The following is a 57,671-nucleotide window of genomic DNA, read 5'->3' as shown; positions in this document are numbered from 1 at the left end:
TCCAAAGCAATTGTGGTTTCAAGCATTTCTAGATCAATTGCCGAACCTACTTCAGCAAGAACGGGATGTTTCCTGGAATGAACGGATTTCTACAACTCCCTAACACGCTAACTCAAATTGATTCATCAAAGCGATTGCGGCTAGGCTGATTTCGGTTCTAGAAAAAATTTCATCTTCAACTGTATTGACTAAAACTCAAATACTAGGAAAACGACCATGATTGACTTTTACTTTTGGACTTCACCCAACCCTTTCAAAGTCAGTATTATGCTTGAGGAAATTGGGCTTCCCTACAATTTGATTCCTGTCAATGTGCATCGCGGAGAACAGCATACACCTGAATTTCTGGCACTTAATCCAAATGGCAAGCTTCCCGTCATCTTGGATCGCGATACAGCCGGAGAACCTATCACGGTGTTTGAGTCTGGTGCAATTTTGCTCTACCTGGGGGATAAGACTGGACAATTGATACCACCAACGCCAGAGGCTCGGTTGGAACTCATGCAGTGGTTGATGTGGCAGATGAGTGCATTGGGTCCTATGTCCGGTCAAGCAGTACATTTTCAGCAACATGCTCCAGAACAACTCGACTACCCAATTACGCGCTATCGCCGTGAAGTAGCTCGACTCTATGGAGTTCTTGATCGCCGTCTGGTTGATCGCACTTATCTCATGGGGAATGACTACACTATTCTCGACATCTCAGTCTATGGCTGGTTACATTTTCATACACTCGTTCTGGGAGAACTTAATCCATTTGCCAATCTTCATCGGTGGTTCACTCGATTAAGCGAGCGTCCTGGTGTAGAACGCGGGTTGAAAGTCGGTGCGGAGTTCCGTGAACAAAGCGTTTTTGATGCACCTGCGCGTAAAGCTCTGTTTGGACAGGACGTAACATCAACCGGAGAGTACCTCTTGAAGTAACTGAAGCAGGGAGAGCAAATATTTCTACCTTGTCTCTACAATGACGTTTATGTAGCTACATCCACGGCAATCGCTCATTAAAAGCCTCAACTGGATGAGCGATTGCCTCATCAACTTCAAAACACCATCTCAAAGTAGAAAAATGACCAGTACTTTTGACTCCAAATCTTACACTGATTTATTAGTTCGATACCAACCCAAGCCAATTACAACCGAAGTAGAAAATGAAGAAGCGATCGCGCTTGCCCAAAATCTAGAATATCGCCCCAACCGAACTCCTGAAGAAGACACTTTTCTAGAGCTTTTGGTAACTCTAATCGAAAAGTTTGAAGCAAATCACTATCCGATTCCAACAGGAACACCCACTTCAATGCTGCGCCATTTAATTGATGCACGAAATATTGATGAGAAAGACTTAATTCCTGTATTAGGAACATACTCGGCAATTGCAGAAATTTTTAATCACGAAAAAGAGATTAACACGGCTCAAGCAAAAGCCCTAGCCGAATTTTTTCATGTTGATGTCAGCTTATTTCAAGAATCGCGATAATATCTGTTTCACCCAATGGGACGATTACCGGGATTCACTGCATGAATATACTCGCTACCTGATGCGGGAAATCCTCTTTTATAAGAGGCTTCTTCTGGTTTACCCCAACCTAATTGTAAAATGATTTCTAAAAACTGAGAATTGGTAAACAAACACAAACTTGCCCATTCTGTTCTTTGCGCAATGCGCTCTATATCATTTGGGATGATTTGTTGGTATTGTTTACTATTATTAAAACTTAAATACAAGTCCATTCCCAGCGTGACTTCATCCCAAAATTTCAAGATAGAATTTTTTGCTGCCTTTAATGTATCCAAATCATTAGGTAAAGCAATTAACTGAGAATCTACTTCTGGATATTTCAAGGTTTTGCCTTTAACAGTCACCTCTTTCCAAACAATTCCTGAAACTAAATATTCCCTTTGATAATTGTGGATAGCAGCTTTAAAATCTTGATAAGCCGTGAACTTTTGCAGCCCATCAGTTCTGATAAACTGGTCAAGTAATGGATTTCCAGAGACTGTTACCGCTAACTTGAGGCGTTGTCCCATCAAGCAAGCTTGGCGTTCAGCAGCCAAAATTTGGATCAGTTCTTTGGTAGTGTAAACCTTTGACATCAGAACACTCTCTCTTAAGTCATTAGTTATTGGTCAAGACAAGTAAAAAGTGCGAAGCATCCAGTTCAATATTATCCTTATATTTATATAGATATAAAGTGTCTCTGAAAACCAAAAATTAGGGCAGACAATTTGCCCGCCCCAAACTTCACTCAGTTAACTCACTATTTAACTCATTGTAAGAGCGCCGCTTTAACTCCACCGATTCAGAGCGTGGTAATAAATCAAACTCTTCACGAAACTTATCGTCTATATCCTCGAATGGTACTTGTCCCTTTTTATTCAAAACTACTTTACCCAACTTGTTAAACACCACAACTTGCGGAACCCTACCAGAGTAGTAATAACCCGGTTCATTAGGACTGTAAGTTGTTTTAGTTGGGATCGTATCCACACTCACGGGGATAATTTCTACTCCCTTACCATAAAACTCCTGTACTCGTGATACTATTAATGCATATTTTTTGCAATCTTTGCTGTCATCTATATAAAATGCTAACAGCGCAGGTTTATGCTCGGATAAAGCTTGGGCGAGTGTTGCTCTCGGCGGAATTAGTGAACCATTACCCGCATAAACTACAAAAATACTTCCATCATATCTGTCGTCATCTATACTTGCATATGCTGGCTGCTTGTCTATAAATAATAGACACAGAAGCAACAAGCAGATCAATAAACAACGTTGTAAGTGTAAAAATTGTAACTTTATGCTATTCATTAAAACTAACCTGAGCTACGACTTTTTCTTCTGTTTGTGCTGAATGCAGCAAACAAGGGTGGATATATAATTATCCCTGCCACCAATTCTTAAGATAACGTCTACTATAATTATCTACCGAAAGAAGGTGGTGTTTGTGCCGATATTTTATTTTGCACGCTTATGATTTTCATTCTTCAAGCAACTACCAGCTATAATAGGGTACGGATGTGGGAAAAATAAATTTGCTCGATAGACTACGACTGGGTTTGGCTGTTTCAGTCGCAAAAAGTGTGACTTTTGGTGTGCGATCACTTCGTTTAGGTGCCGCTAGCGTCTTACCTGGATCAATAGCCCGTAAAATCGAACCCCGACTATTGCAATTGTTGAGTCAGCAAGTTAAACGTGGGGTGATTCTCATTGCTGGTACTAATGGCAAAACTACCACATCACTGCTTCTAAGTTCAATACTAGAACGCAGTCAGTTCCGCGTTGCGCACAACTCTACAGGCGCAAATCTGGAAAATGGCTTAATGACTGCCCTTTTAGCAACTACCAATTTAGTTGGTAATTTGGATGTTGATTACGCCATTTTAGAAGTTGATGAAAATGTCATACCCAAAGTTCTGACACAAATCCAGCCTCGGATCATTCTGTGTTTAAACTTGTTCCGCGATCAACTTGATCGGTATGGGGAAGTTGACACAATTAGCAAGCGTTGGACAAAAGTTATCTCTACGCTTCCACTAGATACAGTGGTCATTCCCAATGCTGATGACCCAACTTTATCTTATCTCGGTCAGCAGTTACCGCAAAAGGTGTTATTCTTTGGTTTGAATGAGCCAGAACAGTATTTGGGCGAAATTCCTCACGCTGTTGATTCGATCTATTGTCCTAATTGTGGACACTCTTTGGATTACGAAGGTGTTTATTTATCCCATTTAGGCGATTTTCACTGTCCTAACTGCGGCTTTAGTAAAAGTAAACCAACTTTTGATAGCAGGGAATTTCCGCAAATTCTCGTAGGCTTATACAACAAATATAATACTTTAGCAGCGGTAACAGCAGCTCGGGAGTTAGGGGTTGATGAGGCTACTATTCTAGATACTATCAATAATTTTCAAGCTGCTTTTGGTCGTGCTGAGGATTTAGTGGTAAATGGTAAGCGGGTACGGATTTTGTTATCTAAAAATCCTGTGGGTACGAATGAAACTATTCGAGTGGTGACGCAAAGTACTGATAAAACTACTTTGTTGGTTTTGAATGACAGGACTCCTGATGGTACGGATGTATCTTGGATTTGGGATGTGGATACTGAGAAGTTGGTTGAACGGGGTGGTACTTTGGTTGTGAGTGGCGATCGCGTTTATGATATGGCTTTGCGTTTACGTTATAGCGATCGTAGTGCTGAGAGTAGTTTGAATTTGATTGTGGAGGAGGATTTGCGCTCTGCGATTGCTACGGCGTTGGAACATACTCCTGATGATGAAATTTTGCATATTTTACCTACTTATTCGGCGATGTTGGAGGTGCGTGAGGTGTTGACTGGTAGGAAGATTTTGTAGGAAGTATTGAACCGCGAAGGCACGAAGGACGCGAAGGAAGATTAAGAGATTATTATTTATGAATAATGAATTTGAGTTAATAATTGGTTGGTTGTATCCGACTTTGATGAGTACTTATGGGGATCGGGGTAATGTTATCTGTATTGAACGTCGTTGTCAGTGGCGGGGATATGGTGTTAAGGTTTTGCCTTTGGATCAAAATGCTACGGTTTCTGATATTGGTGGGGTAGATTTGATTGTTGGTGGTGGGGCACAAGATCGTCAGCAGGAAATTGTGATGCGTGATTTGCAAGGTGCGAAGGCAGAAGCGTTACGTGAGAAGATTGAGAATGGTACTCCAGGAGTTTTTACTTGTGGTGCGCCTCAGTTGCTAGGACGTTATTATGAGCCTGGGATTGGAGAGCGGATTGAAGGTTTGGGTTTATTGGATATGGTGTCGGTGCATCCGGGGGAAAATGCTCGTCGCTGTATTGGTAATTTGGTGGTGGAGGTGACTGCAAGTCGTCTGGCACGGGATTTGGCAGAGATGACGGGTAGTAAGGCTTTTTTGATTGGGTTTGAAAATCACGGTGGACGAACTAAGTTAGGAAAGGTGGAAGCTTTGGGGCGTGTGGTTTATGGTTTGGGTAATAATGGTGAGGATGGCGGTGAGGGGGCGTTTTATCAGAATGCGATCGCCACTTATTCTCATGGTCCTTTGTTACCTAAAAATCCTTTTGTTGCTGACTGGTTGATTCAAACTGCGTTGCGGTTAAAATATCAACAATCAATTACGCTTTCACCTTTGGATGATCGTTTGGCTATGCAAGCGCGGGAAGCTATGTTTAAGCGTTTGAAAGTTAATTTGCCCAACGTTGCTGCTGCTAATGTTCAATAGCCATCTCCAAAAAACAATGTAGAGACGCTCCGCCGGAGCGTCTCTACTAAACAACGCGGCTAGCTGAGCTTGTAAGAATATTCCGTACTTGCTCTGATGTCAAGTTAGGATTGGCACTTAACATTAGGGCAACAATACCAGACACGTATCCTGCTGCCATTGATGTGCCGTAGTCGTAGCTATATGTATTATTAGGTGTGGTAGAGTAGACACTAACTCCGGGTGCAACGACGTGTCTCATCCTACTGTCGCTTCCTGCAGCGTTTGAGAAATTAGCAATCGCTCCAACTGAGATACCGTACTGAGTTGCATAACTAGCCGGATAAGTAGGTGTCAGCAGTGTATCATTGCCGGCAGCACTAACTGTAATCACATTACGGGAGGCTGCATAGGCAAGAGCTTCACGCAATCCAGGAAAGTCATTAGATGACAAACTCATATTAATGACACGAGCGCCATTATCAACGGCGTAACGAATAGCATTAGCTAAGTTTCCAACCCATAAATCTTCGTTATTTGAGACTCTGATTGGCATAATTCTAGCGTTATAGACTACTCCAGTCACACCAATACCATTGTTCACAGCTGCGATCGTACCTGCTACATGAGTACCATGAGATCCAGAAGGCAGGACATTTTTGTTATATAAACCAAAATTCCAGCCATTGATGTCATCTATATAGCCATTGCGATCGTCATCAATGCCGTTGTCAGCAATCTCTCTAGTATTGCGCCAAATATTCCCTCTTAAATCTTGGTGATTAATATCTATTCCATCATCAATTACAGCTACAGTGATTCCTTGCCCTGTGTATCCTCTTGCCCAAACTTCAGGAACATTCACTGTATCGTTGTCTCCTCCTACGGAAGCAAGATTGGCAAACGCTGATTGTCCAATTGCTTTTGCGACTGCTGCCGCTGCATCAACGATGCCATAGCCATAAATGGAGCTAAAAACTGAGGCGGGTGGAGATGTTGGCGTTGCCGAAAGCGTTAGGTTATAATTAGTGTTTACCCCACTTTGTTGGTAGGGATAAACTTTAATATAGTAAGTACCTGGATTCAATTGCTGATTAATTGTTTCGGCTAGAGTGCTAGAGTTGTAGGAACTGATAATTGTGTTGCCGTTACTATCCAGCAGTTGAACATCTGCATCGCTGGTTAATCCATTCAAAGTCAGGCTAAAGTTATTTATAGTACCTAGAGTGAAGCGGTAGTAGTCCGCATCATTACTGCCAACGAATTCTTTGACAATGCGGCTGCCATTTAGTATGCCAAAGTTAAAAGCGTTGTTTGTGGTGTTACCAGGATCTGTTGGCAAAGAGATTTCCCCTGAAGGATTACCAAGACGACGTTCACGAAAACCATTAATTTCAAAGTGTTGTTGTGCTTGCTGGTAATTTAAGCCTGCTGCTTTGAGATCGGGATAATTATTAAGGTAGTATTTGACATTGAATGATTCTGAGGAGCTACGTCCCTCATTAATCAAACCGTTATCTTGGAAGTGTTCTAATAGTTGAGTGTTGTTTAAACCAGCTTGAGCTAAGTCGGGATATGTATTACGGTAGTAATTGACATCAAAGGTAACGGAAAACCTTCTTCCTTCTGTAACCCCAGTGTTAACTAAATGCCAAAATAGTTGGGTATTGTTCCAGCCTTGTTTAGCTACATCGAGATTGGCAGCAACATACACATCTTGGTTAAAAAATGGACTAAAGCGGCGTCCTTCTGCTAAACCAGATGTTTGTAAATGCTGTAGAGCTTGATAATTGTTAAAGCTAGTTAAGTCTCCGTTTACACTTCGGTAAAAGTTGAGGTCAACTAGAAGCGAAAATCGTCGTCCTTCCAACACGCCAGAGCGGCGTAAATGCTCAAACAATTCCTCGTTGTTGAAGCTTGCCAGGTCGCCATTATGGCGTTGATAATAGTTTAAATCGATCAAGGGTGAAAATTTTCTTCCCTCACGAATACCAGTATTTGATAGATGTTCATATGCTTGTCTGTTGCTGAAGCCAGACAAATCCGCGTTGCTGGCACGGTAGAAGTTCAGATCTACAAATGGAGAGAAAGCACGTCCTTCATTCAAACCAGTATTTTGAAAGTGTGACAATGCTTGTGCATTGTTGAAACCCTGTAGATCTAAGTTCGCAGCCCGGTAGAAATTCGCGTCAAACAAATTTACTGACATGGGTGTATGTCTTTGTAGTTTGATTTGAAATTAGATACAACAATTGAAGCTTTGTTTACGTAAAAATTACGTAATTAAAGCATTAGTAAATTTTATAAGTCATACTTAAGTTAACAATTTCTCAAATTAAAAATCAACCTTCCACAGTTATAAATTAGTGATGGTAATCCTCTATGTGTAAATAAATATAATGCTAAGACAAATTTATAATTCAAAATAATAAATATTTAGCAATTTATAAAAAAATGAGCGATACATTTATGATCGCCCATATATAATTCCGGTTTTATTTTTAATTTGGAGTTTGTTGCGCGAGGAGCGATTGCCAATCTTCAACTGTTTTTTGCGTCCATAGCCAATTTTTCCTGATTTTATCTAGTTGAAAGCTTTCCGGATCGTCTTTTACTACCTTTTGACCTAGTTTGACAGCTTCACTAATGTATCGCTGCCGTTTGTTCTCTGGCTGGTTAGGTGCTGTTTTATACATACCTATTGCTAGTCCAGCATAGGCTGTTAAAGCTTCTTTTGGTACTGGTTGAGAGGCGATTGCCGCATCCGAGGCACTAGGTTTGCTTTGTTGTTTCACAGCTACATTCAAAGCTTGAAACCAAGAATCATTGGCAAGCTCCAGCTTACCTTGGGTGTAGTAAGCAAACCCTAAAGCATTTTTGTAAACAAAAGAATCTGGGTTAGCTTTCACAGCACTTTCCCAGAAACGACGAGCATCTTCGATACTGTATAATGAATCTCCGGCTTGGACAGATTGCCATGCCAATCGCCCTTTGAGAAAATTAAGTTGCGCATCGTCCGCTTGGTGAGAGGAAACTGAATCAAGGGCAGCTTTGGCGTTATTCAGGGCATTGCGGTTGAGTAATTCTTCTACCCCCATTAGTCCTAAAGTTAAATCGCCTTTACGTAACTTGTCAGTGGCATAGGCAGTGACAATTCCAGTTGCATCTGCCTTTAAATTCACTTCTGGGTGTTTACTGGGTTGAGATTGGGTAGCTACCTCTGGTAATTTTGAAACTTGTTGTTGCCACCAATTTAATCCGACAACAGTAGCGAGCGCTGCAACGCCCACGCTTCCACCTACCACAGACAACCAGCGATTACTGCGTTTAGGTTGAGCTTTTTCCCCTATCGTGCCACTCGTTTGTAATGGGGTAGCACTCCAACTTTGTTCAAACTGGGGTGGTGGAGCTTCTGGCAAAGAGGATTCAACTTGATGAGTTTCAATATTTCTACCGTAGGCAGCTGCGCGAATTTCTGCCCACATCTCCTCGTCATCGTCTTGGGAATTAAGTTGAAAATATTGTTCTTGAGCGTAAATATTATCTTCTCCATATTCCTGCACAAGTTCAGCAGTCATATGAGAGTCAGGAGCAGATTTTTGGTTGTCTATTTCACGAAATAAATCCGAAACTAGCGCAGAATCTTCTGCATAGCTGGGGTCATCATACTCAATTTCTTCAGCAATATCGCCCCATGTTTCGTCACCAAGCCAGTCGTCCAATTCAGTGGAATCCCCTCGTACTAGAGAGGAGGGCAAGATGTCCTCAATTGGTAATGGCATTTGACCATGATTAGTCAGTGGTGAGTAAATTGTTGGGGTTGTTCCTATAGTAGAATCGTACTCGTCAAATGACTCTTCGGTTTGTGATAAGTAAATTTCTGGACTGAGAACACCGTCGAATTCTGGTTGGAGATACAATATCGGTAATGCCCAGTACATTTGATGAGTACCATAGGCAGTAATCAATCCTTGACGCATTCTACTCACACACAAATCCACAGGATATCCTTGAGAAAGGTTGTGGTAAAATAATTGTGTCAAAGTCAGTGCCACATCGTCGGGAATACGTTCTGACATTGCCAGAACGCTTCTAATTCCCCTTTTGACTAAGCTTTCTGTTAAATTGCGTTCGCCTGAGTCAACAGATGGTTCGGAGGTAGGCGCGTATGTTCCTAAGCAGGAATTGAATACTGCCATTTGAATGTTGTTGTTGACAAGCAACCCTGCTAAATCGTCACCGCTAAGAGTTTCTGTTAAGCCAGTTCTGTTATTAACAAGATAAATTTCCCCACCGTTAGATCCTACGTTACTGTGACCAGAGTAGTGCAGAACGTGATATCGCCCTTGTTCTAAGGCTTGTGTTAATTCTTCTCGCCCTGGTTGTTCTAACAGAGTTAGTTCAATTTGTGGGGTATAACTGCCATCTTCTATATTACGGTAAAGTACTGCTTGGAGATTAATAGCTTCTTGTTTAAGTAAATCTAGACGTACTTGATCGTTGGGGGAAGCGATCGCCATTAATACCCTGATCCCTACTTCATCTAATGGGCTGGGCATGTTGGTTGATGGTAGACGAGATGCGCTGCCGATGCCACTTTGGTAGCGAGAAAACGCGATATATGGTCCGGTTGCTAAGGGGCGATCGCTTGCGTGCATCACTTCCCAAGGTAGACGTGCTAGCCTGGTATCTTTTAATCCTATGCGTAGGCGCAGTACCTGTTGATGGTTTTGGGCTATCCCTTGCGCCGTAATCCAACTATCTCTGAGAGTGCCTTGAAACAGTGTGTTATATAGTTGTTGACCTAACGCCACTAAGTTGACGGAGTTTCGTGCGATCGCGTCCCCCTGAAATACTGACTTTAATGGGTCGTTCATCAAATGTCCAGCAGCCGTCAACCATTCAGCTACAGGCCAAGTTACTAGTTCTTCTGCCAATGGCACCCCAGGCGCGACTTGTTCCGTCCGCACCAAGTAGTCATTTTGCCCTACTGGGGTTACGGAAATGTGAAATTCCTGGGTCACAACTTCTCCTGTTTGCCGTATCTTTATCTTGTTTGAAACTTGAAAGTTTCAAGCTGTTTTGCTTCTTCTGATACCTTAGATGCATCCTGCCACTGAATGTTTCTGATTTTTAGTTGTTTTGCCAATTAGCTCGGTTATTTTTTCAACTTTATCCGGATCTTGTTAATTCCGCCCAGAACTTTTTTGGTGGTAGATGCACCTTGATCTTCAACTCCCCGTGTTGGCTAACCCCATCTGGGGAGTTTTTTTATGTTTGGTAGCAGCATTTAAGGTTCACTATCAATTTATCCTGATGATAGTGGTTAAAGCTAGAACAGAGTAGTGGTAGATGCACCCTGATAACTAACTCCCCTGGTTAAGCTGCTGGCTTGGTAGGGGTTTTTCTTTTTTATGACTTTTGTTTTCAATATCTTCCGGAGAATGATGCATAAACCCAGAACAGAGTAGTGGTAGATGCACCCTGATAACTAACTCCCCCTGGTTAAGCTGCTGGCTTGGTAGGGGTTTTTCTTTTTTATACCATCCTTTTGCGAATATTTTCACAATTTTATCCGGAGCCTACCTCTTTTGCCTAGAACAGAGTAGTGGTAGATGCACCCTGATAACTAACTCCCCTGGTTAAGCTGCTGGCTTGGTAGGGGTTTTTCTTTTTTATGACTTTTGTTTTCAATATCTTCCGGAGAATGATGCATAAACCCAGAACAGAGTAGTGGTAGATGCACCCTGATAACTAACTCCCCCTGGTTAAGCTGCTGGCTTGGTAGGGGTTTTTCTTTTTTATACCATCCTTTTGCGAATATTTTCACAATTTTATCCGGAGCCTACCTCTTTTGCCTAGAACAGAGTAGTGGTAGATGCACCCTGATAACTAACTCCCCTGGTTAAGCTGCTGGCTTGGTAGGGGTTTTTTTATTGCTAAAAATAATAAAACCCTTAATCTGCGCCCATTCCCCAATGTGGATGTTTGGGCTGAGTCGAAACACCATAGAGGATGCTTACTAATTATTCTACCCACACAAGCAGGAAGATTTTTATCTAAATTTATAAAGTTTCCTTTATTTTTATATTTTTTTCTTGAATTTGCCTACACTAACTTGCAAAAGGCTATTTGTATTCAGATGGTAGGCTCACGCAGTAGAGTTAGGGTTAACCATTGAGCAAATTGCCCAACGGTTAAAGCTGGATGTGGAAACTGTAAGAAACAACACTCAAGGTTAAGCTGAGGCTCAGTAAGGATTTTTTCTTTTGTATAGCACTATTTACGGAGATTTTTGTCCTTTGATCCGGAGCATACCGATTTTGCCTAGAACATAGTAGTGGTAGATGCACCCTGATAACTAACTCCCCTGGTTAAGCTGCTGGCTTGGTAGGGGTTTTTTTTGTAGTACATAATTACTTAAAAGTTCAGCAGTTATTTTATACTAAAAAAACAGTAATCACAACCACAAAGTGCATGAGTGCAGATCCATTGTTCTATGAAATATTTAAAGAAATACCGGAATTATTCTTTGAACTAATCGAGCAACCAGAAAAAGATCCAAGCATCTATAAATTTAGCGCTCAGGAAATTAAACAGCGGAGTTTTCGTTTAGATGGCTTACTTTCCACTCTCGAAGCAGCGCCCAACGAGCCGATCTATATTATTGAAGCGCAATCTTATCAAGATGACAACTTTTACAACCAGTTTGTCGCCAAAGTTATTCTTTACTTGACGCAATATCAACCAGCCAACCCAGAGTGGTATGCTGTGGTGATCTATGACAGGAAAAGTCACGAAGGAAATTTCCCAGAATACTTAAATTTCTTTCGCGCACATTTACGTTGCTTTTATTTGGATGAACTTGCGAAAACTCCCAAACAATCCCTGGCTGTGGGAGTGATGCGTTTAATAGTTGAGAATAAAAGCAAAGAAAAAACAGGAGAACTTGCTAGACAGTTAATGAGTCAAGCGCAACAAGAGCTAAGCGATGCCACCTTGGCGGAAAAAGTTTTAGAATTTATTAAAACGGTGGTAATTGATAAGTTTACTAACTTAAGCCGGGAGGAACTTGAAGCTATGTTGAATTTAGAATCTTTGAAAAAGAGTAAAGTTTATCAGGAAGGCAAGGAAGAAGGTGTGCTGGAAACTAAACTGGAGACGATTCCAATCTTATTAGAGTTGGGGTTAACCATTGAGCAGATTGCCCAACGGTTGAAGCTGGATGTGGAAATTGTGAGAAACAACACTAAAGGTTAAGCTGGTGGCTTGGAAGGAGTTTTTCTTTTTTATATCTCCCTTTAGTGATATTTGTGTCCTTTCATCTGGAGCCTGCTAATTTTACTCGAATGCAGTAGTGGTATAGATACCCTAATTAATAAATCCCCTGGTTAGGGGTTTTTTGTTGGCAAAAATGTATTTACTTAGGGAGAATTGTAATTGAGGCAAGGCAAGCGATCGCAATATCATCCTGCTCAGCGCTTTTGAGTAAAAAATATGTTATCATATTGGGAAATTTGCTCAAAGCTAGTACTGCTCATCACAGAGTTGCATCAGATGGAATTAGCTGTAATTAAGTTCTCATCAGAAGAATGTGGCACCTGCCATAAAATGTCCTTTTACGACAAAAAAGTGGCAGAGGAACTGGGTTTGCAATTTATCGATGTCAAAATGCAGGATACAGCTACTTACCGTAAGTACCGTCAGATTTTACTCTCTCAGTATCCTGACAAATCACAAATGGGATGGCCTACCTACATTATCTGTAACTCCCCAGAAGGAGAATACCAGATTTTAGGTGAGGTAAAAGGTGGTCATCCCAAAGGAGAATTTAGAAGTCGTTTACAAGAAGTTCTCAATACAGCAAATGCTACTGAGTAATCACTTCAAAAGATTTTACCTCTAAAACAGGACCAATCATGCCCATTGTCATGACATCTTCACGTACTTGTCCTGTAACTTTAACTTTTTGCCCTGCTTGAAGTAGCTTTTTGTCAGCACCTCTCTTAATTTCGTAAGTAACCCCCTCATCGGTAACTAACGCCCATGTGCCAGTGCCAATATCTCGGTGTTGGATTGTACCTGTTGTTGTAATGCTCATAATAAATTAGGAAATGGGAAATGGGAAATGGGAAATGGGCAATGGGCAATGGAAAGCGCGGAATTAGTCGTGGTTAATAGTGAAAATCAATTATTTCTTACCATGCCCCATGCCCCATGCCCTATTCCCTATTATTCTTTGTTTGTTACTGCTAAATGAGCAAGCCCGAAACAGAGAACCGCGTTAGTGATTAGGAAAATACGGGATATAATACCATCACCTAATCCCCAAACTGCTGGATCTGATACTGCACTTATCCCTAGACATGCAGCTATACCTAAGGATGAGCCGATGGCAAACCACTTCCATTGAGAATGTCCTAATAGCAATGCCATTAAAACAACGGGAGCTAGTACACTAGCAAACAGAGGATTAAATGCATCCGTTCCTTGCAGCGCGTTGCCTAATTCTGGAATTGAACTTCCTAATAGACGGAAAGGCCACTGAGGGAGGTCAAAGATGTAAAATCCTTTTAGGAAGAATAACCCAGAACTACCAGCTACTAACCCACTGAATAAACTCCAACTCCATGTGAAGGGGAAGTAAACTCGTAAAAACCAAGCTAGTAAGTAAGAGCCAACTACCATCGCAATCTTAGGTAACAGCGCTATAGCACCACCATCAATCCAAAATAAGGGGTTGAGATAACCCTTATCCCGCAACCACCGAAAGAAATCTTGGAAACTAATTTGTCCCTGCTCAGCTAGTTGTACAGCTTTTTCGGCATTAAGTTGCCCAGCACCAAAATAGTTTAAACCATCTTCATGAACACCTCGTGCTGATTGCTTGAGGACTTTGAGAACTTCTTCTGGCTCTTTGATGCCCGTGGCTTTAACTAAAGCAGCAACACCAGCGACGTGAGGGGCTGCCATACTTGTACCTTGGAAGCCTTGAAATACTGCTGTACCTTTGTTATCTGGGTCGATAGTTTCTTGTAAAATCTTACCACTATCACTGCCACCAGGAGCAGAAATATCCACCCCAGCGCCAAAGTTAGAGTATGGGGCTTTTTCTCCCGCAGAATCTAATGCGGAAACGCCAATGACATGAGGATAACGTGCTGGATAAGCGGCAGAATTTTGACTTTCATTCCCAGCAGCAGCAACGATAACTACGCCTTTGTTGTAAGCGTATTCAATCGCGTCTTTCATTAACTGACTTTCACCGCCACCACCCAAGCTCATATTGATGACGTCGGCTTTATTATCAGCAGCAAATTTAATTGCTGCGGCAATATCGGCTACCGTACCACCACCATATTCATCAAGCACCTTTAATGGCATCAAGTTGGCTTCGTAGGCAATTCCGGCTACACCATACCCATTATTGGTGGATTGGGCGATCGTACCTGCTACATGAGTACCATGTCCGTTGTCATCTCTAGCATCTACTTGATCTTTAACAAAGTCATAACCAGCGACGAATTTTGTCTCTACAAAGTCTCTTACCTTGGTGATACCTGTGTCAATCACCGCTACTGTAATGTCTTTACCTTTGGTTGTACTCCACGCACCCACAACGCCGATGTTGTGCAAATTCCACTGTTTGCTGTACATTGGGTCGTTGGGTTCATTTACAGCTGCTGTTTTCGTCTCTTCAATGTCAGATGGCTGTAAATACTCTGCTTGCCATGCAATTTCACCTGGTTTGGGAATTTTGTAGATATAATTTGGCTCAATGTATTCTATCGCTTGAGCAAATTTTGATTTTCTCAGTTCCTTGATCCGCTGTTTATCTCCCTTAATGATATATACATGATCCTGAGCGGAAAATTTATTATCGAGTTGGGGTGTGACATTATATGAAGATGCGATCGCTTGTAAATCGGCACGCAACTCCTCTTGGGGAATATCTTCCCGAAAATTTAGCACGATTGTCTCGAAGCTACCATTAGCTGCCAGTCCCTGAAAATTAATAAAATTAAACAGGGCAACACCCAGCCCGATGACAAACAAGCACAATATTATAATTCTTCTCATATCAAACCATCACTGCTTTTTGCCAGATGCTCACTAAGATAACCTATCTGCACCCTAAATGGCTCGTTGTTGCACGATAGTTCATTCACAATTGTCATGCATTTCAGTATATAACTATGGAACATGGTCTATTATGGTTGCCTTTGCTGTTCATATTTTTCTGGCTCACTTGGCAAGGCTCCCAAGAGTATCAAAAAGTTGAAGCCTATCGCACTTGGGCGCAACAATTCGACCGAGCTAAGTACGATATTTATGCTGTTTTAGGTCAAAAAGGGGACAATATAACTTGGGGGAAACCTACTCCCACTGGACCAATTAAACTAGAAACATTTTCTTTAACTGATGTTACTGAAATCCACCTATTGATAGATGACAAATTGGTTGATATAGAAAATATTCCTAGCAAAGGTCGTAAAATTGAACTAGAATTTGTATTTTCCAAATCTAACCCTGTACGTGTTCCCTTTACAGAAATCCCTTTAGCAGCAGAATGGGGAAAGTTTTTACAGCATTACCCAATCATATGAACAATACAACAATCAAAGTGCCTGTCGCTTTCACCATAGCTGGTTCGGATAGTGGAGGCGGTGCAGGAATTCAAGCTGATTTACGTACCTTTGCTTTTCATTGTATTCACGGTGCTTGCGCTATTACCTGTGTTACAGCACAAAATACTTTGGGCGTGAGGCGAGTTGATGCTATACCCACAGAAGCGATAGTAGCTCAAATTCAAGCAGTGTACGAGGATATTGGGATACAAGCAGCAAAAACAGGAATGTTGCTGAATCAAGAAATCATCACTGCTGTAGCTCAACAAATAGAAGCTTTACAAATCAACAATCTTGTGGTAGACCCAGTAATGGTATCACGCACTGGAGCGCAATTAATTGACGATGAAGCTGTGAAGACTCTACGCAATGTCTTGATTCCTAAGGCAGCAATTGTCACACCAAACCGCTATGAAGCTCAAATTTTGAGCGGTTTACAAATAAATTCCTTAGATGACATGAGAGCAGCAGCTGAAATTATTCACTCCAAAGTCAAAGCAAAGACTGTTTTAATTAAAGGTGGCGCGATGCAGGGGAGCTTGCGTGGCGTTGATATTTGGTTTAATGGGCAAAAACTAGAAACTTTAACCACAAAAAAAGTAGATACTAAAAATACTCACGGTACTGGTTGTACACTATCAGCGGCGATCGCTGCTAATCTAGCTAGTGGAAACAGTTTGGAAACATCTGTACACCAAGCCAAGGAGTATGTCACCAATGCACTTGGCTCTGCCCTAGATTTAGGTAAAGGGCAAGGTACGCCTTGTCACTTTTTCCCATTATTACAAATGTTGAATTCAGAGTAGGGACGCGATTAATCGCGTCTGTCAGAATAAAGCGAAATTTTTTCCTTTGCCAATCTTTTGGCGCAAAACATGGGGTATTCTAAATTCTAAATTGAGAATGCTTACTTTTACTCATCATATTGTTGATTCTATACCACATGCGCATACCCACAAGTTCTACTGGCAGTAATGAAACTCCTGTAACCTCACGAACTCACTCATCCTCTGTACCGCTTTCGGTATTTCGGGATTTGAATTTTGAGTTGCAACAAACACAAGCACTTCTAAGTACTCTCAAAGCACAGAATCAACAACTAGTACAAGAAAATCAACTACTTCGACAAGAAATGAAAAAAGCAGTTCAAGCTGTTTTGCAGTTGCAAAATGTAGTTGATTCTGTTGATATTAGTGCTCAACATCCATCTCCCCAACCTGATGACATTGAAACCAAACATCTAATAAATCCAGGACGTAGGGAAAGAGCTTATCGTCCACCTACTCCCGTTATACCACAAGAAATTGATCTGCTTACCACATCAGAACCACTGATAATTGAAGAGCAAGAACCTAGTTATTATCCTCATGATGAGCCTATGGGTTCAGATTTTAGTAGTTGGCGGTTAATTATAGCTATATTGTTAATTATAATTATGGGTTTTGGTGTGGGATATTTAGTTGTACGTCCTTTCTTTGTACACCATAATCGTCCTTAGCAAACGATTTTAGATTTGCTCGGCTTGCCAAAATCTAAAATTGACATCACTGTTTGTGTCCTTTTTATTTCATACTGATAAAACTTGGGCTTTAAGGTTCTCACAAAAATTTATTTAAGGAGTGAAAAAATGAAAAAAGTAGAAGCTATCATCCGCCCCTTCAAGCTTGATGAAGTAAAAATTGCCCTGGTTAACGCTGGTATCGTCGGTATGACAGTTTCTGAAGTTCGCGGCTTCGGACGACAAAAAGGTCAAACTGAGCGTTATCGTGGTTCTGAGTACACAGTAGAGTTTTTGCAAAAACTAAAAGTGGAAATCGTTGTTGAAGACAGCCAAGTTGATATGGTAGTCGATAAAGTTATCGCCGCAGCCCGCACTGGTGAAATCGGTGATGGAAAAATCTTCATCTCCCCTGTAGAGCAAGTTGTGCGCATCCGCACTGGTGAGAAGAACACAGAAGCTGTCTAGGGATTTTGGCTAATGGCTAATGGTTAATGGTATAATGTTTCCACAGCAATTAACAATTAGCCACCAGCAATTTCCAATGGCATTAAAGCAGCAAAAGCTTTGCCGCGATGACTGATGGAACGCTTTAACTCAGGCGCCATTTCCGCAAAGGTTAACTGCTTTTGTGGAACGTAAAAAATGGGATCGTAGCCGAAACCACCGTTACCACGAGGTGCAGTGAGAATTTCACCGCGACAAATACCTTCTGACTCTACAGCAATTGTACCATCAGGACGAGCGATCGCCACTGCACAACTAAATTGCGCACCACGAACTTGAGAGTCGCCTAATTCTCGCAATACCCTAGAAATGCGGTCACTGTCTGTTGTACCATAACGCGCAGAATACACTCCTGGTGCGCCATTTAAAGCATCCACTTGCAAACCAGAATCATCAGCAATTGCCCAATTTCCTGTAGCTATTGCCACTTGAGATGCTTTGAGACGAGCATTTTCGGCAAAGGTAACGCCAGTTTCCTCAATCTCCAATTCTTCTGGTTTGAGTGTTAATTGCCAATTTGTATCAGCTAAGTAAGCTTGCATTTCCTTAAGCTTACCTGGGTTTCCTGTTGCTACTACAAGTAATTTTGTCATTTGTCATTTGTCATTTGTCATTTGTTATTCTCCCCTACTCCCCACTCCAGAGCTAGCCAATTATATATTTACGCTTCCGCCCACTGTTTTGCCCAAGCTAGAGTTTGATGTACTTGTCCTAGTGTAGGGGCTTCGCAGTAAAGACGTAAAACTGGTTCTGTACCGCTAAAACGAATCATTAACCAACTGTTGTCGGCGAGGCGGAACTTATATCCGTCTATTGTCTGGCAATCAATTACAGGTTTTCCCGCAATTTCTGTTAAAGGTTTAGTTTGGAGTTGTTCTAATAAACGCGATCGCACTTGCATACTCTTCAAGGGTAGATCAATTCTGTCGTATGCGGAAGAGAAGCCAGTTTGTTGCTGTAAGTAACTATAGTACTCGCCCAAATCCAATCCTGATTCAACGATTGCTTCTAGTACGTATAATGCCGAAAGTAGTGCATCTCGTTCGGGAATGTGGCTACCATAACCAATTCCACCTGATTCTTCGCCTCCTAGCAATACTTTAGCTACTAGCATTCTGTCGGCAATGTACTTGTAACCCACAGGTGTCTCAAATACTGGTAGATTATGTAGTGCTGCTACACGCGGAATCAAGTCTGAACCACTGACAGTTTTGACTAATTCACCTTCAAAGTTTCGGCGTAGAGTTAAATGATCAATTAGGATTGGAATTAAGATTTGTGAACTAAGGAAGTTAACTTGTCCATCTACAGCAGCGATGCGATCGCAATCTCCATCAAATACTAATCCTACCGATAAACCTGCTCTATGATTTTCTCTGTGATTGCGCATCACTTCAAATAAACTGGAAAGGTATTTAGGCAAAGGTTCTGGCGCACCGCCACCGAATAGAGGATCGCGATTGCTGTTAATTTCTTTGACTTCATCACCCAGTAGCATTGCTAATCCGCCTGCCGCTGCTCCATGCATGACATCTGCAAACACTGTTAGTTTACCCGATTGCATCGCCGCGCGGATTTTGGCGATATTAACTTTACTGACTAGTCCTTCACAATAACTTTGCCAAGGATTGAACTTTTCTATCTTACCAGGGCTTGACGCTGGTTGTTCTTCGTGAGATAATAAATCTTCTATTGCTTTGGTAACTTCCGGTGGTACTGAACCACCAAAAGCACTTTTGACTTTTAAACCGGAGTATTTGCCTGGATTGTGACTTGCGGTAATTACCAGTGCGCCTAAAGCATTTTGTTGTTTTGCCGCCCAACTAAACGCTGGGGTAGGAGCATAGGTTTCGCTCAGCAGCACATCAAAACCTGCGGCGCTAACGACATCGGCAACTTTGTCGGCGAATTCTTCCGACATAAATCGGCGATCGTAACCTACGATAATTGTACGATTGCCTACCTTTTCTCCATATGTGTTAAATAACACTTGTGCTGCAAGTGGCGCTACCAAGGCTAAACGTTCAAAAGTGAAGTCATCGCCGATTACGCCCCGCCAGCCGTCTGTACCGAACTTGATTGAGTTAGCTGCTACTGGCATTAAGGTATCCCAACTTCTTAAAACTGGATTGTAGCATTTACTCAGATAAAAATATATATGTATAAAATACTGCTATTATTCGCCAGGTAGATATGACAAATTAGAAAGTAAATTTGTTCCCTGTATAAAAAAAGCTAAGATGGGAAACGCACTTTCCGGTACATTGCCTTTGGTAATGAATTATTTAGGTAGGACAAGCCAACACGGTTGTCAGCTTAATACAGTGCGATCGCTTATGACCAATCCTCAGACTGAATTTGATAGCCCTTGGAAAGACATATTACAACAATATTTTGAAGATTTCATGTTGTTTTTCTTTCCCCAAGCACACGGAGAAATTGACTGGAACCGGGGTTTTGAGTTTTTAGATAAGGAATTGAAACAAGTTGTGCGAGATGCGGAATTAGGACGGCGTTTAGTTGATAAGTTGGTAAAAATTTACCTGACTAGTGGTGAAGAAGCCTGGGTACTTCTGCACATAGAAGTGCAAAGTCAAGAAGAATCGAACTTTGCAGCTCGTATGTTCACGTACAACTACCGCATTTATGATTGTTACAAGCGAACGGTAGCATCACTGGCGATTCTTGGTGACGAGCGTGCTAACTGGCTTCCCAACCAATTTGGCTACCAATTGTTTGGCTGTAGAGTAGATTTTCAATTTCCAGTCGTGAAACTGGTAGACTACAACCAGCGATGGTCAGAGTTAGAAGCCAGTCGTAACCCGTTTGCTACAGTAGTAATGGCACATCTCAAAGCAATTGAGACACGCGATAATCGTAGTGAGCGTAAACAGTGGAAGTTGGCTTTAGTAAGAAGGTTGTACGAGCAAGGTTTTGAACGTGAGGATGTTCTCAACTTATTCCAGTTTATCGACTGGATGATGAGCCTACCCCTTGAGTTAGAACGCGAGTTTTGGCAGGAATTTAGTAACTTTGAGGAGTCTAGACGTATGCGATACATTACCAGCGTTGAGCGAATCGGAATTCAAAAAGGGATTGAGCAAACCCAAAATCAGATGAGACAGGAGATAGAACAGGTACGGCAGGAAAGTCAAAATCAGATGAGACAGGTTCTGCTGGAAAGCCAAAATCAGATGAGACAGGTTCTGCTGGAAAACCTTGAGTTGAGTTTAGAGTTAAAGTTTGGAACTCTTGGGTTAAACTTGTTACCAGAAATTTCACAAATTGAAGATGTGGAACAATTAAGGGCAATTTTGGCAGGGCTAAAAACAGCACAGACAGTGGAAGAGTTGCGCCAAATTTATCAGCCAACAGCAAATTAACAATTGTATGCGCTATGTTACTTCTGGCGATCGCGTCTTGAGTTGGGTAAAGAAAAAAATGAACCGCCAAGACACCTAGCCTGGGGTTTAAACCCCAGGGAAACGCAAAGGAAAGAAAAAGGAAAAAATCTCTCGTTTCTTCATGCTTTTCAATTAGGGAGTGTAATGCATCAATTGCTCTACCTCAGCAGCTTTTTCGTTTAAGTCAAGCTCTCGATAAATTTGTAGACTTTCAGACAAAAATTGAGTAGCAGTTGCCTCAGCACTAGGTTGATTTTGCTGGGCACGTTTCAAGTAGATTTCACCCAAAAGCTTACGTGCTGCTGCTTCCAGTTTTCGGCGGTTGTAATCTTGAAAGACTTGTAAAGATTCTTGGGCTAGTTCTTCAGCCCGATCAAGATTTTCTAAGACGTTGACTTCTAAATAAGCACGAGCAATATCAAGAGCTTCATCTGCTCGATCCACCGTCTGTCCTAATTCGGCAAGATACGCTAAGCCAGTGTTGTAATATTCTTCAAATTGGGCAATTTGTTCCGGCAAAGATGAATCTTCGGCAGGCAAAAAGCGCAGGCGTTCTGACCAATGTAAACTAAGAGCAATGTAGTCGTATGCCAGATTTCCTCTATAATCACCTGCGGTATTTTTTTGAATTGCTTGACGAATGTTTTGCTCTGCCTGCTTTAGTAAGTCAAAGGCTTCTGCTTTATCTAAGGTGTTTTTAGCTAACAGGCGTTGGCTGTTACCAATTTGCCTACAATGCCTAGCTTCACTCCCATTCTGACTTAGCTTTTGGTGCAAATCACGGCTTTGTTGGTAATACTCAATCGCCCTTGTATAATCACTTAAATCTTGGTAGCATTTAGCTAGATTATTCCACTGATTTACCAGATTCTGCTGTTGACCCAATTGCTCATAAAGGTCATAGCTTTGTTGGTAATAGGTGATCGCTTGTTCATACTTACCCCATGCTTGATAAATTCGACCAAGCTGAGAGTTTGCAAGAGCTACCCTTGGTTGATCGTCTAACTGCTGGCGTAGTGTTAGGCATTTTTGTTGATACTCTACTGCTTGTTCATACTTACCCCACTCGCTATAGCAATCACCTAAATGATACCACTGATTAGCTACATTGTGCTGTTGACCTAATTGCTCGTAAAGTTCACAGCTTTGTTGGTGATAGGCGATCGCCTGAGAGTATTTACCCCAATCTTGATACATGCTGCCTATTTGAAAAGATACAAAAGCTGCTTCTGATTGGTCATCCAGCTTTTGGCGGATTGCCAATTCGTTGTGCTTACAATCAACTGCCAGCTCATACTTACCCCACTGGCAATAGCAATCAGCTAGCCATTGGTACTGACTAGCTACATCTTGCTCTCGACCTAATTGTTGATAAAGTTCACGACTTTTTTGGTAATGGGCGATCGCTTCTTCGTATTTGCCCCATGCTTGATAAATTCGACCTAGCTGCCAATAAGCATCTGCTATATTATGTTGGTCTTCTAGCTGCTGACGGATTGCTAAGTCTTCAAGTTCACACTCGACTGCCAGCTCATATTTGCCCCAGTCACGGTAGCAAGCAGCTAACCAATACCACTGGTTAGCTACATCCTGTTGTTTACCCAATTGCTCATAGAGTTCACGGCTTTGTTGGTAGTGGGCGAGTGCAAGTTCATACTTGCCCCATGCTTGATAAAATCGACCTAGCTGATAGTTGGCATCTGCTATATTATGTTGGTCTTCTAGCTGCTGACGGATTGCTAAGTCTTCGAGTTCACACTCGACTGCCAGCTCGTATTTGCCCATTTGCCAGTAGCATTCAGCTTGCCAGTACCAATGGTTAGCTACAATCTGCTGTTTACCCAATTGCTCATAAAGGACACGGCTTTGTTGGTAGTGGGCAAGTGCAAGTTCATACTTGCCCCATGCTTGATAAATCCGACCTAGCTGTATGTAGGCTGAAGCTATACTTGGTTGATCATTGAGTTTTTGGCAAACGGACAAGTTCTTGAGCGCACGCTCAACTGCCATCTCATATTTGCCCCAGTCGTAGTAACAAGCAGCTTGCCAATACAACTGATCGGCTACATTTTGCTGTTGACCTAATTGCTCGTAAAGTTCACAGCTTTGTTGGTGATAGGCGATCGCTTGAGAGTATTTACCCCAATTTTGATGTATGCTGCCTATTTGAAAATATACAAAAGCTGCTTCTGATTGGTCATCAAGCTTTTGGTGGATTGCCAATTCGTTCTGCTTACAATCAACTGCCAGCTCATACTTACCCCACTTGCGATAGCAATCAGCTAGCCAATACCACAGGTTAGCGACATTTTCTTCTTGCTCCAATTGCTGATAGAGTTCACGGCTTTGTTGGTAGTGGGCACTCGCTTCTTCATACTTGCCCGAATTTTGATATATTTTGCCGAGTTGGTAGTAAGCTAAAGCTACCCTTGATTGGTCTTCTAGCTGCTGGCGTAGTGTTAAGCATTGTTGCTGATACTCTAGCGCCCGTTCATACTTGCCCCAGATACGGTAGCAATTAGCTATGTAAAAGCACTGGTTCGCCACATCTTGTTCTTGACCTAATTGCTTGTAAAAGTCACGACTATTTTGGTAGTGGGCGATCGCAATTTCATATTTGCCCCAGGCTTGATTGCTCCTACCTAGCTGACAGTACGCATCAGCTATATTCGGTTGGTCATTTAGAGAAAGGCGGATGTCCAAGTCTTTCAATTCACACTCTACTGCCATCTCATATTTGCCCCAGTCATAGTAGCATTCAGCTTGCCAGTACCAATGGTTAGCTACAATCTGCTGTTTACCCAATTGCTCATAAAGGACACGGCTTTGTTGGTAGTGGGCGAGTGCTTGTTCGTACTTACCCCATGCTTGATAAATCCGACCTAGCTGTAAGTAGGCACTAGCTATCTTCGCTTGGTCATCTAATTGTTGGCGAATTGCCAAATCTTTGAGTTCACACTCCTCTGCCAGCTCGTATTTGCTCCAATCGCGATAGCAAGCAGCTAGCCAATACCACTGATCAGCCATATTCTTCGGTTGACCTAATTGCTCGTAAAGGTCCCGGCTTTGTTGGTAGTGGGCGAGCGCAATTTCATATTTGCCCCATGCTTGATAGATATAACCTAGCTGCCAGTGGGCATGAGCTATATTCGGTTGGTCATCTAATTGCTGACGAATCTCCAAGTCTTTGAGTTCACACTCTACAGCCATCTCATATTTGCCACAGTCATGGTAGCCAGCAGCTAACCAATACCACGGGTTAGCTACATTTTCTTCTTGCCCCAATTGCTGATAGAGTTCACGGCTTTGTTGATAGTAGGTGAGCGCAATTTCGTATTTGCCCCAGGCTTGATAAGTGCGACCTAGCTGTAAGTAGGTTGAAGCTACTTTTGATTGGTTGTTTAGTTTTTGGTAAAGCAGTAAGCACTGTTGCTGACACTCTATTGCCTGCTCATACTTGCCCCAATCTCTGTAAGTATTAGCTAGCCATCCCCACTGATTAGCTACTTTCTTCTCTCGACCCAATTGCTGGTACAAATCGCGACTTTGCTGGTGATACTCTATCGCTTGCTCATACTTGCCCCATTCTTGATATGCCCTGCCCATTTCATAAAAGGTATTAGCCTTAGCTTGAGGACGGTTGAGGTCTTGATCAATAGCTAACAGCTTCTGGAAACACTTTAATGACTGCTCATGCTTGGTGTTTAAGCTATAACAATAGCCCCAGTCATACCAGAAAGCGCGTAAAGAGTTTTGTTGAGGATATGTGGCAAGTCTGTCATAGGATTTTTCATAGTACTCAATTGCCTTCTGATAATTTTCTTGGGCTTCATAACAAGCTGCTAATGCCCAAGAAAGATAAGGGCTAAGACTGTTATTTTGTTGGCAGATAAGTTCTTCTAAAAGAGTAATGGCTTTTGCATAATGGTCAGTGCGAATATAAGACAGCGCGGTTATAAAGATTAAAGCTTGTTGGCTGGATTGTTCAATTTCACAATTCTCTAGGGTTGCTTCCAAAGCAGGAGTTGTTTCTTCACCCACACCTGCAAACATTTCCTTAAGATCACCGAAAAGTAATGGATTTAACTGATTTACAATATCAGTAACGTAATTGCTTAGGGCTGTCCCAGGTTCACCACAAGCAGTATAAAGAATGGTTAACTGTGCCGTTGCACGCGCCAACTCAGACAGCGTTGAGTCATTAACTGCTTGTTTCAGTTCGGCAATGACTTCGCCTTTCTGGTTAAACATCTCAATCTGACGCAGCAGTCTTACAAGTTGTTTGCATGCGTCGCCATATGAGTCATCATCTAGAGCAAGAACTGTTAAAATTAGCACCTCAATCAGCTTTTTACGAATACTGCTGTTGACTTCGACTTGAGCTAAAACCTGACCAGCAAACAGCAAGTTTTTCAGCCATAATTCTGGCTGGATACATGTTGCTAACTCACCCTGTAAGCTTGACAAAACAAGAATTGCATCCGGAGATTCGGTATTTTTGATTTTTACTTTGCCATCTGGAAGTACAGGTTCATAAATATCAAGATTGCTAAAAAGCAGCTCCACTAGCTTGTTTACCTGTTTTGGGGAATGAATTCCGTAATAGCTCAAAGCAAGTAAAATCGGTTCATTCCATCGCGGTTCATGTAGATGCTTGTGGATGAGTTGCAAAATTTCGCTTTGGTCATTGTCTACAATATAACGTGCAGCAAAATATTCCTCAAATGTCAAGTGCATAAAACCGTAAACTCCGGGCGCACGTTCTACAAATAAACCTGTGGTTTCGCGCACTTTCCGCAAAAACTCCTGTACTGCTTGTAGTACCGAATCTGATTCTGGTTCGGCATCATTTAATTCTGCCAATTTTGCGGCTAACTGTTCTTCAACTTCCGCCTGAGTGACTAAACCTGAAGGTTTCTCCTCATGCATCCAGTAAGCTAGGGGAGCTAATAGCTCTACTACTTCATTTTCCTTTAGCACCACCTTTGATGCATCTGGTAATTTCTTGCCTAGCTGCCAATCTTCTGTCAACGTCTTTACAGCCAAAGCGTAAAGTTCCACACGACGATTGGGCAAGCGGGAACCATTGCGGTGAATTAGTGCCAGAATCGTCAACAGCAGTGGGTTAGCTGTTAAACGCTTTACACCTTCATTATCTTTAATCGCTTCTAAAATTTCTTGTGCTTCCGCATCCTCAGCTTTTTGGCATTGTTCTTCAGTTGCATCTGGTTGCTGGGCGTGTTCAACTGCTCGACACCAACGATGCAGGAATTTCTCTACCTCTTCGCTGCCCATGTCTTCTATGGTGAACTCAGTAAAGCGATCGCTCAACTTCACATCACGGTATCCTGCAATCCTGCTCGTAATCACAAACTTATTGGTAGAGAAAGCATCCACAAATTGATTAATCCGTTCTACAATTTGCTTGCGGCTTTCTTGGTCAAACACCTCATCTAGCCCATCTAGTAGCATCAAGCACTGTCCTTGACGCATTTTTTCTAAGAGCAACGCTGCTACCTCAGTCCCTGCCTCAGTCTCAAAATATGCTTCCCATTGACGGTAAAATTGGTGTAAATAATCCAGTAGAGTTAAATCTGGTTGCTGAGCTAAACGCTCTGCGTAGTCGGCAATGCGAAAGAAAATAGGTAATAACAGTTTGCCTAACTCTTCTTGTGCGCCACCTTTGACTGTTTCCTCTCCGTCACGTTTCGCTGTGGCAAAATGTAGTGCCAGATATCGCAGTAATGTTGTTTTCCCTGCTCCGGGATCGCCTAAAATGACACTGTACTGGTTCTCTCGCACCGCTTGAGATAAATTAACCTTTTGCGTTACCGTTTTGGTGCTGGTGGAAATATGTACTGAATTGTGTAAAACTGGTTCGTAATAGTAAGGTTCTTCCAATTCATCAAGGCTAGAACTGCTTCTAGTTAGCTTTTGTAGGCGATCGCTTTGACGAGATGTAGCCATTTCTAATTCACGCTGTTCTCTTTCCAATGTTTCCATGACTTGCTTTCGTTTTACCGCTTGTAAGGAAACATAAATTTGGTCGAGAAAAATATCCACTTGGCGCTGCACCTGCATCACGCCACTTATTTTCATATAGGAATTCTCAGCAATTAACCACTGTAGATAAGGATAAAACAAGCGATGCATGGGTGGACGCGCTTCAAATCTCACGACTTTGCCACGCCAATCCCAGAAATCAGGCGCACGGTTACGAAACTCTTCTAAAAATTCCTCTTTATTTAGCCAAAAAATTAGTACCAGATCCCGATTAAATAGCGTCTCTCTGCCCAAATTCAACTGCTTCATCTCCCTCACTAACCGAGGTGTAGGCAGTTGATCAATTCCAAACGCCATTACCAATTTACGTCTAGCTTGCTCCCTATCACTAGCCCCCCTTTTTAAGGGGGGTTGGGGGGTTCTAACACCATCGTTCTGCTCAGTCGTATCTAATTTATGGATAAAATTATGTAGTGAGTTATCGCTGTAAAAGAAGTTTTCTGGCTCAAAATTATCGTCACTTTCTAATAAAATATTCTTTAGTTGTTCCACTATTGGGTGTTGTGGTTCACTCTCTGGTGCTATAGCAAAAATAGTCGTGGTGCTACTAGATAATTCTAAGGTGCTAACCAATTTATTCAATTCTACTTGGTCTGCTGTACTTAGAGAATAGGTAGCGGATTGGTTAGGATATAAGTGCATTTTAAGGATTGCTGATTATAGCTGTTTGCGTTTGATTGCAACACACCCTGGTTTTGAAATCGCTAAAGCGATTACTACGAACCTTAATAAATGACTATTTATTTTGTGGATAATTAGCAGTTTGCCAATATTTTAAATCTTCGATAAGAATAGGATTTACATCAAACCAGGATTTCCTCTTATCATTGTAGTAACCTAATACTAACTTATATTGTAACAATTCATCACAAATCACAAATTCACCTTTATTAGGCAATTTATGAGTGTTAGTAGTTAGACTACCTGTGGTATGAACTCTATCTAATTCTGGGAAATGGTAGTCGCTCAAATTATATTCTCTGCGTACTTCTTGCACAGCTTCTTGAGCAATTTCTAAGTCTACATATATCATTTTATTTCTTAAGGAAACTTCACAGGCGGTGCGGGCAAGTCGTACTAAATCACGCATGACACCACCGCTTTTTTCACAAATTAGTTCTAGAGCATCGGGATTAAATAGCCCTTTGTAAGCATCCCCCAGACGTGCCAAACGTTTGTTAATCACAGTGATGAGAATCTGGCGTCCCTTTTGATTAGGTATTGTCGTAGGACATAAATTATCATCGCACTCAAAAACTGGCGGATTTGTTAAATCTAAGCATTTTTGAAAGCTTTCCATTGGTTGGCGAAAGCTGGGAGAATACCTGAGTGAAATTGGAATAGAATATATAATGTGACAACTTAACTGAGTTAGGAGTGGACTAGCAAACATTTCTAACGCTGTCGCTTGATCGTGTCGGTCAAGACCATCTACAATCACTAGTAACTTCTGCTTATTTTTGTGTTGGGCAGCTTCGATGATGGCGTTAACTCGTTCAATAATTTTACTCAGTTGTGGACGGATATTGAGAGTTGTAGTAACTTTTTTAGTTAAACCTTGTTTAAGAATTAAACCTAACTTTTTGATAATTTCTGGAACTTCAAGACCTGTATTATCGGCTTCTTCATCTTGGTAAACTACGGTTTTCAGGCTTTCTAGTAAATTATTTAATAAATCTTCTTTTAATCCCCAACCTGGTTGGATTGTTTCTAAAATTTTGATTCCAATTAGTACAACTACCTCAGCATAACCTATGTTGTATTGGTCAAGAGCAGTTTCAGTATCAATCCAAATTACTGTGTATTTGCCATTAAGTTGTTGTTCCAGTCGTCGCAGTTCGGTAGTTTTCCCACCACCCCTATGACCTGCTAGTAAAAACTTAGCAGGATCGTCTTCCATTTCCAAGAAAGTGATTAAATCTTCTACAGGACTATTAGCTCGTGGAACGTAAAAATCTCTTAAGTCTTCCGCTTTGCTAAGGGGTTCTTCTGGTTTAAAAAGCTGATAAGCTGTTTTCCAAAATTGAGTGTTAGTCATCGTGATAACTTTTAGATTAACCCAATTTATATTTTGGGTTACACAGTTATACTCAGTATAACTAATCTTATTCGTAAAATCATCTGTATAAAGTCTCTCTTTTTCTCTCTTTCTCTGCGTACTCTGCGCCTCTGCGGTTCATTAAATTAGCACAATACTTAGCGATGCCGTACTCCTGGTTAACGCACCCTACTTTTTTCAACAAACTTAATGCGGTGCCGTACTCCTGGTTAACGCACCCTACTTTTTTCAAATAACTTAATAAATATTAAACCTCCTTAATATAAATTCCCATTAAGGAGGCAATACAGCAGCAAAAAATTACACTCTGGGTTTTTCCTTAGAAATCATCCAGATACTGACTAAGGCGACTGATTACGGGGTCATCTTCAACCAACTCTGCAGATGAGGTTGTCTTGCGACGGTGGTAATTCAAAGCTTTATTAATTGGTGATTTCATTGAAAACGCTTGTGTACAGTTTATGAATAAATGCTCCCCGTGAAGCATATCCGTTTAAATTAGGTTTCCAGTGGCTATGCCAAACCCAAAGTGACTGAAAGTTGTTTGGATTTTCTATCTTGTGTCCCTCGTCTTGAAGGTCTGCTATCTGTGATGCGACTTCTTGATAAAGTTTCGTGTAGTCGTCCTCCTTATCCTGAATTCGACTTTCTCCAGTCGCAACATCTATCATGATTGATTGCAGCTTTTGAATATTTGTTAAAGTCTCTTCAAGTAGTTCTGGTTCCATAAGCAAAGTTCTCATATTCTGCCAGCGTCATCCTCAAAAGCTACACCAGCGCTGCTGTCTATTCCTGATTACGGATCTGCTCTATCTGGTGAACGAGTCGGTTGATCTGATCGGTTCTGTCGCGAAACCACTCACTAGACCAAATTCTGTGAATGCGCCACTACTAACACAAACTTGCATCTAGCACGAGTGATTGCCACGTTTAACCGCCGTCTTCCTTCTCTTTTAGTCAGAGGACCAAAATTGTGCAGCAGCTTATTCGGGTTATTTTCATCAAACCCATAGCCGAAACTAAGAAAAATTACATCTCGCTCATCACCTTGAACCCGTTCCAGTGGTTTGATGAAAAACTTATTTGAGTTCTCCTGACAAAATTCTTCTATTTCTGGATGCTTAATAATAAGTTGATTGAGTTGTTCACGGATGGCTTGTGTCTGTTCTTCATTTAAAGTAACAATTCCTAGCGACTGGTTGCAGTTTTGCTGAAAATGCTGTATTGTTAGTTTGGCTACTTCCTTTGCTTCAGGAATATTGTTTCGCTGTTCACCACGAGCATATATTCCACCTTCAACATAATGGAAATGCACGCCTCTACTCGCATCTCGGACTGGGTTGGGGAAAGTCAGGAGTTCTGAATTGTAGAATTTTTGGTTTGAGAAGGCTATGAGGCTTTCGTCTTTGCTACGATAGTGCCACCTTAGGGTAAAGTTTTCCACTATTGATAAAGTCGAACACTCATTGAGCAAACTGTCATACTCTTGTTTCTCCTCATCTTCCTCATCATCAGAAGCAGTGCTTTTAAAGAAAGAGCTTGGTGGTAGTTGCCGATCATCACCAACGACAATGACCTGCTTTGCTCTCATAATTGAAGGTACTGCGTCCTCAGTACGGACTTGCGACGCTTCATCAAAGATGATGACATCAAACTCCACTGCGTTTAGATCTATATACTGGCTGACTGCCAAGGGACTCATTAACCAACAAGGCTTGAGGGTAGTAACGAGTTCAGGAGCATTTTTGATGAACTCGCGGATTTTTTGATGTCCCCTTTTCTTTTTTATCTCTTGCTTGAGTAATTGTATTTGCTGCTTTGCCTGTGGTTGTGTAGACCACTCTTGCCACCGTTCATTATAGAGTTGCTGGAGACGTTTAATTGCCTCTTGGTACTGTTGAGGATCAAACTGGGAAAATTCTTCTATTTTCTGCTCATGGGAATTTTCGCGGAAGTTCCGCAGTTCAGAATTATCTGAAAGTATGTGTTCCAACCAGTTTTGGTAAACGCCCTTCTGTAATACCAAGAACCAGAATTCCGGTAGGATGTTAGACTCCCGCAATTTTGACAAGAATTCTTTGGCTCCAATAGCTTCGAGTTGCCGCACCTGTTTTTGGCAGTCTAACGATTGCTGGAACAAACCAAGTTCTTTTTGGGCATTGTTAAGGAATTCTTTGACTTGGTTTAAGAATGTTTTTTCCAACACACCTAGTCCTGTCTTGGGATGTTGCGGAAAGTGTTGCCGTAGGAATTGGAACCCCTGTTTAATTTGTTTTTGGGAAGTTTCCAACTCGAACTGTAGCGTTCTTAGTTCAAGGAAACTTTGATCTGAGGATATGACTGCTGCTATTCCCTTGAAAGGAAGTCGATGTCGATACTGTTGTAGCCCTTCTAACCAATTCAGCGCCTGTTCAATGCCATTTAAGTTTGGCATTTGTGTATCAAACAACAAACCAAAAGCACGGCGGGCAGAATGCGTTGGTTCTTCCAGTTTATTCAAAAGATTCTTTTGTTCAATAACATTTTCGATATCTTCAATTAATTCTTGATCGGAAACTTGATGTTTTACTTGCCGGACTGCGAGGAGACGTTTGCGGTTATTCCTGTAGCCAGGTCGTAACCAGCGAAAAATTCCTCTGTACCTGCGGTGGCGATCACTAAGTTTCCTTAAATCTAGTAAGTTCCAGGTGAAAAACTCAGAGGTGTATTTAGCATTCAAAGCAGAACTGATATTTTGGATATTGCTTTTAATAACCGTGATTCTGACCAATCTTGAATATGAGGAAGATAAAATTCCAGAGAAGGAACTTTTTCTCTTTCGAGTTTGAGCAGTTCGCCGTAAAGGTCGTAAGCCGATTTATTTAATGGTGGCTGATTCTCGTGTAGACTTGCTACATGTTGATTAAGAGTTTGCCTGTAGTCAAAAAGTTGTTGAAAGAATACTTCCCTGTTTTGCTGCTGTGACTCCTGACTTTGCTCCAGCCGAGACATAGTTTGGTTAAGTTCTTCAAGCAATTCCTTAGTATTAGTTGTGCCTTGATGATGAAGGTTGAGGCAGACATTATCAAGACTACAGTCCTTAAACTTTCTAGAAACAACTTCCAGAGCGGTTTGCTTCTCAGCTACCACAAGCACTTTTTTATGTTTGCCGATTAACTCTGCCATGATGTTAGCAATAGTCTGGCTTTTCCCTGTCCCTGGAGGTCCTTGGACTACACAGCTAAGTCCCGCCTTTGCTGCTTCGATAACCACTTGTTGACTAGAGTCAGCATCACATATTTGATATAAGGATGATGGCGGAATTTGATCTAGTTCTTTTTCTTTAATAAGATTAGGAGAATTGAAATTATCGGGGATTTTTTTGAGAGCAAGCCCTCGCAGAACTGTGTGAGCAGCAATCCTCTCTTGATTTTGTTGCAAATCTTGGATCATTGCTGCCTTTGTCTCATGGAACAAAGTGATATGGGCAGTGTTTTCAACTTGCCAATTGGGCTTTTGAGCGATCGCACTGCGAACTTCATCTAAAAATTGCGCATAGCCTAATTTATCAACTTTCTCACTTTCAGGCAAGGTGATATTGAATTCATCGCGTAACTTGTTTACCAAAATAAAGTTAACGGAAATCTCCTCATCAACAGGGTGCAGTGTATATTCGGGCGGCTTTTTACCCTTTTTTTGTAATTGAACTGGAATCAGTAAAAGAGGATAGACAAACTTTTCCTTAGGCTTATCTGCATTGAACCACGTTAAAGTACCCACTACTAAGAAAAGACTATTGAACCCCTTCTCCTCCTGTGTTGATTTAGCTTTTTCACGAAGCTTGTCAAGAAGCGTGGTGAGTTCAGCATCAGTATGCTTGGTTCTCAACTCCTTGACTGGAAATGGGCGAGGCTCATCCCCCGCCAGTTCTTTATATAGGATTGAGGATGGTGTTTCAATATCAACTCTAAGCTTTTCGCTTTTTTGGAAGTTGAGTAGCGGATTGTTGTTGCTGTCATCAGCAAGTTTAGCTTTCCAATATTTAATTTTATCTTGAATTACCTGAGCTATGGGCTTACTCATCAGCTTGCGATTTCTAAGAGTTTATCAAAACAGACTTTTGTTTTAATACTTGTATTATACGTGTAATCTAGTAACCGAAAGCCATCTTTACAAAATTCACATACTTCTGCAACAACCTACATAAATTTTGCACCTTTTGTAATTGTTGCGATGATTTTTTTAAATTTCAGCGTCTAAAAGTAAAAAGCCTGCCCCAATAATTGAGAATTGTAGCAATAAGTCACGAAAAACTGAAATTGCCAGTTTGAAGCATTGATAAATTTGTGTTACTACCGAGCCGTTCGACAAACTGTAAAAACCCCGCTGAGTACTCAACGAGGTTTTTGTAAAGTTATTTTACTAAAAGTTGCGGATTCTAATCTTAGAACATGCTCATGATGGTGATGATCCCCGCGCTGGTGACCATGAGCAGAGTACCCAAAGTAATGGATTGTTGCAGAGCATTAGGGGTTTTGGAATCGTTCATTTCTATAATCCTTTGGTTTTAATCGTTCTATAACAATATCAATATTAGTATTCTTGCTGATTAAAATATTGGTAAAAATTAAATTTACTTAATATATCGCAATAATGACGGCAGTATTTACTAATATGCAAGGGTGACATGAACTTAACAATCTAGTTATGTAAATAATCTGTTACATTAACTTGTATGGTTCCCGTTTTCTCGTTAAGAGCCGAATGGCGGGGAATACGTACTTAGAGGCTCCGGCTTGACTACTAAAACGAGGCAGAGCCTCTTGGAGTGCATTCCCAGGCTGAGCCTGGGAACAAGAAGAGAGAATACAGAATTCCGACCGAGTTATGAGTCTTTATAGTGTAAAATAATAATTAAATAAAATTTATTGACCATTGGACTGGAAATTATGACGATCGCTGCCCCAGTAATTACCGATAAAAGTATCAATTTTGACCTGGAGCTATTAAATCAGAAATTTGAAACAGCCCATCCAAGAGAAATACTAGCTTGGTCTGTAGAGAATATCCCAACTAGACTGGTGCAAACAAGCGCCTTTAACGTTGATGACTTAATTATCACCGATATACTCTACCGTGATCTCAAGCACCCAGTTCCAGTGGTATTTCTAGAAACACTACACCACTTTCCCCAAACATTAGAACTAGTTGCCAAAGCCAAAGAAATTTACAACCTAAATCTAAAAGTTTACAAAATTCCCGATGTAGATACCCGCGAAGCCTTTGCAGCTAAATACGGTGAAGCTCTTTGGGACAAAGATATTACCCAATTCCACCATCTCACCAAGATCGAACCGTTGCAACGGAGTCTAGATGAACTCCACAGCATTGCATGGCTAACGGGACGCCGTCGCGACCAAGCAGTAACCCGTGCTAACATGCCAATATTTGAACTAGATAGCAAGGGAAGGCTAAAAATTAACCCACTTGCTAACTGGACACGTCAACTAAGCTGGGATTACGTAGCTGAACACGGCGTGATCTACAATCCCCTACACGATCAAGGATATCCCAGCATTGGCGATGAACCCATCACCACCCCAGTAGGCGAAGGCGAAGACGAACGTGCTGGACGTTGGCGGGGAACTGGTAAGACAGAGTGTGGAATTCACATATAAAATTGCTAGTAGCTAATGGTTAATGGTTAATAGTTATTGAACAATTAACCATTAGCAATTAACAATTAGCAATTAACAAAAATGATTAAAATCCTCCACCTGTCTGACATCCACATGGGAAGCGGCTTCTCCCACGGCAAAATCAACCCCACCACAGGATTAAATACACGATTGGAGGATTTTGTCAACACTTTATCTATATGTATAGACAGAGCGCTGACAGAACCAGTAGATATGGTGCTATTTAGTGGGGATGCATTCCCCGATGCAACACCAGCACCCTATGTACAAGAAGCCTTTGCCAGTCAATTTCGGCGTTTGGTAGATGCCAACATTCCTACAGTACTACTAGTAGGTAATCACGACCAACATTCCCAAGGACAAGGAGGAGCGAGTCTGTGTATTTACCGCACTTTGGGAGTACCTGGGTTTGTCGTCGGGGATAAATTAACCACCCATCGCATCCAAACTCGTAGTGGAGGAGTGCAGGTAATTACTCTTCCTTGGCTTACTCGTTCTACGCTAATGACTCGCGCTGAGACAGACAATTTATCTCTGGCAGAAATTAATCAACTATTAGTCGATCGCCTGCAAGTTGTCATCGAAGGTGAAATTCGTCGCCTTGATCCTGATGTGCCAACGGTTCTTTTAGGTCACGTAATGGCAGATAATGCTAACTTGGGAGCCGAGCGCTTCTTAGCAGTAGGTAAAGGTTTTACAATTCCCCTCTCACTACTGACACGCCCCTGCTTTGATTATGTAGCCTTGGGACACGTTCATCGCCACCAAAACCTGAATAAATCTAACAATCCGCCAGTAATTTATCCAGGAAGTATTGAGCGAGTAGATTTTAGTGAAGAAAAAGAAGACAAAGGCTATATAATGGTAGAGTTGGAAATAGGTAGTGCCAACTGGGAATTTTGTCCTTTGCCTGCTCGGACTTTCCGCACAATTGAGTTAGATGTATCTAAGATAGAAGATCCCCTGGCGGCAATCATGAAAGCCATTGGCAAACATGATATTCAAGATGCTGTAATCCGGCTCATATACAAACTCCGTTCTGAGCAATTGGATTTAATTGATAACAGCGAGCTGCATAGTGCTTTAAGTTCAGCACACACGTATACGATTCAACCAGAATTAGTCAGCCAGTTAGCTCGTCCCCGCGTTCCCGAATTGAGTGCGAGTAATAGTATTGATCCAATGGAAGCCTTAAAAACCTACTTAAACAATCGTGAAGATCTCAAAGATATAGCAACATCAATGCTGGAAGCAGCATACAAATTGCTAGGTTCAGATGAGGAAGTAGAAGCCAGTACTAAGCAAGAAAGTCAAGTATTATCAGGCACTTTAGATACCCAATTGGGTTTGCTTTAATTTTTACCTCAAAGGGGTTAGGAATCTGCAAAAATTGCAATATTCTGGCTAAGTGGCTAGTAATTCTTGCCGCGCTAGATAAACAACAATTGTCATGTGGACTTTGTATGTCCTTCTACCCACAGATAAAGCAAATTTTACTGGGTAAAACGTTACCCACGAGCGCTCATTCTGAAGAACGATTGAGTAACGCAGCAGCTTTGGCAGTTCTTTCTTCGGATGCTCTATCCTCCGTCGCTTATGCTACAGAAGAAATTCTATTGGTTTTAGTAGCGGCGGGAAGTAGCGCACTAAGTTTGTCTTTGCCAATTGCCGGAGCAATTATCCTTCTGCTTACGGTGGTAACTTTGTCTTACCGACAAACCATCCGCGCCTATCCCAACGGTGGAGGAGCTTACACTGTTGCACGGGAAAACTTGGGGGTTTATCCAGGTTTGATTGCAGGCGGTTCTCTATTAATTGACTACATCCTTACTGTCACCGTCAGTATTTCTGCGGGTACAGCTGCTCTTACCTCAGCCATTCCACAACTACAACCATATACAGTCAGCCTTGGGTTGATTTTTATTTTCTTGTTGATGCTGGCAAATCTTAGGGGCGTAAAGGAATCAGGTAACATATTTATGATTCCTACTTATGCCTTTGTTGCCAGTATTTTTGTCTTGATTGTGCTTGGGTTATATAAACAAGCTACTGGGTATGTCGCACCAGAATACCCCAACCTTCCTGTTTCTGAACAACTCAATTCGTTTTTTATTTTGCGAGCTTTTTCTGCTGGCTGTACAGCACTTACAGGGGTGGAAGCTATATCGAATGGTGTGTTAGCTTTTAAAGCACCAGAATGGAAAAATGCCCGTATTACACTGCTTTACATGAGCACAATTCTGGGAATTATGTTTCTCGGAATTACCTACTTATCTGGAATTTATCACATTGTTCCAGAACATGGACAAACGGCGGTTTCTTTACTAGGACATAGGATTGTTGGTGACAGTCCACTGTACTACTTGATCCAAATTGCCACCCTGTTTATTTTACTTTTAGCAGCCAATACTAGTTACGCAGATTTTCCTAGACTTTCTTCCATTGTAGCAAGTGACGGATATTTGCCCAGACAACTAGCATTGTTAGGCGATCGCTTAGTATATTCCAATGGAATTATCCTCCTTAGCGTTTGCGCTGCCATCTTGGTAATTATCTTTAGAGGAGAAGTTAACGCCGTAATTCCCCTCTATGCAGTGGGTGTATTTACTTCGTTTACTTTGTCACAAGCAGGAATGGTACGTCACTGGTTTAAAGATAAGACATCTGGTTGGCGTCTTAGTGCGGCGATTAATAGTTTAGGAGCCATTGCTACAGCAGTAGTTTTGATAGTAATTATCTCAACTAAGTTTGCCTTAGGAGCTTGGTTAGTAGTGGTAACAATTCCAATAATTGTGAGCTTATTTTTAGCTATTCATCGCCACTATGAATACGTAGCAGAACGTTTGAGTATTGGTGAAGTATCACCGCAAAATTATACTCCCATACTAAAACCAGGACAAGCTACTCACCCCGCAGTAGTTATAGTCGGACAGCTTAATCGGGGAACGGTAGAAGCTTTGGACTATGCACGCACAATTGCTGATGAAATTGTTGCAGTTCATGTGGATATTGGTTCTACAGATCGAGAAGAACTCCAAGCAAAATGGCGACAATTAGAAGCGGATATTCCTTTAGAAATTATCGAGTCGCCCTATCGTTCTGTGATTACACCGATTGTCAATTTTGTCGGGCAATTTGAAGCTCGACATCCTGGTGTCTTTACTACAGTCATTATTCCTGCTTTTGTGACGCGCAATTGGTGGCACAGTCTTCTGCACAACCAAACAACTTTGTTTTTAAAGAATGCTTTACGCGCTCAAAAAAGTCGCGTTGTCACTACTGTCAGGTATTACTTGTAGTTTCATTCGCTTTATCAACCGCCCTGCACTTAAGTGCAGGGCTAATAGCTCAAGTCCATTAAAATGGACTAAACAGTTGATTTGAGGTAATTATTCGGGATTTACCCGCCGAAAGTTATACCAATTCTCTTTAACAACGCAACAAATTAGATCCCCCCAACCCCCCTTATAAAGGGGAGCCAGCGCTGCAGGAGGGTTAGCCCGACCTACTAGGCGACTGGCGTGGGCACGCGAGGCTCATGTGTAGCAAACATTTAGTGAAATGGTATTATTAGCTATTTCTCAAGTACGTTGGTTTTAAGGTCGTTTCTTTGATTTTCTCATCTAATCTTTCCAGCCGATAGGCTTTTGCATCAGGACGAGAACTTACGATTGTCTCTAGTGTGTCTCCAACGAAATGCAAACCCACCCCATCATCAGCTGCATATCCTTCGCTGATAAGTCCTTTCAATAACAGTCGATGGTAAGAAGGTCTTCGTTCTGGCTCTCCATCGTAATGTGGACAGTTACTGCCTTTGAGAAACCCAAGACACTTTAATACACTCATTGAACCAGGAATAGAGTCTGTCACTGCTTGTTCAAACCAACAAACAGAGCCTGCACTCAAACCACAAAGAATAACCCCACTTTCCCAAGCTTCTCTTAAGATTTGCTCAAGTCCCCACTCCTTCCAAAGAGCAATTAGGTTTTTAGTATTTCCCCCTCCTACATAGATAATGTCCTGCTCAAGAACGAAAGACCTCAGGTTCGCCCTGGGTGGATTAAACAGTGACAAGTGACAGGGTTTGCAGGGTAGCTGTATGAATGCTGAATAAAATCGAACTACATATCTGTCAGAATCTCCACTTGCTGTAGGGACAAAGCAAACGCGAGGTGTTTCCTTCTTGGACAGTCCAAGGATGTATCGATCTAGCAGAGGGTTTTCGGGTTCCATGGAGAATCCTCCACCCCCCATTGCAAAAATTTGTCTGGGAACTGAATTTGTAGTCATTCTGAAAACCTTCTTTCATCTATCCAGAAATGATGTTGGTTTGATTACGGGCAACAAGTTGATAATTGAGAGGTACAAAAGTCCTTAGCGCATTGGTGCTGTAACCGTTACTTACTCCACTTTTGGAAACTTTCTAGATGACTCCAGTAGGCTAGATATCCGGTTAACGCCCAAATCAAAGCAGCAACTATCAGTACACCTGCACCAACTAGCCGCCAAGTTTTGTTAGTTTTCAAGTAAAGAGTCGGTGCAGCACAAACACCAGCCAAACCCGTAAGAATAAAGCCAATTCCAGAGAGTAATGGTTGTTTTGTTAAACCTAGATTCAAGATGCGTAAACCTATAACAATAGCAACAATACCAGCAAAAAAGCCATAAATTGCTACCGTTAGTAAATCCCAGCCTTGTGCTAGGGCAATTGCGGCTACGAGGAACAAAATCCCGAACAAAACTGTTGTTTCACCAAAGGCAATATTAAAGCTACCATTAACAGGCCAAGTCCAAACCATGTGCAAACCAGTTGCTAATGCAACACCCCCAGTCATACCAAAACCAGGAATCCACAATTTTGGATTGGTGTCATCAAGACCTCGATAAACGTAGAGAGCTAGTATAAATAGCCCTGCTACCATATTAATCAACATCAAAGTGATGTAGTCAATAAACATAGTTAAACCTTACAGCTGATTACCTAAAGGACGGGCGAATTATCTGTGTTCATTGGTAGTTTAATTAAAATCTCCTCCCATTCCAACTCAGATAGAGGTTGCACAACTAACTGAATACCAAAACAATCGCTAGCTGTAGTTACTAAAGCTTTAATAATTTTTTCAATACTTATGTCCTGCGGTAGATGTATAGGCGTAAAAGACTCTGCACCAAAAACTTGAGCAAATAAATCTGCATCGGGTTTTAAACGAATGGAACCATGTTGTAAAGTTGTATCTCCCCGTCGCAATTGAGCGCTACCAATAAGTTTACCACCATCTGGCAAAACTAAATCTGCACCAGTGGCAGTACCAAAACAGTTGGGGTTATGGATGTAACCTCGTCCGGCTGTACCGTATTGCAATTCTACGCCCAGCGCTTTCCAACCTTGAATCAAAAACTCACAGATAGTTTGGTATGCGAGTATGCGATCGCCACCAAGTCCAGATACAATTACAGCGTATGTTAAATCGCCTTGGTGCAGCACCGCTCGTCCCCCGGTAGGGCGTCGCACTAATTCCACTTTTTTACCTTGCCAAAAAAGATGTTGCCAATTTTCGGGGTATTTTTTCTGATGATAGCCTAGAGAAATAGCAGGTGGCGACCAAGTATAAAACCGCAAAGTTGGGGGATGCTTTCCACAGGAATGCTGTTCTAACAACCATCGGTCAATTGCCATCTGCACATTACCAGAGGCTTCAAGCAAAGGAATTAGTCGCCACACTAAACAGTTACCCATGTATATTACATATTTTCTAGTTTAGTTGCTAATTGTTCATGGTTAATTGTTAATTGTTCTTTGCCATTAACCATTAACAATTAGCTATTAGCAATTCCTAGATTGCTCCAAACTCAGATTGTAACGCTTCATCGTTATTATCAGCGATAGTTGCCACGATGGTAATCAGACGGGAAACTTCGCCAGCAGACATATCTGCCAAGGTACGGATAGCGATGACAACTACTTGGTTTTCGATAATACCAAAACGGGCTTCAAATGTACCAGAGCAGTTCATCTCTAACAGCTTGCGCATTAATTTAGTTTCATCTTTAGCAGGTAATTTTAGCACCGTAGCCCAAACAGTTAACGTGTCTTCATCTGTTGTGCCTGCCAATTTTACAAAGACTTCCACGCTGCCATATTTAAACTTCCACAAATAACCACCTTCTTTTGAGTGGCTCACCATTGCACTGTCATCTTGTTCCAAAGTGTCGATGACGTTTTCGATCACGTCCACATGGTTAATAGTTGTGGTTTCTGCGCTAAACTCATTAAGAAGTTCGCTATTCGGTATCGATTCGGTTGCAACTGCTTCTTGCTGTGGTTGGTAGCTTGTCATACAGATTTTTACCTCAACATGATTATTGTTTCCTCGCTTACTACTTTAATATGCAAAACCGCGATATCCGTCAATTAGGTATTAACCCAAATCATTGGTATGTAGTTGCACGGAGTAGCGAAGTTAAAAATAAGCCATTGTCAGTGAAGCTGTGGGAACAGGCGATCGCTCTCTACCGCGATAGTAAAGGACAAATTCACGCTTTGGAAGATAGATGTCCCCACCGCCATGTTAAACTAAGTCACGGACAAGTAATTGGTGATGACTTAGCTTGTGCCTATCACGGTTGGCGCTTCAATCATCAAGGTGAATGCACAGCAGTACCCTACTTAGCAAATAACCAAAAACTCCCTACTTGCACTCTTCGCCATTATCCTGTCATCGAACAAGACGGTTTCATCTGGCTATTTCCCGGCAATGTAGAGACTAAGCATGGCAAGTCTCTACAACCAATGGGGATACCAGAATGGGAACATCTCAATTACATCGCCACAGTTTCCGTAATTAATTGTCAAGCGCACTATTCGTATTTAATTGAGAATCTGATGGATATGTACCACGGACATTTACATCAGGATTACCAAGCTTGGGCAGAAGCAGCACTAGAAGATATTCAAGAAGACGCTAACCGTGTAGATGCCCATTATACAGCACAAAGTTATTACAAAATAGACAAAATTTGGTCAATATCCCAGTTATTTTTCAAAAGCTTACGTCGTCTTCATCCTGAACCTTTAAATGTCAGTTATGTTTACCCGCACTGGGTTTCAACATTAGGTAAAGATTTCAAAATTTACTGTTTATTGTGTCCGGTGAATGAGACACAAACAAAAGCTTATTTAATTCATTTCACATCTTTAAATGCTTTTTGGCGTTTGCACAAATTACCTATATGGTTTAGAAGGTTTGTGAAGAATAATTTGTTTGGTTCAGCACAAAAATTACTTGATGGATTAGTGCTTCAAGATGTGCAGATGATTGAAGAAGAACAGCAAGCATATTTAAAGCATCCTATTAGGCAGAGTTATGAGTTAAATCGAACTTTAGTAAGTGTACAGCGGTTAATGAGAAGTCAGGTAGAGTGACTATGAAGAAAGTGAAAATGCCGACGAGTGATAGCTACCAGGACTATCTGGTAGAATCTCTTTAAGACCCCGAAGAGGCAGCAGCTTATATCGAGGCAATACTGGAAGCTGAAAACCCTGAACCTAAACTGCTACTATCAGCATTGAAAGATGTCATTGATGCCCAATTGAGGATGAACAATCTTTCAGAGCAAGCCAAACTGAACTGGGAACAACTTGACAAGATGCTTTCTCATAGTGGTGGTGCTGAAATTTACAAATTGGTAGCACTACTTGATGCACTTGGATTCAGGGTAGCGGTTAATCTTAAGTAACACATGCACCTTCCAAGGGAGGACTTATGGCGATCGCGTTTTCAATAAAGTAATTTTGGGAACACTTACTGTAGACAGAATCAGTAAAGCATCCCCAGTATGAGCTATTGTCTCAATCCCAATTGCCAAAAACCACACAACACAGATGGAACAAAGTTTTGCGTTACCTGTGGCTCACAGTTGCTCCTAAAAAACCAATACCAAGCCATTCAGCCAATAGGTGAAGGAGGATTTGGTAGAACTTTTTTGGCTTTTGATGCACATCGGCTAAATGCTCGTTGCGTCATTAAACAATTTTTCCCTTTAGCGGAAATTCAAGGCAATTCCCAAGCAATCGCCAAAGCGACGGAGTTGTTTGAACAAGAAGCGAAGCAACTACTACAACTGGGAGAACAGCATCCGCAGATTCCCACGCTTTTTGCCTACTTTGAGCAGGATAAACGCTTATATCTGGTGCAGCAATTTATCGATGGGCAAGATTTATCAAAGGAATTAGCTCATCGGGGTGCTTTCAGTGAGCAACAAATTCGGGAATTGTTACATGACATATTGCCAGTGCTGCAATTTGTCCATCAGCAGCAAGTGATTCACCGAGATATCAAACCAACGAACATCCTACGCCGCCAGATTGATGACAAGTTAGTCTTAATTGACTTTGGCGTTGCTAAACAGTTGACTGTCGGTAGCGGTTTAACTAAAACTGGTACGAAAGCTGGTACAGAAGGATATGCAGCAATTGAACAACTACGTGGTGGCAGGGCTTACCCTGCGAGTGATTTATATAGTTTGGGCGTGACTTGCATTCATTTATTAACTCAAGTCGAACTTGATGAACTTTACGATCCGCTGGAGGGCAAATGGCTGTGGCAAGAAAATCTGCGGCAAAAAGGCAAAGATGTCAGCACCCAGTTGGGGCAAGTTTTGGATAAGTTGCTCAAAGACTATGTGAAAGAGCGATATCAATCAGCCAGTGAGGTTTTGCAAGACTTGAAAACTGCACCTACCCCACCACCGCTTCCACAACCTCAACTCCAGAATTGGCGACTAGTCAGTACTTTGAACGGGCATTCTGGCTCAGTTTTTTCCGTTGCCATTAGTCCTGATGGTAAGACTCTTGCCAGTTGTAGTCATGACAACACGATTAAACTGTGGAATCTAACTACCGAGCAAAAAATTTGCACCCTCAAGGGGCAAAAGGGGCATTCTGGCTCAATTCGTTCCCTTGCCATCAGTCCTGATGGTTGTACTGTAGTTAGCGGCAGTACGAGGATTAAAGCGTGGAATTTGGCTACTGGAAAAGAGATTTGCACCCTTGAGGGGCATCATGACTCAGTTAGTTCCGTCGCTATAAATCCCAATGGTAAGGTCATAGCTAGTGGAAGTTTTGACAAAAATATTAAACTGTGGAATCTGGCTACTGGAAAAGAGATTTGCACTCTTGAGGGGCATTCCAACATAGTTTTTTCCCTCGCCTTTAGCCCTGATGGTTTTACCCTAGTAAGTGGCAGTTTTGACAGAACTATCAAAATTTGGCGGTGCGATTAAAAAACACTTAGACAAAAGAAATAAGTTAAACTCAACTCGATAGATGAGCCTGAAGCAGTGAAAAGTAATCAATCAGGAGTCAACAATGGAATCTAATAATAAAATTCAACTGAGTTTAGAAGTTTCTCCAGAATTTTACGATGCTTTACAGAATCTATCTAATGAGATTCATATCAATGAGGGCGACGTACTTAAAAAAGCTATCGCTCTCCTAAAAATTGCTGTAGAAGCAGAAAAACGTAGTCAAAAAATGGGAATTGTAGAGAAAGAACAGTCGGTTGATACCGAAATTGTTGGAGTAATTGAGTAATAATCAATACATTAAAAATTATCACTTATAGAAAAAATATAACTCTTCTAAATACTCCTATCAGTAGTTGTAAAGAAATGTTTTTGCTCTGATGATGGAAAATACCAACTCACAGTGCATCGTTAATCCAGAGGGCAAATGAGCAGAAAACATCCATTGCATGTTTTGCAGCAGGGCGATTATACAGCAAAAATCTATCCACCAGATAATCTTGGATATGGGGTTTACGTTTATTGTAATGACTCCCCTTTATGTGGATTTTGGCGTAAAACCGAAAAACAGGCGTTGGAGGATGCCAAAAAGGATTTAGAGAATTGGGCGATAATGAGTAAAAGTACTGATAATGAGAAGTTTAGTCTGGTGGAGTTGCGATCGCTTTATGGGCAGTTTCGCGGTGAGTACAACACCGCTGAAACATACGGCGATGATGTAATTGGATTTTTAAATTGGTTAGAGACAGATTTATCCTTATCTCCAACACTCTTAAAACAAAAACAACCAGTGTGATGTAGCATTATTGAGAATAGTATCTTTATAAAACTTATTGGTACACGCTACCCTAAGAGCAGGGCAAAATAGAGACAGATACTCCTCTGTTCTAACATGAGCTACTGTCTCAACCCTAATTGTCCGAAACCCCACAATACTAATGATGGCAAGTTTTGTCTGACTTGTGGTTCCAAATTACTACTCAAAGAACGGTATCGTGCCATTAAACCTATAGGGCAAGGTGGTTTTGGCAGAACATTTTTGGCAGTTGATGAGGATAAACCCTCAAAACCGCGCTGTGTCATCAAACAATTTTATCCCCGGATTCAGGGTAATAGCCCTATGCAGAAAGCAGAGGAGTTATTTACCCAAGAAGCTATGCGTCTTGATGAGTTGGGTAAACATCCGCAAATTCCCGAACTGCTAGCATATTTTATTCAAGACAATAGGCAGTATCTCGTACAAGAATTTATTGATGGGCAAAACTTAGCTCAAGAATTATCACAAAAAGGTGCTTTCAGCGAAACTGAAATTTACAAATTTCTGCAAGAATTATTGCCCTTATTACTCTTTTGTCATAATAAAAAAGTTATTCACCGAGATATTAAACCAGAAAATATTATTCGTCGTAGATTGCCCCAAATACTTGAAAGTGGAGGAACTAGCTCTGATATAGTTCTAGTAGATTTTGGGGCTGCTAAATTTGTTACACATACTGCATTAACTATAACAGGTACAACTATTGGTAGTCCGGAATTTGTTGCCCCTGAACAATCTAAAGGGAAAGCTGTTTTCGCTAGTGATATTTATAGTTTAGGTGCTACATGTATTCATTTACTTACCCAACGTTCTCCCTTTGACTTATATGACATCAACCAAGATGCTTGGATTTGGGAAAAATACTTAAAGAATCCTGTGAGCGAGCAGTTGATTCGTATCCTGAATAAAATGTTAGAAAACGCCCTCAGTAAACGATATCAAACAGTAGATGAAGTTTTACAAGATTTGAATTACCTAACTGCTAAGACAGTAAAACCTACTCACACGAACTCCACCCAGACTAACTTTCCCACCCAAGCTAAAAGTCAAATTGACAGAGAATTAGAGGAAATGAAAACGATGTTTCTTAATAATAGTAAACCTAAAAGTAATATTAATACTGGAAGCACTACACAAAAATCTCAGCCCATTAGTAAGAGTAAAATAGACGAAGAATTAGAAGAATTAAGAGCGAAATATAAAAATAATGAATAGTTACGTTTTCACAGATACCCGACTTCTTTAAGAAGTCGGGTATCTACTATTACTTAGTTGGAGGAGTTGTTGGCTGTGTAGCTTGTAGTTTTTCTGGTGTAGAAGTTTGCACTGATGCTTCAGAAATTGGTGTCCATTCGGTGTGGAAGACTCCGGGCTTATCAATCCGCTCGTAAGTATGCGCACCGAAGTAGTCGCGCTGAGCTTGAGTTAAGTTTTGTGGCAAGCGATCGCGTCGATAACTATCGAAGTAATCTAAAGAAGCACTAAATGCGGGTACTGGAATACCTAGTTTAGCTGCTGTCGCCAAAACTTCTCGCCAAGCTGTTTGCCTGTCAAGAATAGTTTGCTTAAATTCAGGCGCTAGCAAAAGGTTAGGTAGGGTTGGATTTTGATCGAAAGCGTTCTTAATCTTATTCAAGAATCCAGCACGAATGATACAACCACCCTTCCAAATCCGCGCCAATTCTCCGAGATTAAAGCCGTAATTGTACGTATTAGAAGCAGTAGCTAATAGTGCCATCCCCTGAGCATAAGAACAGATTTTCGAGCAATAGAGGGCATCCCGCACCATGTTGATAAACTCTTTGGTCGATCCTTGGTACTTACCATTAGGACCAGTAAGTTCTTTCGATGCAGCTACCCGCTCTTTTTTGAACGAGGAGATAATCCGAGCGTTTACCGCTGCGATGATTGTCGGAATAGAAACTCCTAGCTCCAACGCACTTTGTACAGTCCAGCGTCCGGTTCCCTTTTGTCCTGCAGCATCCATAACTAAATCAACCAAAGGCAGATTTGTGTCGGGATCAATGTAAGGGAAGATATTTGCTGTAATTTCAATCAAAAACGAATTAAGTTCGTCAGTGGTGTTCCATTCAGCAAAAATTTCATGGAGCTGATTATGGTCAAGCCCAACAGCACTCTTAAGCAAGTCGTAGGCCTCTGCAATTAGCTGCATATCGCCATACTCAATACCATTATGTACCATTTTGACGTAGTGACCAGCACCACCAGGACCACAATAAGTGACACAAGGACCATCATCGACTTGAGCGGCAATTTTGGAAAAAATTGGCTCTAAGTACTGGTAAGAGCTTTTTGTACCACCAGGCATTAGTGAAGGACCATTGAGCGCACCTTCTTCACCACCACTAACGCCCATGCCAATAAAGCGAAAACCTTTTGGTTCTAATTCGCGGGTACGTCTTTCCGTATCCTCATACAAAGAGTTGCCACCATCCATAATGATGTCGCCCTCTTGTAGTATGGGTGTAAGCTGATTGATTACCCCATCTACTGGTGCTCCCGCCTTAACCATAATTAAGATTTTGCGGGGACGTTCAAGCGCGGCGACAAAATCTTCTAGAGTATAGGCGGCTTTGACGTTTCTTCCTTGAGCGCGTTCATGCATGAAGGCATCAGTTTTCTCGCGCGTGCGGTTGTAAACTGCGATTGGAAAGCCATTCCGCTCCACATTGAGAGCTAGGTTCTCACCCATTACAGCTAAACCAATCACACCAAAGCTTTGCTGTGTCATAATTTTTTTGGCTAACTCTTGCAGATTCTTTCATCTTTAAGGGTAGTTCGATATTTCCGCTTCGCCCGTAAAGAAGACATTAAGAGTTCTTATTGGCAGTAGAAATAGACCATCAGCAAAGATAATTAATTTTGATTTGTATCTAAGTCAACAATTAACTTGCAAAATTTGCAAAATTGAAATATGTAGTCAAGTGACATAGTAAGGAGTAACCACAATATGCTGGCATATGTCCTGGCGTTAGCGGTCGGTTTTGGTAGTATTGCCCTTTACGGAGCGGCATTCTTTTTCCCAGAAATTCACCGCAAAAATGACTTTATCTGGAGTGGTGTAGGATTTTTCTACGCCTTGGTACTATGGGTGTTTGCACGACGCATTACTGGCGGTCTTTTGCTAGGTCATGTGGCTAGTGTCGCACTTTTGGGTTGGTTTGGTTGGCAAACTTTTTCATTACGTCGGCAGTTGACGCCCCAGGCACAACAAACTCCAATACCTGATTCTAATACTGTGAAAACTTCTCTACAACAGCAGGTGAATAATTTGTCGCTACCTTACTTGCTTGCCCAAGCCCAAACAGCCCTTGGTAACGTCTTTTCTGGGGTGAAAGACAAGGTACAGCAAACTGTAAGTAAAAAGACCCCTCAGACTGCCAAAACTGCTGTTGTAAGAGCACCTAGAGTATCGGAAGTTGTTGAGCAGCGTACTCCCACAGACAAACATTCAGCCGAAGAAGCAAAAACCCCAGCGTCCGTGTCAACTGTGGAAGTCAAGACTACTGTTCCAGACGCAACAACTGAAGATGTACCAGAACTAGTTCCACCCAACCCCCCACCGGCTGAGCTAGTGGAAGCGGCATTATCTGACGTTGCTGAGGAAAAAATACGAACTGTGGCAGAGGTAATTCCTCCCGATAATGTTAGTACTTCCCCAGTAGAAGCAGGGGAGCAGGGGAGCTCTTGAGCAGGGGAGTAGAGTAAAAGATCCCCTCAACCCCCCTTCAAAAGGGGGGCTAAATTCCCCCCTTATTAAGGGGGCAAGGGGGGATCAAGCCTGAACCCAAAAGTAAGCTGTGACGCATTTAAAATGTATATTGACTCATTAGGGCCGTCATTAGTCAATTGTCACAAAGGACACGCTGACGAAGGACAAAGGACTGTCTTCACGAAAAAATGTTCAATTTAGATGCGTATTAGCTTATTAGGAGTGCTGCTGCCTCGTTCGTTTTGCCAGGGAACGAGACTACACTAGGAGCCGCGATTGACTATCGCATCTGCCTTTTTACTTCTGCCTGAAAACAAAAGTTCAGCAAATACACCATATGTAATTTTAGGTGTTTGATTTTATTCTAAGTAGTTAGGAATCTAAAGGTAATTGATTGCAGTAGCATGACAAAATTTCTAAATCTCGTTGTTGAAATGAACTGTATTGACCATGCCAGCAAATGAGTACCGACAAAATACGGCATCTATTAGTTGTTCAAGATCTTCTTGGACAACGAACTATCTCTCTTCAAGAGGCGACTTATTCTCTCGGACGGGATTCCCGAAACGCGATCGTTCTCCGTTCCCGTTCAGTTTCGCGGCAGCACGCTATTTTATTGCGAGTAACGGTTCCGGAAACCGATCAATATTGCTTTCGGATTATTGATGGCAGCTTTAATGGCAAAAGGAGTACCAACGGCTTATTAGTTAATGGTTCTAAGTGCTTGTATCACGATCTTAAGCATGGAGATTTGGTTGAGTTTGGCAATCATCAAGCTTGGGCTAGATACTATGCTATTTCCCAAGAATCAGCACAAGCTTTTTCTGACAGCACAGAAGCTCTTGATTTGTCTACTTTTCTGACAGAGCAAGCCAATCAAGCAAATTCCTTTGACACCGCAGTTGTTCAAGATCCGAGTTTGGAAGAAGGTAGTGAGTTTGCTTTAGCTCGTTTAGCTTCTTTTCCGGAACTCATTCCTAATCCGATTATTGAGATAGATTTGGACGGAGCGGTTACATATCTTAATCCAGCAGCCGCTCTTAAGTTTCCCCATCTCAGAGAAGTTGGTGACAAACACCCTATCATAGCAGGACTACCCCGTGCTGTTAAAAATTGGGTAGGGAATTCTTTGATTCGAGAAGTGGAAGTAGGTGGAGAAGTTTTTGAGCAATCGGTTCACTACCTTCCAGAAAGTGATTTAATTAGAACTTTTGTGATCAGGGAAATTACTGAGCAAAAGCGTGCACAAGCCGAACTACAAGAGCGCGATCGCCTACTGCAAGCAGTTGCTGTTGCCGCTAATTATTTGCTGGCTTCCATGAATTACAATACAGCCATTGACCAAGCTTTGGCTGCGGTGGGCGAAGCGGCATCATCGGATCGCGCCTACCTTTTCCTTAACCATCCCCACCCTACTACCGGGGAAATGGCAATGAGTATGCGGTTTGAATGGACTCAACGCGAAATTAAACCAGCGCTATCCCACTGGCAAAACCAATTTTATCATTCTGGACTAGCTAGGTGGTATGATGTTCTCTCTAGCGGACAGTTTATTAGCGGGATCGTAAGAGAATTTCCCATTGCCGAACAAGAACTCCTCACTAAAGACGGCATTCAATCGCTTCTTCTCGTACCCCTAATGCTAAAATCAGAATTCTGGGGTTTTCTTGGTTTAGCAGACTGTTCCAAAGAACGTCACTGGTCAAGGCACTCTGAATCTACTTTGTTAACTATGGCAGCTAGTATTAGTGGTGCAAGGCAACGGCAGCATGTGGAGGAAAGAATCCGCTACCAAGCTCTTCACGATGTACTGACTGGGTTGCCCAATCGTCTGCTATTTAACGAGCTCCTTTCCAACGCCCTGCCTAACGCAGTTCGCAATGACGAGAGTTTAGCCGTGATTTTTTTGGATCTTGATCGGTTTAAACTGATCAATGACACCTTGGGACATACTCTGGGGGATCAATTATTACAAAGTGTTGCCCAAAGATTAAGAGAATCTCTTAGAGCTGGAGATACTGTTGCCCGTTGGGGGGGCGATGAATTTACTATCCTACTACCGCGCATCGAGCAAACTGACGAGGTATCCCAGGTAGCGCGAAGAATCCTGAAAGCTTTGGAAAATGTTTTCTATCTTGATGAACACGAACTTTACGTCAGTGCTAGCCTGGGCATTGCCTTGTTGAATCAAGATAGTCCTGATGCTGAAACTCTCATTCAGCACGCAGACACCGCATTATATCACGCTAAGGATTTGGGGCGCAATAACTACCAATTTTACACCGCTTCACTAGGTGCGAAAACTCCGGAAATCTTAGCTTTAGAGAAAGGCTTGCGCTTTGCTATCGAACGAGAAGAACTAGCAGTGTACTACCAGCCCCGAGTTAACATTGCCACAGGACAAATTACTAGCATGGAGGCATTATTACGCTGGCAACATCCTCAAATGGGCTTGGTAGCACCTAAAGTATTTATACCTCTTGCGGAGGAAAGTGGATTAATTATCCCCATTGGCGAATGGGTTTTACGTACTGCTTGTCTCCAAAATAAAGCTTGGCAGGAAGCGGGATTATCTCCTATGACTATAGCAGTTAATCTCTCTCCCAAACAGTTTCGCCAACCCAAATTAGTGGAGACAGTAACTCGGATTTTAGAACAGACAGGGTTATCTCCTTGCTATTTAGAGTTGGAGATTACTGAAACTACCGCAATAGAAGATTTGGATTTTACCAGAACTGTGCTACAAAAGCTACAGCAAATGGGTGTTCACCTCTCTATTGATGACTTTGGTACAGGTTATTCTTCTCTGTCGCGTCTACAGTTATTGCCGCTGCACAATCTAAAAATTGATCGATCTTTTATCCAAGAATTGACGACAGATGTTAAAGTAGCTCATATTGTTACGGCGATCGTTGCTTTGGGGCAGAGTTTGGGGTTAAGACTTACCGCTGAAGGGGTAGAAAAAGAAGAGGAACTAGAGTTTTTGAAATCTATTAATTGTGAAGATGTACAGGGTTTCCTGTTCTACCACCCACTTTCTGCCCAAAAAGCCACAGAAATCCTCGAAGGTAGAAAAGAAAAGCTTTCATAGGAGAATATTGGTGCGATCACACATCTTATCTCCTTGCCGTCTCATCCAAAGCTACCTGCGCTACTTCATTTGCTTGATGTGCCGTACTTACTAAATTATTGTTGCGCTGCAAAAATTCGGCAAATAATTCAAAAAATCTGTCCAAAGCATCTCTTTCATCTTCTGAATAAAAAAGAATAATTCTTGCCCAAGATTGAGTTGATTCCTGGTTAAATCTCTGCTCTATCCACTCTTGAAACTCTTCAAATTCTCGTTCTTCTTCAGTTGTTGGTACACCCTGTTCGCGGCGAGCAAAAGTGTATCCATCCAAAAAAGTTTGCAGATGACTAATTGAACGCTGACCCAAATATAGGGAAGGTCTTTGCTTAATTTTTTGTATAATTTGATAAAACCCTATCATATAGCACCTCAAAAATGTTTACCATCTCTAAAATTCAATTTCTGTTACCTCCCAATCCCCGCCCAAGTCAAGGGCTAAACAATAGAGGTTTGCTATCCAATGTTCTCTGGATATTCCTTCGTGATTAATATTGTCAAAAACTATCTCTTGCCCACCAATGTTAACAGAAATTCCTTCATGGCGACCATTTGTAGCAATATTTCGCCCCAGACTATCATGATATATGTTACCATACTTTCCTTTCGCGTTTCCTGTATACAATTTAATCTGTTTTCCTTGAATATTTTTTTGAATTAAAAACTCTTTAATAGCCAAACTACAAGCATCACATTCAAATAGTCCGAAGCGATTTGCTACTTGTGCAATTTGTTGACGAATTTCGTCGTTAGACCATGACTTATCCATCCACTACCTCAGTACCTATGGAAAATCATACAAAATTTGGTATCAACTACTCAAAGAGGCCCCGAAACAAGAAAATTAGAGTAACATAGTAATATAAATATGTTACATCTATATTTCAGATGGCATCCCTCGTGTTGCCTGCTTGAAGGATGCAATGCATCTAAGTTGTACACTAGGGTGTTCTCACCGATAATGGACAGAAGACGACTTTAGTATATCCTTGGCATGAGATGACAGAAACTGGAAGCTACAAAGATACTGTAAACCTACCCAAGACGAACTTCGATATGCGGGCGAACGCAAAAGTGCGTGAACCGCAGATCCAAAAATTTTGGGCAGAAAATAAAATCTATGAACGCCTGTCGGAGAACAATCCAGGCGAATTATTTATTTTGCATGATGGACCTCCCTACGCTAACGGTTCTCTGCACATTGGTCATGCTTTAAATAAAATTCTTAAAGATATTATTAACCGCTACCAACTGATAAGAGGGCGTAAAGTTCGCTACGTACCTGGTTGGGATTGCCACGGCTTGCCCATTGAACTGAAAGTTTTGCAGAACATGAAGTCAGCAGAACGGCAAAACTTAACTCCTTTGCAGTTGCGCCAAAAAGCGAAAGAATTTGCACTCAAAACCGTAGACGAACAGCGCTCAAGTTTCAAAAGTTACGGTGTATGGGGTGATTGGGAACATCCATATCTAACAATGAAGCCGGAATATGAAGCGGCTCAGATCGGTGTTTTCGGTCAGATGGTGTTAAAAGGCTACATCTACCGTGGTTTAAAGCCAGTACACTGGAGTCCCAGTTCTCATACAGCTTTAGCAGAAGCAGAGTTGGAATATCCGGAAGGACATACTTCCCGGAGTATCTACGCTGCTTTCCCAACGACGAGTTTATCGACAGCAGCACAACCAGTTTTGGAAGAATATTTGCCACAATTGAGTGTAGCAATCTGGACAACCACACCTTGGACAATTCCTGCTAACTTGGCTGTAGCTGTGAATCCGGAACTTAATTATGCTGTGGTAGAAGCGGGCAAGATGCCCACACCACAAGAGCAAAGATATCTGATTGTGGCTGCAGATTTGGTGGAACGTTTATCTACCCTACTAGGAGTTGAGTTAACCGTAAAAGCTACAGTAAAAGGGAAAGATTTAGAACATTCAACTTACCGTCATCCCTTATTTGATAGGGAAAGTCCAATTGTTATCGGCGGCGATTATGTAACCACTGAGTCAGGTACAGGTTTGGTACATACTGCTCCTGGACATGGTCAAGAAGACTACATGGTGGGACAGCGTTATGGTTTGCCTATCCTCGCGCCTGTGGATGATAATGGTAATTTTACTCAGGAGGCAGGGCAGTTTGCTGGGTTGAATGTGCTGGGTGATGGTAATCAGGCGGTGATTGATGCTTTGACTGCGGCGGGTTCTCTGTTGAAGGAGGAACCGTATGTTCACAAGTATCCTTATGATTGGCGCACTAAGAAACCCACAATTTTCCGTGCTACAGAACAGTGGTTTGCCAGTGTGGAAGGATTTAGGGATGAGGCGTTGAAAGCGATCGCCACAGTAAAATGGATTCCTGCCCAAGGTGAAAACCGTATCACACCAATGGTAGCAGATCGTTCTGATTGGTGTATCTCCCGTCAGCGCAATTGGGGTGTGCCGATTCCTGTATTCTATGATGAAGAAACTAATGAACCTTTGCTGAATGAAGAAACTATCACCCACGTTCAGAAAATCATCGCCCAAAAAGGTTCGGATGCTTGGTGGGAACTGTCAGTAGAAGAGTTATTGCCAGAACAATACCGCAATAATGGTCGCTCATACCGTAAAGGTACTGATACAATGGATGTGTGGTTTGACTCTGGTTCATCTTGGGCATCTGTAGTAGAGCAACGCTCAGAGTTACGCTACCCTGCTGATATTTACTTGGAAGGTTCAGATCAACATCGCGGTTGGTTTCAGTCAAGTTTGCTTACTAGTGTGGCAGTGAATGACTGTGCGCCTTATAAAACTGTGTTAACTCACGGCTTTACTTTGGATGAACAAGGGCGCAAGATGAGTAAGTCATTGGGAAACGTGCTAGATCCTGCTATTGTGATTGAGGGTGGCAAAGACCAGAAAAAAGAACCAGCTTACGGTGCTGATGTTTTACGTTTGTGGGTGTCTTCGGTAGACTACTCCTCTGATGTCAGATTTGGTAGTAATATCATCAAGCAACTAGCGGATGTACGGAACAAAATTCGCAATACAGTGCGGTTTTTGATCGGTAATTTGCACGATTTCGATTCCGAAAAGGATGCAGTACCTTTCGAGGAATTGCCACAGCTGGATCGTTATATGCTGCACAGAATGACTGAGGTATTTCAGGAAGTGACGGAAGCGTTTGACAGTTTCCAATTCTTCCGCTTTTTCCAAACGGTGCAGAATTTCTGTGTGGTGGATTTATCCAACTTTTATTTGGATATTGCCAAGGATAGGTTGTACATCAGTGCCCCAGATGCTTTCCGCCGTCGCAGTTGTCAAACGGTGTTGAAGATTGCTTTGGAGAACATCGCACGAGCGATCGCACCCGTGTTGTGTCATACTGCTGAAGATATCTGGCAATCTCTCCCCTACCAAACCCCTTACAAATCAGTATTTGAATCCGGCTGGGTGCAGTTAGAAGAGCATTGGCACAATCCAGAGTTAGCGCAATTATGGCAACAGCTACGGCAAATGCGTACTGAGGTGAACAAGGTACTAGAAGAAGCCAGGATAGAAAAAATGATTGGTTCTTCTCTAGAAGCCAAAGTGTTGCTATACGTGGCAGACGAACAATTACTTACTTCAGTAAAAGCACTGAATAACAGTAACGGTATAGATGAAATGCGCTACTTGTTCATCACCTCACAAGTAGATTTGCTAGATTCTCCTGATGCACTGCAAGGAGTGAAATACAACTTGCAATCTGATACATGGGGAATTGGAGTAGTCAACGCCGAAGGGCAAAAATGCGATAGGTGTTGGAATTACTCAACCCATGTTGGAGAATCAGCCCAACACCCCCTAATTTGCGAACGCTGTGTTGCCGCCTTAGCCGGCGAATTCTAGTAGAGAGTCGAAGTGCCAGAACCCCGGTTTCTTGAAGAAACCGGGGTTCTAATTTTCGCTTATCCGAGTAGTATTGCGCTCCACCGGAGCATCTCTACCCCTTCATCGCCATAGCCATTTCTGGCTTTTGCAACAACTCCTTAGTCAACTGCGAAAACGCCTTTGAACCCGCTGACTGAGGAGTATTTAAAACAACCGGCATAAAACTATCAACAGCTTTAGCAACATTCACATCAACAGGTATTTGTGTCTGACAAATTCTTTCTGCACCAAAATCCTGCTGAACACGTTGAATAACTTGCTTATAATATCTTCCTGTAAGAATATTAGTGTTAGACATTGTAAACACAATCCCCAACATTTTTATATCCATCTTCGTTTCATGTTCGTGATTTTCCTTTAATTGAGCAATGCGTCTTTCCAGCAACTGAATGCCTACCACAGATAAAGGTTCTGGTTTAGCAGGAAGTATATAGAAATTGCTAGTTGCCAAAGCGCTACGAGTCAAAAGATTATACCCAGGAGCACAATCCAGTAGAATAAAATCATATTCTTGTCGAACAGGTTCTAAAATTTTTGTCAACAAGACTCTTTCAAATCGATTCCAAATTGTTTCAAATTGCTGTTCTCCCAAAGCTACTGCTTGTTGATGCAGCATTTCCGAGACAACAAATTCATCATATAAATCTATATCTCCAGGCAATAAATCAAGTCCTTGCTGATTACAAACCTGGGATAAAATTATTTCTTGAATTGTTAATTTTACCGTTTGGGCTGGATTAATAATTTCATCTAAAAGATACCTGAGCGTCAGCCTTTGTTTGCGACGCTTGGCAAAATCCATTGGCGATACGAGACTGAGTGTAGCACTAATTTGGCTATCTAAGTCAAGTACAAGCACCCGCTTACCGTATTCTTTAGCCAGACAAGTAGCTAAGTTGACAGTGAGAGTAGTTTTACCTACCCCACCCTTCATATTTGCTGTGGCAATTACACATCCCATTGGTTAATTCCTTGATCGCGCATCTCATTTAAGTAGCGTAAATGGCTTGTTATTAACAGAAAATTTTTACTAAATTTAAGATTTTGGGCATACCCACAAATCATAGTAGGTTGGGTTAAATCATAGCGAAACTTAACAAATAAAAGCTATGTAGTTAAGTAGAATTATCTTTAGCGTTATAAAATATCTATTTCTTCCGTGGAACTGCTGAGTTGCATATTAAGTTTTAGTAAATTAAGTAGTGATAAAAATCACTATAAACCACTGGGTTTAAGCCATAATAACAGATGTATCAGGTTTTTTTCCAGAATTACAGTTAAATCTAGGAAGCAAGAAATTGTCTTTTAATCCAGAGTTATGCCGTAACGAAAGCGAAGTTGAGAGCAAACTTATAGTCCAATATTTACTACCACAACTCGGATATAGTCCAGATACCTGGCATCAAGAGGTTGCAGTTGGCAGTATCCGTTTGGACTTCTTAGCATTCGCAGCACAAGTCATCCCCTTCGTGTTGGATGCCAACTCGCCATTGAGTGTCGTCATGGAGGCAAAGCACCCAAAGCAAAACCTCAATAATCATATCCCTCGACTCAAGCATTATCTAACAAGCTTGAATGTCGAATATGGATTACTAACTAATGGCAAAGAAATCAGAATTTATAAAAAAGTAAGAGATGATATTCAGCTAGTTTTTCGGTTCTCCCGGCTTTTTGGTGTAAACTGTATATGTAGATACTTTTTACTCACTTTTGTTGTCTTATGGACTTTCATC

The 57,671-nt window shown here is 41.6% G+C and carries 47 protein-coding genes and 1 pseudogene (1 of these 48 running past the window's edge); 25 read left to right on the top strand and 23 right to left on the bottom strand.

Going from position 1 to position 57,671, the window contains the following annotated elements:
* The 3 genes from ICL16_RS05935 to ICL16_RS05925 form a co-directional block, all read left to right on the top strand.
* Positions 1 to 103 carry the end of a putative quinol monooxygenase gene (locus ICL16_RS05935; RefSeq protein ID WP_190825941.1) on the top strand. The gene continues 212 nt to the left of window position 1, outside the view, so the window shows 103 of its 315 coding nt (coding positions 213-315); its start codon lies off the left edge, out of view; it ends in the stop codon at positions 101 to 103.
* A gap of 113 nt (positions 104 to 216) precedes the next feature.
* Positions 217 to 924, top strand: coding sequence for a glutathione S-transferase family protein (locus ICL16_RS05930; protein WP_190825940.1), 708 nt, complete (start codon positions 217 to 219; stop codon positions 922 to 924).
* A gap of 142 nt (positions 925 to 1,066) precedes the next feature.
* Positions 1,067 to 1,474 (top strand): helix-turn-helix domain-containing protein, encoded by a 408-nt coding sequence (locus tag ICL16_RS05925; protein WP_190825939.1) that lies wholly within the window; start codon positions 1,067 to 1,069, stop codon positions 1,472 to 1,474.
* Positions 1,475 to 1,482: 8 nt separating this feature from the next.
* Here the strand turns inward: ICL16_RS05925 and ICL16_RS05920 are convergent, their stop codons facing one another.
* Complete coding sequence (locus ICL16_RS05920; protein WP_190825938.1) at positions 1,483 to 2,091, bottom strand: hypothetical protein; 609 nt, start codon at positions 2,089 to 2,091, stop codon at positions 1,483 to 1,485.
* Positions 2,092 to 2,239: 148 nt separating this feature from the next.
* A complete protein-coding gene (locus ICL16_RS05915) occupies positions 2,240 to 2,809 on the bottom strand; it encodes a thylakoid membrane photosystem I accumulation factor (RefSeq protein WP_190825937.1) in 570 nt (189 codons plus the stop codon).
* Between the two features lie 209 nt (positions 2,810 to 3,018).
* Between ICL16_RS05915 and ICL16_RS05910 the strand changes: the two genes are divergently transcribed.
* Positions 3,019 to 4,353 (top strand): MurT ligase domain-containing protein, encoded by a 1,335-nt coding sequence (locus ICL16_RS05910; protein ID WP_190825936.1) that lies wholly within the window; start codon positions 3,019 to 3,021, stop codon positions 4,351 to 4,353.
* Positions 4,354 to 4,411: 58 nt separating this feature from the next.
* Positions 4,412 to 5,230 carry a type 1 glutamine amidotransferase gene (locus tag ICL16_RS05905; RefSeq protein ID WP_190825935.1) on the top strand — a complete coding sequence of 273 codons (819 nt, stop codon included), beginning with the start codon at positions 4,412 to 4,414 and terminating at the stop codon, positions 5,228 to 5,230.
* A gap of 46 nt (positions 5,231 to 5,276) precedes the next feature.
* On the opposite strand, the gene ICL16_RS05900 is transcribed toward ICL16_RS05905, so the two are convergent.
* From ICL16_RS05900 to ICL16_RS05885, 4 genes are all read right to left on the bottom strand, one after another.
* Positions 5,277 to 7,418 carry a S8 family serine peptidase gene (locus ICL16_RS05900; RefSeq protein WP_190825934.1) on the bottom strand — a complete coding sequence of 714 codons (2,142 nt, stop codon included), beginning with the start codon at positions 7,416 to 7,418 and terminating at the stop codon, positions 5,277 to 5,279.
* A gap of 292 nt (positions 7,419 to 7,710) precedes the next feature.
* Positions 7,711 to 10,233 (bottom strand): cell division protein HetF, encoded by a 2,523-nt coding sequence (hetF, locus tag ICL16_RS05895; protein WP_190825933.1) that lies wholly within the window; start codon positions 10,231 to 10,233, stop codon positions 7,711 to 7,713.
* Positions 10,234 to 10,575: 342 nt separating this feature from the next.
* On the bottom strand, positions 10,576 to 10,776 hold the full coding sequence (locus ICL16_RS05890) for a hypothetical protein (RefSeq protein WP_190825932.1): 201 nt from the start codon (positions 10,774 to 10,776) through the stop codon (positions 10,576 to 10,578).
* Positions 10,777 to 10,838: 62 nt separating this feature from the next.
* The gene (locus ICL16_RS05885) at positions 10,839 to 11,039 is read right to left on the bottom strand and encodes a hypothetical protein (protein WP_190825932.1); all 201 of its coding nucleotides are present in this window, start codon (positions 11,037 to 11,039) and stop codon (positions 10,839 to 10,841) included.
* Positions 11,040 to 11,686: 647 nt separating this feature from the next.
* On the opposite strand from ICL16_RS05885, the gene ICL16_RS05880 reads away from it, so the two are divergent.
* Complete coding sequence (locus ICL16_RS05880) at positions 11,687 to 12,469, top strand: Rpn family recombination-promoting nuclease/putative transposase (RefSeq protein WP_190825931.1); 783 nt, start codon at positions 11,687 to 11,689, stop codon at positions 12,467 to 12,469.
* Positions 12,470 to 12,766: 297 nt separating this feature from the next.
* The gene (locus ICL16_RS05875; protein ID WP_190826045.1) at positions 12,767 to 13,090 is read left to right on the top strand and encodes a thioredoxin domain-containing protein; all 324 of its coding nucleotides are present in this window, start codon (positions 12,767 to 12,769) and stop codon (positions 13,088 to 13,090) included.
* On the opposite strand, the gene ICL16_RS05870 is transcribed toward ICL16_RS05875, so the two are convergent.
* Together ICL16_RS05870 and ICL16_RS05865 are read right to left on the bottom strand one after the other, a co-directional pair.
* Positions 13,080 to 13,310 (bottom strand): hypothetical protein, encoded by a 231-nt coding sequence (locus ICL16_RS05870; protein WP_190825930.1) that lies wholly within the window; start codon positions 13,308 to 13,310, stop codon positions 13,080 to 13,082. The genes ICL16_RS05875 and ICL16_RS05870 overlap by 11 nt on opposite strands.
* 131 nt (positions 13,311 to 13,441) lie before the next feature.
* On the bottom strand, positions 13,442 to 15,289 hold the full coding sequence (locus ICL16_RS05865; RefSeq protein ID WP_190825929.1) for a DUF5942 domain-containing protein: 1,848 nt from the start codon (positions 15,287 to 15,289) through the stop codon (positions 13,442 to 13,444).
* 116 nt (positions 15,290 to 15,405) lie between these two features.
* On the opposite strand from ICL16_RS05865, the gene ICL16_RS05860 reads away from it, so the two are divergent.
* From ICL16_RS05860 to ICL16_RS05845, 4 genes are all read left to right on the top strand, one after another.
* Positions 15,406 to 15,816, top strand: coding sequence for a hypothetical protein (locus ICL16_RS05860; protein ID WP_190825928.1), 411 nt, complete (start codon positions 15,406 to 15,408; stop codon positions 15,814 to 15,816).
* The gene (gene thiD, locus ICL16_RS05855) at positions 15,813 to 16,643 is read left to right on the top strand and encodes a bifunctional hydroxymethylpyrimidine kinase/phosphomethylpyrimidine kinase (RefSeq protein WP_190825927.1); all 831 of its coding nucleotides are present in this window, start codon (positions 15,813 to 15,815) and stop codon (positions 16,641 to 16,643) included. Before ICL16_RS05860 ends, thiD begins: the two co-directional genes overlap by 4 nt.
* 137 nt (positions 16,644 to 16,780) lie before the next feature.
* Entirely contained in the window at positions 16,781 to 17,335 is a 555-nt protein-coding gene (locus ICL16_RS05850) for a hypothetical protein (protein ID WP_190825926.1), read from the top strand.
* A 129-nt stretch (positions 17,336 to 17,464) separates the two neighbouring features.
* Complete coding sequence (locus tag ICL16_RS05845) at positions 17,465 to 17,803, top strand: P-II family nitrogen regulator (RefSeq protein ID WP_190825925.1); 339 nt, start codon at positions 17,465 to 17,467, stop codon at positions 17,801 to 17,803.
* 56 nt (positions 17,804 to 17,859) lie between these two features.
* On the opposite strand, the gene rdgB is transcribed toward ICL16_RS05845, so the two are convergent.
* Positions 17,860 to 18,435: an RdgB/HAM1 family non-canonical purine NTP pyrophosphatase gene (rdgB, locus tag ICL16_RS05840; protein WP_190825924.1), complete on the bottom strand. Its 576-nt coding sequence runs from the start codon at positions 18,433 to 18,435 to the stop codon at positions 17,860 to 17,862.
* A 68-nt stretch (positions 18,436 to 18,503) separates the two neighbouring features.
* Positions 18,504 to 19,943, bottom strand: a complete 1,440-nt coding sequence (locus tag ICL16_RS05835) for a phosphoglucomutase/phosphomannomutase family protein (protein WP_190825923.1) — start codon at positions 19,941 to 19,943, stop codon at positions 18,504 to 18,506.
* Positions 19,944 to 20,178: 235 nt separating this feature from the next.
* Between ICL16_RS05835 and ICL16_RS05830 the strand changes: the two genes are divergently transcribed.
* Positions 20,179 to 21,225: an Rpn family recombination-promoting nuclease/putative transposase gene (locus tag ICL16_RS05830; protein ID WP_190826044.1), complete on the top strand. Its 1,047-nt coding sequence runs from the start codon at positions 20,179 to 20,181 to the stop codon at positions 21,223 to 21,225.
* A gap of 153 nt (positions 21,226 to 21,378) precedes the next feature.
* On the opposite strand, the gene ICL16_RS05825 is transcribed toward ICL16_RS05830, so the two are convergent.
* The 5 genes from ICL16_RS05825 to ICL16_RS05805 form a co-directional block, all read right to left on the bottom strand.
* The gene (locus ICL16_RS05825; protein ID WP_190825922.1) at positions 21,379 to 27,951 is read right to left on the bottom strand and encodes a tetratricopeptide repeat protein; all 6,573 of its coding nucleotides are present in this window, start codon (positions 27,949 to 27,951) and stop codon (positions 21,379 to 21,381) included.
* Positions 27,952 to 28,045: 94 nt separating this feature from the next.
* Entirely contained in the window at positions 28,046 to 29,347 is a 1,302-nt protein-coding gene (locus tag ICL16_RS05820; RefSeq protein WP_190825921.1) for a P-loop NTPase fold protein, read from the bottom strand.
* Positions 29,348 to 29,790: 443 nt separating this feature from the next.
* Positions 29,791 to 30,096, bottom strand: coding sequence for a hypothetical protein (locus tag ICL16_RS05815; protein WP_190825920.1), 306 nt, complete (start codon positions 30,094 to 30,096; stop codon positions 29,791 to 29,793).
* Between the two features lie 134 nt (positions 30,097 to 30,230).
* Positions 30,231 to 32,087 (bottom strand): DEAD/DEAH box helicase, encoded by a 1,857-nt coding sequence (locus ICL16_RS05810; protein ID WP_190825919.1) that lies wholly within the window; start codon positions 32,085 to 32,087, stop codon positions 30,231 to 30,233.
* Positions 32,084 to 33,430: a DUF4011 domain-containing protein gene (locus tag ICL16_RS05805; protein WP_190825918.1), complete on the bottom strand. Its 1,347-nt coding sequence runs from the start codon at positions 33,428 to 33,430 to the stop codon at positions 32,084 to 32,086. The genes ICL16_RS05810 and ICL16_RS05805 overlap by 4 nt, the downstream gene beginning before the upstream one ends.
* Before the next feature lie 866 nt (positions 33,431 to 34,296).
* Here ICL16_RS05805 and cysH point away from each other — a divergent pair.
* The 3 genes from cysH (at position 34,297) to ICL16_RS05790 (ending at position 38,345) form a co-directional block, all read left to right on the top strand.
* A complete protein-coding gene (cysH, locus tag ICL16_RS05800) occupies positions 34,297 to 35,025 on the top strand; it encodes a phosphoadenosine phosphosulfate reductase (RefSeq protein ID WP_190825917.1) in 729 nt (242 codons plus the stop codon).
* Positions 35,026 to 35,106: 81 nt separating this feature from the next.
* Complete coding sequence (gene sbcD / locus ICL16_RS05795) at positions 35,107 to 36,402, top strand: exonuclease subunit SbcD (RefSeq protein WP_190825916.1); 1,296 nt, start codon at positions 35,107 to 35,109, stop codon at positions 36,400 to 36,402.
* 107 nt (positions 36,403 to 36,509) lie between these two features.
* Positions 36,510 to 38,345 carry an APC family permease gene (locus ICL16_RS05790; RefSeq protein WP_190825915.1) on the top strand — a complete coding sequence of 612 codons (1,836 nt, stop codon included), beginning with the start codon at positions 36,510 to 36,512 and terminating at the stop codon, positions 38,343 to 38,345.
* A 271-nt stretch (positions 38,346 to 38,616) separates the two neighbouring features.
* Here ICL16_RS05790 and ICL16_RS05785 read toward each other — a convergent pair whose 3' ends face one another.
* The 4 genes from ICL16_RS05785 to ICL16_RS05770 all read right to left on the bottom strand — a co-directional run bounded on the left by ICL16_RS05785 (position 38,617) and on the right by ICL16_RS05770 (position 41,384).
* Positions 38,617 to 39,300, bottom strand: coding sequence for a Type 1 glutamine amidotransferase-like domain-containing protein (locus ICL16_RS05785; protein ID WP_273038408.1), 684 nt, complete (start codon positions 39,298 to 39,300; stop codon positions 38,617 to 38,619).
* Positions 39,301 to 39,443: 143 nt separating this feature from the next.
* Positions 39,444 to 40,004 (bottom strand): DUF981 family protein, encoded by a 561-nt coding sequence (locus ICL16_RS05780; protein WP_190825913.1) that lies wholly within the window; start codon positions 40,002 to 40,004, stop codon positions 39,444 to 39,446.
* 23 nt (positions 40,005 to 40,027) lie between these two features.
* The gene (locus tag ICL16_RS05775) at positions 40,028 to 40,783 is read right to left on the bottom strand and encodes a lipoate--protein ligase family protein (RefSeq protein ID WP_190825912.1); all 756 of its coding nucleotides are present in this window, start codon (positions 40,781 to 40,783) and stop codon (positions 40,028 to 40,030) included.
* A gap of 97 nt (positions 40,784 to 40,880) precedes the next feature.
* Positions 40,881 to 41,384 carry a YbjN domain-containing protein gene (locus ICL16_RS05770; RefSeq protein WP_190825911.1) on the bottom strand — a complete coding sequence of 168 codons (504 nt, stop codon included), beginning with the start codon at positions 41,382 to 41,384 and terminating at the stop codon, positions 40,881 to 40,883.
* A 50-nt stretch (positions 41,385 to 41,434) separates the two neighbouring features.
* Between ICL16_RS05770 and ICL16_RS05765 the strand changes: the two genes are divergently transcribed.
* The 6 genes from ICL16_RS05765 (at position 41,435) to ICL16_RS05740 (ending at position 46,381) form a co-directional block, all read left to right on the top strand.
* The gene (locus ICL16_RS05765; RefSeq protein WP_190825910.1) at positions 41,435 to 42,469 is read left to right on the top strand and encodes an aromatic ring-hydroxylating dioxygenase subunit alpha; all 1,035 of its coding nucleotides are present in this window, start codon (positions 41,435 to 41,437) and stop codon (positions 42,467 to 42,469) included.
* Positions 42,470 to 42,642: 173 nt separating this feature from the next.
* Positions 42,643 to 42,783: a hypothetical protein gene (locus ICL16_RS45320; RefSeq protein WP_238360616.1), complete on the top strand. Its 141-nt coding sequence runs from the start codon at positions 42,643 to 42,645 to the stop codon at positions 42,781 to 42,783.
* 99 nt (positions 42,784 to 42,882) lie between these two features.
* Positions 42,883 to 44,328, top strand: coding sequence for a serine/threonine-protein kinase (locus ICL16_RS05755; RefSeq protein ID WP_190825909.1), 1,446 nt, complete (start codon positions 42,883 to 42,885; stop codon positions 44,326 to 44,328).
* Between the two features lie 85 nt (positions 44,329 to 44,413).
* Positions 44,414 to 44,638, top strand: coding sequence for a DNA-binding protein (locus ICL16_RS05750; protein ID WP_190825908.1), 225 nt, complete (start codon positions 44,414 to 44,416; stop codon positions 44,636 to 44,638).
* Between the two features lie 138 nt (positions 44,639 to 44,776).
* Positions 44,777 to 45,145, top strand: a complete 369-nt coding sequence (locus ICL16_RS05745; protein ID WP_190825907.1) for a hypothetical protein — start codon at positions 44,777 to 44,779, stop codon at positions 45,143 to 45,145.
* 96 nt (positions 45,146 to 45,241) lie between these two features.
* Positions 45,242 to 46,381, top strand: a complete 1,140-nt coding sequence (locus ICL16_RS05740) for a serine/threonine-protein kinase (protein WP_190825906.1) — start codon at positions 45,242 to 45,244, stop codon at positions 46,379 to 46,381.
* Positions 46,382 to 46,430: 49 nt separating this feature from the next.
* Here ICL16_RS05740 and gndA read toward each other — a convergent pair whose 3' ends face one another.
* Complete coding sequence (gndA, locus tag ICL16_RS05735) at positions 46,431 to 47,918, bottom strand: NADP-dependent phosphogluconate dehydrogenase (RefSeq protein ID WP_190825905.1); 1,488 nt, start codon at positions 47,916 to 47,918, stop codon at positions 46,431 to 46,433.
* 219 nt (positions 47,919 to 48,137) lie between these two features.
* Between gndA and ICL16_RS05730 the strand changes: the two genes are divergently transcribed.
* Both ICL16_RS05730 and ICL16_RS05725 read left to right on the top strand, forming a co-directional pair.
* The gene (locus ICL16_RS05730; protein WP_190825904.1) at positions 48,138 to 48,878 is read left to right on the top strand and encodes a Ycf66 family protein; all 741 of its coding nucleotides are present in this window, start codon (positions 48,138 to 48,140) and stop codon (positions 48,876 to 48,878) included.
* A 471-nt stretch (positions 48,879 to 49,349) separates the two neighbouring features.
* A pseudogene (locus tag ICL16_RS05725) lies at positions 49,350 to 51,990 on the top strand (EAL domain-containing protein).
* 25 nt (positions 51,991 to 52,015) lie between these two features.
* Here the strand turns inward: ICL16_RS05725 and ICL16_RS05720 are convergent.
* Positions 52,016 to 52,390 carry a hypothetical protein gene (locus tag ICL16_RS05720; protein ID WP_238360615.1) on the bottom strand — a complete coding sequence of 125 codons (375 nt, stop codon included), beginning with the start codon at positions 52,388 to 52,390 and terminating at the stop codon, positions 52,016 to 52,018.
* 27 nt (positions 52,391 to 52,417) lie between these two features.
* Positions 52,418 to 52,795 carry a papain fold toxin domain-containing protein gene (locus ICL16_RS05715; RefSeq protein ID WP_190825902.1) on the bottom strand — a complete coding sequence of 126 codons (378 nt, stop codon included), beginning with the start codon at positions 52,793 to 52,795 and terminating at the stop codon, positions 52,418 to 52,420.
* A gap of 230 nt (positions 52,796 to 53,025) precedes the next feature.
* Between ICL16_RS05715 and ileS the strand changes: the two genes are divergently transcribed.
* Positions 53,026 to 55,896 (top strand): isoleucine--tRNA ligase, encoded by a 2,871-nt coding sequence (gene ileS, locus ICL16_RS05710; RefSeq protein WP_190825901.1) that lies wholly within the window; start codon positions 53,026 to 53,028, stop codon positions 55,894 to 55,896.
* A gap of 94 nt (positions 55,897 to 55,990) precedes the next feature.
* Here the strand turns inward: ileS and ICL16_RS05705 are convergent, their stop codons facing one another.
* Complete coding sequence (locus tag ICL16_RS05705) at positions 55,991 to 56,899, bottom strand: ParA family protein (protein WP_190825900.1); 909 nt, start codon at positions 56,897 to 56,899, stop codon at positions 55,991 to 55,993.
* A gap of 337 nt (positions 56,900 to 57,236) precedes the next feature.
* Between ICL16_RS05705 and ICL16_RS05700 the strand changes: the two genes are divergently transcribed.
* Positions 57,237 to 57,671: type I restriction enzyme HsdR N-terminal domain-containing protein (locus ICL16_RS05700; RefSeq protein WP_238360614.1), on the top strand; the 435-nt coding region annotated here is incomplete at its 3' end.

This window comes from Iningainema tapete BLCC-T55, assembly GCF_014698965.1.
Lineage (GTDB): Bacteria > Cyanobacteriota > Cyanobacteriia > Cyanobacteriales > Nostocaceae > Iningainema > Iningainema tapete.
Note: the sequence above shows the minus strand (reverse complement) of the source record. Positions and strands in the feature narration are given on the sequence as shown.

What these genes read in the sequence shown, in the direction of transcription:
- ICL16_RS05930 (WP_190825940.1), top strand. Translation starts at nt 217, where the DNA reads ATGATTGACTTTTACTTTTGGACTTCACCCAACCCTTTCAAAGTCAGT.
- ICL16_RS05925 (WP_190825939.1), top strand. Translation starts at nt 1,067, where the DNA reads ATGACCAGTACTTTTGACTCCAAATCTTACACTGATTTATTAGTTCGA.
- ICL16_RS05920 (WP_190825938.1), bottom strand. Translation starts at nt 2,091, where the DNA reads ATGTCAAAGGTTTACACTACCAAAGAACTGATCCAAATTTTGGCTGCT.
- ICL16_RS05915 (WP_190825937.1), bottom strand. Translation starts at nt 2,809, where the DNA reads ATGAATAGCATAAAGTTACAATTTTTACACTTACAACGTTGTTTATTG.
- ICL16_RS05905 (WP_190825935.1), top strand. Translation starts at nt 4,412, where the DNA reads ATGAATAATGAATTTGAGTTAATAATTGGTTGGTTGTATCCGACTTTG.
- ICL16_RS05900 (WP_190825934.1), bottom strand. Translation starts at nt 7,418, where the DNA reads ATGTCAGTAAATTTGTTTGACGCGAATTTCTACCGGGCTGCGAACTTA.
- ICL16_RS05880 (WP_190825931.1), top strand. Translation starts at nt 11,687, where the DNA reads ATGAGTGCAGATCCATTGTTCTATGAAATATTTAAAGAAATACCGGAA.
- ICL16_RS05875 (WP_190826045.1), top strand. Translation starts at nt 12,767, where the DNA reads ATGGAATTAGCTGTAATTAAGTTCTCATCAGAAGAATGTGGCACCTGC.
- ICL16_RS05870 (WP_190825930.1), bottom strand. Translation starts at nt 13,310, where the DNA reads ATGAGCATTACAACAACAGGTACAATCCAACACCGAGATATTGGCACT.
- ICL16_RS05865 (WP_190825929.1), bottom strand. Translation starts at nt 15,289, where the DNA reads ATGAGAAGAATTATAATATTGTGCTTGTTTGTCATCGGGCTGGGTGTT.
- ICL16_RS05860 (WP_190825928.1), top strand. Translation starts at nt 15,406, where the DNA reads ATGGAACATGGTCTATTATGGTTGCCTTTGCTGTTCATATTTTTCTGG.
- thiD (WP_190825927.1), top strand. Translation starts at nt 15,813, where the DNA reads ATGAACAATACAACAATCAAAGTGCCTGTCGCTTTCACCATAGCTGGT.
- ICL16_RS05850 (WP_190825926.1), top strand. Translation starts at nt 16,781, where the DNA reads ATGCGCATACCCACAAGTTCTACTGGCAGTAATGAAACTCCTGTAACC.
- ICL16_RS05845 (WP_190825925.1), top strand. Translation starts at nt 17,465, where the DNA reads ATGAAAAAAGTAGAAGCTATCATCCGCCCCTTCAAGCTTGATGAAGTA.
- rdgB (WP_190825924.1), bottom strand. Translation starts at nt 18,435, where the DNA reads ATGACAAAATTACTTGTAGTAGCAACAGGAAACCCAGGTAAGCTTAAG.
- ICL16_RS05835 (WP_190825923.1), bottom strand. Translation starts at nt 19,943, where the DNA reads ATGCCAGTAGCAGCTAACTCAATCAAGTTCGGTACAGACGGCTGGCGG.
- ICL16_RS05830 (WP_190826044.1), top strand. Translation starts at nt 20,179, where the DNA reads ATGACCAATCCTCAGACTGAATTTGATAGCCCTTGGAAAGACATATTA.
- ICL16_RS05825 (WP_190825922.1), bottom strand. Translation starts at nt 27,951, where the DNA reads ATGCACTTATATCCTAACCAATCCGCTACCTATTCTCTAAGTACAGCA.
- ICL16_RS05820 (WP_190825921.1), bottom strand. Translation starts at nt 29,347, where the DNA reads ATGACTAACACTCAATTTTGGAAAACAGCTTATCAGCTTTTTAAACCA.
- ICL16_RS05815 (WP_190825920.1), bottom strand. Translation starts at nt 30,096, where the DNA reads ATGGAACCAGAACTACTTGAAGAGACTTTAACAAATATTCAAAAGCTG.
- ICL16_RS05805 (WP_190825918.1), bottom strand. Translation starts at nt 33,430, where the DNA reads ATGAGTAAGCCCATAGCTCAGGTAATTCAAGATAAAATTAAATATTGG.
- cysH (WP_190825917.1), top strand. Translation starts at nt 34,297, where the DNA reads ATGACGATCGCTGCCCCAGTAATTACCGATAAAAGTATCAATTTTGAC.
- sbcD (WP_190825916.1), top strand. Translation starts at nt 35,107, where the DNA reads ATGATTAAAATCCTCCACCTGTCTGACATCCACATGGGAAGCGGCTTC.
- ICL16_RS05790 (WP_190825915.1), top strand. Translation starts at nt 36,510, where the DNA reads ATGTCCTTCTACCCACAGATAAAGCAAATTTTACTGGGTAAAACGTTA.
- ICL16_RS05785 (WP_273038408.1), bottom strand. Translation starts at nt 39,300, where the DNA reads ATGGGGGGTGGAGGATTCTCCATGGAACCCGAAAACCCTCTGCTAGAT.
- ICL16_RS05780 (WP_190825913.1), bottom strand. Translation starts at nt 40,004, where the DNA reads ATGTTTATTGACTACATCACTTTGATGTTGATTAATATGGTAGCAGGG.
- ICL16_RS05775 (WP_190825912.1), bottom strand. Translation starts at nt 40,783, where the DNA reads ATGGGTAACTGTTTAGTGTGGCGACTAATTCCTTTGCTTGAAGCCTCT.
- ICL16_RS05770 (WP_190825911.1), bottom strand. Translation starts at nt 41,384, where the DNA reads ATGACAAGCTACCAACCACAGCAAGAAGCAGTTGCAACCGAATCGATA.
- ICL16_RS05765 (WP_190825910.1), top strand. Translation starts at nt 41,435, where the DNA reads ATGCAAAACCGCGATATCCGTCAATTAGGTATTAACCCAAATCATTGG.
- ICL16_RS45320 (WP_238360616.1), top strand. Translation starts at nt 42,643, where the DNA reads ATGAACAATCTTTCAGAGCAAGCCAAACTGAACTGGGAACAACTTGAC.
- ICL16_RS05755 (WP_190825909.1), top strand. Translation starts at nt 42,883, where the DNA reads ATGAGCTATTGTCTCAATCCCAATTGCCAAAAACCACACAACACAGAT.
- ICL16_RS05750 (WP_190825908.1), top strand. Translation starts at nt 44,414, where the DNA reads ATGGAATCTAATAATAAAATTCAACTGAGTTTAGAAGTTTCTCCAGAA.
- ICL16_RS05745 (WP_190825907.1), top strand. Translation starts at nt 44,777, where the DNA reads ATGAGCAGAAAACATCCATTGCATGTTTTGCAGCAGGGCGATTATACA.
- ICL16_RS05740 (WP_190825906.1), top strand. Translation starts at nt 45,242, where the DNA reads ATGAGCTACTGTCTCAACCCTAATTGTCCGAAACCCCACAATACTAAT.
- gndA (WP_190825905.1), bottom strand. Translation starts at nt 47,918, where the DNA reads ATGACACAGCAAAGCTTTGGTGTGATTGGTTTAGCTGTAATGGGTGAG.
- ICL16_RS05730 (WP_190825904.1), top strand. Translation starts at nt 48,138, where the DNA reads ATGCTGGCATATGTCCTGGCGTTAGCGGTCGGTTTTGGTAGTATTGCC.
- ICL16_RS05720 (WP_238360615.1), bottom strand. Translation starts at nt 52,390, where the DNA reads ATGATAGGGTTTTATCAAATTATACAAAAAATTAAGCAAAGACCTTCC.
- ICL16_RS05715 (WP_190825902.1), bottom strand. Translation starts at nt 52,795, where the DNA reads ATGGATAAGTCATGGTCTAACGACGAAATTCGTCAACAAATTGCACAA.
- ileS (WP_190825901.1), top strand. Translation starts at nt 53,026, where the DNA reads ATGACAGAAACTGGAAGCTACAAAGATACTGTAAACCTACCCAAGACG.
- ICL16_RS05705 (WP_190825900.1), bottom strand. Translation starts at nt 56,899, where the DNA reads ATGGGATGTGTAATTGCCACAGCAAATATGAAGGGTGGGGTAGGTAAA.